The sequence below is a fragment of the Microbacterium sp. NPDC056052 genome (assembly GCF_042266785.1).
Classification (GTDB): domain Bacteria; phylum Actinomycetota; class Actinomycetes; order Actinomycetales; family Microbacteriaceae; genus Microbacterium.
Window position 1 is genome coordinate 1 of the sequence record NZ_JBHJWV010000008.1, and the last position, 57671, is coordinate 57671.

48 protein-coding genes, 1 tRNA gene and 1 other RNA gene (1 of these 50 running past the window's edge) are annotated in these 57671 nt (G+C 70.5%); 39 read left to right on the top strand and 11 right to left on the bottom strand.

Annotated elements, in window-relative coordinates; all coding sequences use genetic code 11:
- Window positions 1–102 precede the first annotated feature (102 nt).
- The 9 genes from rarD (at window position 103) to guaA (ending at window position 14856) form a co-directional block, all read left to right on the top strand.
- Window positions 103–1062: an EamA family transporter RarD gene (rarD, locus tag ACFC1J_RS15200; protein WP_375907780.1), complete on the top strand. Its 960-nt coding sequence runs from the start codon at window positions 103–105 to the stop codon at window positions 1060–1062.
- Window positions 1063–1172: 110 nt separating this feature from the next.
- Window positions 1173–2675, top strand: coding sequence for an IMP dehydrogenase (gene guaB / locus ACFC1J_RS15205; RefSeq protein WP_292723242.1), 1503 nt, complete (start codon window positions 1173–1175; stop codon window positions 2673–2675).
- Between the two features lie 291 nt (window positions 2676–2966).
- Complete coding sequence (locus tag ACFC1J_RS15210; RefSeq protein ID WP_375907784.1) at window positions 2967–3518, top strand: OsmC family protein; 552 nt, start codon at window positions 2967–2969, stop codon at window positions 3516–3518.
- A gap of 100 nt (window positions 3519–3618) precedes the next feature.
- Entirely contained in the window at window positions 3619–5307 is a 1689-nt protein-coding gene (locus ACFC1J_RS15215; RefSeq protein ID WP_375907787.1) for an ABC-F family ATP-binding cassette domain-containing protein, read from the top strand.
- Between the two features lie 31 nt (window positions 5308–5338).
- Entirely contained in the window at window positions 5339–6460 is a 1122-nt protein-coding gene (locus tag ACFC1J_RS15220; protein ID WP_375907790.1) for a GuaB3 family IMP dehydrogenase-related protein, read from the top strand.
- Window positions 6461–6548: 88 nt separating this feature from the next.
- Window positions 6549–7313 (top strand): SURF1 family protein, encoded by a 765-nt coding sequence (locus ACFC1J_RS15225; RefSeq protein ID WP_375908379.1) that lies wholly within the window; start codon window positions 6549–6551, stop codon window positions 7311–7313.
- Between the two features lie 276 nt (window positions 7314–7589).
- A complete protein-coding gene (locus ACFC1J_RS15230; RefSeq protein ID WP_375907793.1) occupies window positions 7590–12596 on the top strand; it encodes an ExeM/NucH family extracellular endonuclease in 5007 nt (1668 codons plus the stop codon).
- A gap of 191 nt (window positions 12597–12787) precedes the next feature.
- A complete protein-coding gene (locus ACFC1J_RS15235; RefSeq protein ID WP_375907795.1) occupies window positions 12788–13273 on the top strand; it encodes a DUF3817 domain-containing protein in 486 nt (161 codons plus the stop codon).
- Window positions 13270–14856: a glutamine-hydrolyzing GMP synthase gene (guaA, locus tag ACFC1J_RS15240; protein ID WP_375907798.1), complete on the top strand. Its 1587-nt coding sequence runs from the start codon at window positions 13270–13272 to the stop codon at window positions 14854–14856. Before ACFC1J_RS15235 ends, guaA begins: the two co-directional genes overlap by 4 nt.
- 22 nt (window positions 14857–14878) lie before the next feature.
- Here guaA and ACFC1J_RS15245 read toward each other — a convergent pair whose 3' ends face one another.
- The gene (locus tag ACFC1J_RS15245) at window positions 14879–15475 is read right to left on the bottom strand and encodes a flavin reductase family protein (RefSeq protein WP_375907801.1); all 597 of its coding nucleotides are present in this window, start codon (window positions 15473–15475) and stop codon (window positions 14879–14881) included.
- 66 nt (window positions 15476–15541) lie between these two features.
- On the opposite strand from ACFC1J_RS15245, the gene ACFC1J_RS15250 reads away from it, so the two are divergent.
- On the top strand, window positions 15542–16264 hold the full coding sequence (locus tag ACFC1J_RS15250) for a winged helix-turn-helix domain-containing protein (RefSeq protein WP_375907803.1): 723 nt from the start codon (window positions 15542–15544) through the stop codon (window positions 16262–16264).
- A 110-nt stretch (window positions 16265–16374) separates the two neighbouring features.
- Here the strand turns inward: ACFC1J_RS15250 and ACFC1J_RS15255 are convergent, their stop codons facing one another.
- Entirely contained in the window at window positions 16375–17049 is a 675-nt protein-coding gene (locus tag ACFC1J_RS15255; RefSeq protein WP_375907806.1) for a DNA alkylation repair protein, read from the bottom strand.
- 117 nt (window positions 17050–17166) lie between these two features.
- Between ACFC1J_RS15255 and ACFC1J_RS15260 the strand changes: the two genes are divergently transcribed.
- Window positions 17167–17592, top strand: a complete 426-nt coding sequence (locus ACFC1J_RS15260; RefSeq protein WP_292722343.1) for a YciI family protein — start codon at window positions 17167–17169, stop codon at window positions 17590–17592.
- 5 nt (window positions 17593–17597) lie between these two features.
- On the top strand, window positions 17598–18872 hold the full coding sequence (locus tag ACFC1J_RS15265; protein WP_375907810.1) for an RNA polymerase sigma factor: 1275 nt from the start codon (window positions 17598–17600) through the stop codon (window positions 18870–18872).
- Between the two features lie 73 nt (window positions 18873–18945).
- On the opposite strand, the gene ACFC1J_RS15270 is transcribed toward ACFC1J_RS15265, so the two are convergent.
- Window positions 18946–19902 (bottom strand): Bax inhibitor-1/YccA family protein, encoded by a 957-nt coding sequence (locus tag ACFC1J_RS15270; protein ID WP_375907813.1) that lies wholly within the window; start codon window positions 19900–19902, stop codon window positions 18946–18948.
- Between the two features lie 87 nt (window positions 19903–19989).
- Here ACFC1J_RS15270 and ACFC1J_RS15275 point away from each other — a divergent pair, with 87 nt between their 5' ends.
- The 10 genes from ACFC1J_RS15275 (at window position 19990) to ACFC1J_RS15320 (ending at window position 30077) form a co-directional block, all read left to right on the top strand.
- Window positions 19990–20988, top strand: coding sequence for a glycerophosphodiester phosphodiesterase family protein (locus ACFC1J_RS15275; RefSeq protein WP_375907816.1), 999 nt, complete (start codon window positions 19990–19992; stop codon window positions 20986–20988).
- A gap of 45 nt (window positions 20989–21033) precedes the next feature.
- A complete protein-coding gene (locus ACFC1J_RS15280) occupies window positions 21034–22002 on the top strand; it encodes an ABC transporter ATP-binding protein (protein ID WP_375907818.1) in 969 nt (322 codons plus the stop codon).
- Entirely contained in the window at window positions 21999–23024 is a 1026-nt protein-coding gene (locus ACFC1J_RS15285) for an ABC transporter permease (protein WP_375907821.1), read from the top strand. The genes ACFC1J_RS15280 and ACFC1J_RS15285 overlap by 4 nt, the downstream gene beginning before the upstream one ends.
- A 55-nt stretch (window positions 23025–23079) precedes the next feature.
- Window positions 23080–25602 carry an ATP-dependent helicase gene (locus tag ACFC1J_RS15290; protein ID WP_375907824.1) on the top strand — a complete coding sequence of 841 codons (2523 nt, stop codon included), beginning with the start codon at window positions 23080–23082 and terminating at the stop codon, window positions 25600–25602.
- Window positions 25603–25669: 67 nt separating this feature from the next.
- Entirely contained in the window at window positions 25670–26827 is a 1158-nt protein-coding gene (locus ACFC1J_RS15295) for an SseB family protein (protein ID WP_375907827.1), read from the top strand.
- A gap of 136 nt (window positions 26828–26963) precedes the next feature.
- Window positions 26964–27587, top strand: a complete 624-nt coding sequence (locus tag ACFC1J_RS15300) for a SipW-dependent-type signal peptide-containing protein (protein WP_375907830.1) — start codon at window positions 26964–26966, stop codon at window positions 27585–27587.
- 4 nt (window positions 27588–27591) lie between these two features.
- Complete coding sequence (locus ACFC1J_RS15305; RefSeq protein WP_375907833.1) at window positions 27592–28254, top strand: SipW-dependent-type signal peptide-containing protein; 663 nt, start codon at window positions 27592–27594, stop codon at window positions 28252–28254.
- 31 nt (window positions 28255–28285) lie between these two features.
- Window positions 28286–28897 (top strand): signal peptidase I, encoded by a 612-nt coding sequence (locus tag ACFC1J_RS15310; RefSeq protein ID WP_375907836.1) that lies wholly within the window; start codon window positions 28286–28288, stop codon window positions 28895–28897.
- Complete coding sequence (locus ACFC1J_RS15315; protein ID WP_375907839.1) at window positions 28894–29538, top strand: hypothetical protein; 645 nt, start codon at window positions 28894–28896, stop codon at window positions 29536–29538. Before ACFC1J_RS15310 ends, ACFC1J_RS15315 begins: the two co-directional genes overlap by 4 nt.
- Window positions 29535–30077: a hypothetical protein gene (locus ACFC1J_RS15320; RefSeq protein WP_375907841.1), complete on the top strand. Its 543-nt coding sequence runs from the start codon at window positions 29535–29537 to the stop codon at window positions 30075–30077. The genes ACFC1J_RS15315 and ACFC1J_RS15320 overlap by 4 nt, the downstream gene beginning before the upstream one ends.
- A 73-nt stretch (window positions 30078–30150) precedes the next feature.
- On the opposite strand, the gene ACFC1J_RS15325 is transcribed toward ACFC1J_RS15320, so the two are convergent.
- Window positions 30151–30828, bottom strand: a complete 678-nt coding sequence (locus ACFC1J_RS15325) for a YqaJ viral recombinase family protein (RefSeq protein ID WP_375907844.1) — start codon at window positions 30826–30828, stop codon at window positions 30151–30153.
- Window positions 30829–31098: 270 nt separating this feature from the next.
- On the opposite strand from ACFC1J_RS15325, the gene ACFC1J_RS15330 reads away from it, so the two are divergent.
- The 3 genes from ACFC1J_RS15330 to rplL all read left to right on the top strand — a co-directional run bounded on the left by ACFC1J_RS15330 (window position 31099) and on the right by rplL (window position 32746).
- Window positions 31099–31635 carry a hypothetical protein gene (locus ACFC1J_RS15330; protein WP_375907847.1) on the top strand — a complete coding sequence of 179 codons (537 nt, stop codon included), beginning with the start codon at window positions 31099–31101 and terminating at the stop codon, window positions 31633–31635.
- Between the two features lie 190 nt (window positions 31636–31825).
- Entirely contained in the window at window positions 31826–32314 is a 489-nt protein-coding gene (rplJ, locus tag ACFC1J_RS15335) for a 50S ribosomal protein L10 (RefSeq protein ID WP_105686198.1), read from the top strand.
- A gap of 48 nt (window positions 32315–32362) precedes the next feature.
- The gene (rplL, locus tag ACFC1J_RS15340) at window positions 32363–32746 is read left to right on the top strand and encodes a 50S ribosomal protein L7/L12 (RefSeq protein WP_045250549.1); all 384 of its coding nucleotides are present in this window, start codon (window positions 32363–32365) and stop codon (window positions 32744–32746) included.
- A 69-nt stretch (window positions 32747–32815) separates the two neighbouring features.
- Here rplL and ACFC1J_RS15345 read toward each other — a convergent pair whose 3' ends face one another.
- Window positions 32816–33835: a LacI family DNA-binding transcriptional regulator gene (locus tag ACFC1J_RS15345; RefSeq protein WP_375907852.1), complete on the bottom strand. Its 1020-nt coding sequence runs from the start codon at window positions 33833–33835 to the stop codon at window positions 32816–32818.
- A gap of 234 nt (window positions 33836–34069) precedes the next feature.
- On the opposite strand from ACFC1J_RS15345, the gene ACFC1J_RS15350 reads away from it, so the two are divergent.
- From ACFC1J_RS15350 to ACFC1J_RS15370, 5 genes are all read left to right on the top strand, one after another.
- Window positions 34070–35401, top strand: coding sequence for an ABC transporter substrate-binding protein (locus tag ACFC1J_RS15350; protein ID WP_375907854.1), 1332 nt, complete (start codon window positions 34070–34072; stop codon window positions 35399–35401).
- A gap of 111 nt (window positions 35402–35512) precedes the next feature.
- The gene (locus ACFC1J_RS15355; RefSeq protein ID WP_375907857.1) at window positions 35513–36856 is read left to right on the top strand and encodes a carbohydrate ABC transporter permease; all 1344 of its coding nucleotides are present in this window, start codon (window positions 35513–35515) and stop codon (window positions 36854–36856) included.
- Window positions 36856–37824 carry a carbohydrate ABC transporter permease gene (locus tag ACFC1J_RS15360; RefSeq protein WP_375907860.1) on the top strand — a complete coding sequence of 323 codons (969 nt, stop codon included), beginning with the start codon at window positions 36856–36858 and terminating at the stop codon, window positions 37822–37824. Before ACFC1J_RS15355 ends, ACFC1J_RS15360 begins: the two co-directional genes overlap by 1 nt.
- 118 nt (window positions 37825–37942) lie before the next feature.
- Complete coding sequence (locus ACFC1J_RS15365; RefSeq protein WP_375907863.1) at window positions 37943–38596, top strand: phosphatase PAP2 family protein; 654 nt, start codon at window positions 37943–37945, stop codon at window positions 38594–38596.
- Between the two features lie 66 nt (window positions 38597–38662).
- A complete protein-coding gene (locus tag ACFC1J_RS15370) occupies window positions 38663–39271 on the top strand; it encodes a GNAT family N-acetyltransferase (protein WP_375907865.1) in 609 nt (202 codons plus the stop codon).
- Window positions 39272–39482: 211 nt separating this feature from the next.
- On the opposite strand, the gene ACFC1J_RS15375 is transcribed toward ACFC1J_RS15370, so the two are convergent.
- A tRNA-Ser gene (locus tag ACFC1J_RS15375) sits at window positions 39483–39570 on the bottom strand.
- Window positions 39571–39730: 160 nt separating this feature from the next.
- Between ACFC1J_RS15375 and ACFC1J_RS15380 the strand changes: the two genes are divergently transcribed.
- From ACFC1J_RS15380 to ACFC1J_RS15390, 3 genes are all read left to right on the top strand, one after another.
- On the top strand, window positions 39731–41113 hold the full coding sequence (locus ACFC1J_RS15380) for an LssY C-terminal domain-containing protein (RefSeq protein ID WP_375907868.1): 1383 nt from the start codon (window positions 39731–39733) through the stop codon (window positions 41111–41113).
- Between the two features lie 9 nt (window positions 41114–41122).
- Window positions 41123–42019, top strand: a complete 897-nt coding sequence (locus ACFC1J_RS15385; protein ID WP_375907871.1) for a rhodanese-related sulfurtransferase — start codon at window positions 41123–41125, stop codon at window positions 42017–42019.
- Window positions 42020–42126: 107 nt separating this feature from the next.
- On the top strand, window positions 42127–42840 hold the full coding sequence (locus tag ACFC1J_RS15390) for a DedA family protein (protein WP_375907873.1): 714 nt from the start codon (window positions 42127–42129) through the stop codon (window positions 42838–42840).
- A gap of 25 nt (window positions 42841–42865) precedes the next feature.
- Here ACFC1J_RS15390 and ACFC1J_RS15395 read toward each other — a convergent pair whose 3' ends face one another.
- From ACFC1J_RS15395 to ACFC1J_RS15410, 4 genes are all read right to left on the bottom strand, one after another.
- Entirely contained in the window at window positions 42866–45835 is a 2970-nt protein-coding gene (locus ACFC1J_RS15395; RefSeq protein ID WP_375907876.1) for a DEAD/DEAH box helicase family protein, read from the bottom strand.
- A 144-nt stretch (window positions 45836–45979) separates the two neighbouring features.
- A complete protein-coding gene (locus ACFC1J_RS15400; protein WP_375907879.1) occupies window positions 45980–48304 on the bottom strand; it encodes a DUF3488 and DUF4129 domain-containing transglutaminase family protein in 2325 nt (774 codons plus the stop codon).
- Window positions 48294–49559 carry a DUF58 domain-containing protein gene (locus ACFC1J_RS15405; RefSeq protein ID WP_375907882.1) on the bottom strand — a complete coding sequence of 422 codons (1266 nt, stop codon included), beginning with the start codon at window positions 49557–49559 and terminating at the stop codon, window positions 48294–48296. The genes ACFC1J_RS15400 and ACFC1J_RS15405 overlap by 11 nt, the downstream gene beginning before the upstream one ends.
- A gap of 62 nt (window positions 49560–49621) precedes the next feature.
- Entirely contained in the window at window positions 49622–50650 is a 1029-nt protein-coding gene (locus tag ACFC1J_RS15410) for an AAA family ATPase (protein ID WP_375907885.1), read from the bottom strand.
- Between the two features lie 113 nt (window positions 50651–50763).
- Here ACFC1J_RS15410 and ffs point away from each other — a divergent pair.
- The 5 genes from ffs to ACFC1J_RS15435 all read left to right on the top strand — a co-directional run bounded on the left by ffs (window position 50764) and on the right by ACFC1J_RS15435 (window position 56867).
- An RNA gene (gene ffs / locus ACFC1J_RS15415) (signal recognition particle sRNA small type) lies at window positions 50764–50860 on the top strand.
- 301 nt (window positions 50861–51161) lie between these two features.
- Window positions 51162–52727, top strand: coding sequence for a DUF222 domain-containing protein (locus ACFC1J_RS15420; RefSeq protein WP_375907887.1), 1566 nt, complete (start codon window positions 51162–51164; stop codon window positions 52725–52727).
- Window positions 52728–52782: 55 nt separating this feature from the next.
- Window positions 52783–53484, top strand: coding sequence for a hypothetical protein (locus ACFC1J_RS15425; protein ID WP_375907890.1), 702 nt, complete (start codon window positions 52783–52785; stop codon window positions 53482–53484).
- A gap of 114 nt (window positions 53485–53598) precedes the next feature.
- Window positions 53599–54336, top strand: a complete 738-nt coding sequence (locus ACFC1J_RS15430; protein WP_375907893.1) for a beta-phosphoglucomutase family hydrolase — start codon at window positions 53599–53601, stop codon at window positions 54334–54336.
- 26 nt (window positions 54337–54362) lie between these two features.
- Window positions 54363–56867, top strand: coding sequence for a glycoside hydrolase family 65 protein (locus ACFC1J_RS15435; RefSeq protein WP_375907896.1), 2505 nt, complete (start codon window positions 54363–54365; stop codon window positions 56865–56867).
- 77 nt (window positions 56868–56944) lie between these two features.
- On the opposite strand, the gene ACFC1J_RS15440 is transcribed toward ACFC1J_RS15435, so the two are convergent.
- Entirely contained in the window at window positions 56945–57124 is a 180-nt protein-coding gene (locus ACFC1J_RS15440) for a DUF1918 domain-containing protein (RefSeq protein ID WP_375907899.1), read from the bottom strand.
- 212 nt (window positions 57125–57336) lie between these two features.
- Between ACFC1J_RS15440 and ACFC1J_RS15445 the strand changes: the two genes are divergently transcribed.
- A protein-coding gene (locus ACFC1J_RS15445; RefSeq protein ID WP_375908382.1) for a DNA polymerase III subunit gamma and tau crosses the window boundary here: on the top strand, window positions 57337–57671 show its 5' end (the start). It continues 2113 nt past the right edge of the window; the window shows 335 of its 2448 coding nt (coding positions 1–335); it begins with the start codon at window positions 57337–57339; its stop codon lies beyond the right edge, outside the window.

Here is a 57671-nt window from a genome sequence, read left to right on the forward strand (position 1 = left end):
GTCGTCCCCGTGAGCGGAGGCCAGGGGCTCCGCTCACGGGGACGACTCGGAGGTGGGGGGGCGACAGACCCGAGTGCCGCCGTGCGGCAATAGGGTTGACCGGTGACCACCACCCCGCGCAGTGCCCAGACCGTGGGCGTCGCCTCCGCGATCGGCGCGTATCTGCTGTGGGGCGTGCTGCCGCTGTACTTCCTGCTGCTCCGGCCCACCGAGGGGTGGGAGCTGGTGGCCTGGCGGGTCGCGCTCTCCTTCGTGTTCTGCCTCATCCTGCTGGCGATCACCCGGGGCTGGAAGCCGCTGATGGCGATCGTCGGGCAGCCGCGGCTGCTCGCCCTGACGGCGCTCGCCGGGGTGCTGATCTACATCAACTGGCAGGTGTTCGTCCTCGCGACCCTCAACGGCGAGATCGTCGAGACCAGCCTCGGCTACTTCATCAACCCGATCGGCACCATGCTGCTGGGCGTGTTCGTGCTGAAGGAGAAGCTGCGCCGGCTGCAGTGGGTCGCGATCGGGATCGCGACGATCGCCGTGCTGGTGATCGTCTTCGCCCACGGTACCTTCCCGTGGATCGCGCTGTCGCTGACGGCGTCCTTCGGCATCTACGGACTGGTGAAGAAGAAGATCGGCCCCTCGGTCGACGCCCTGAGCGGCCTCACCCTGGAGTCTTTCTGGCTGCTGCCGGTCGCCGTCGTGCAGTTGATCGCGGTTGGGCTGACGACCGGGATCACGATGGGTGCGAACGGCCCGGTGCATGCGGGCCTGCTCGCCTTCGCGGGCGTCGCCACCGCGGTGCCGCTGCTGCTGTTCGCCGCGGGCACCCGGCGGATCGGACTGACCGTGATCGGCATGATCCAGTTCATCACCCCGATCATGCAGTTCCTCGTGGGCGTGCTCGTGATGCACGAGCCGATGCCGCTCGAGCGCTGGATCGGGTTCGGGATCGTCTGGGTCGCGATCGTCGTGTTCCTGATCGACCTCGCGCTCGCCGCCCGCCGGATGCGCTCCGGCCGCGGGGCGATCGCGGAGCCCGACCCCGGCACCGACACGATCCCCGTGCCCTGACGGACGGCCTCCCTGGAGGTCCGCTCCACAGGGTCTGTTCCTGGGAATACCGCACCCCTGGCGGCGCTTAGAATCGATACACGCGCGCGAGAAGAGGAGCCCCGCAACCCATGGAGCAGCACGACCCGTTCGGCTTTGTCGGATTGACCTACGATGACGTTCTGCTTCTGCCGGGGCATACGGATGTGATCCCGAGCGAGGCGGACACCTCGTCGCGCGTGACGCGCCGCATCTCCGTCGCCACGCCCCTGCTCTCCAGTGCGATGGACACCGTGACCGAGGCGCGCATGGCGATCGCCATGGCGCGCGAGGGCGGCCTGGGCATCCTGCACCGCAACCTGTCGATCGCCGATCAGGCGGCGCAGGTCGACCGCGTCAAGCGCAGTGAGTCCGGCATGATCACGGATCCGATCACGACGACCCCCGACGCGACGATCGCCGAGGTCGACGCGATGTGCGCGAAGTACCGCATCTCCGGCCTGCCCGTGGTCGATCCGGACGGACGCCTGGTCGGCATCGTCACGAACCGCGACATGCGCTTCGTCTCCGGATCCGCCAAGCAGACCACGCTCGCCCGCGACGTGATGACGAGCGAGAACCTCGTGACCGCGCCCGTCGGCGTCGCCGCGGAGCAGGTCATCGCGCTCTTCGCGAAGCACCGCGTGGAGAAGCTCCCGCTCATCGACGACGATGGCAAGCTCGCCGGCCTCATCACGATCAAGGACTTCGACAAGAGCGAGAAGTACCCGCTCGCCACGAAGGACGACCAGGGCCGCCTGCGGGTGGGCGCCGCGATCGGCTTCTTCGGCGACGCCTGGGAGCGCGCAGAGGCGCTGCGCGACAAGGGTGTCGACGTGCTCGTCGTCGACACCGCCAACGGCCAGTCCCAGGGCGTGATCGACCTCGTCAAGCGGCTCAAGGCGGATCCGTCCTTCGCGCACATCGACATCATCGGCGGCAACGTCGCGACCCGCGAGGGCGCGCAGGCGCTCGTCGACGCGGGCGTGGACGCCGTCAAGGTCGGTGTCGGTCCCGGCTCGATCTGCACGACCCGCATCGTCGCCGGTGTCGGCGTCCCGCAGGTGACGGCCGTGTACGAGGCGTCGCTCGCCGCGCGTCCGGCCGGCATCCCGGTCATCGCGGACGGCGGCCTGCAGTACTCCGGCGACATCGCCAAGGCGCTCGTCGCCGGCGCCGACGCCGTGATGCTCGGCTCGCTCCTCGCCGGCACCGAGGAGTCCCCGGGCGAGATCGTGTTCCAGGGCGGCAAGCAGTTCAAGCTGTACCGCGGGATGGGCTCGCTCGGCGCGATGCAGACCCGCGGCAAGCAGACGTCCTACTCGAAGGACCGCTACTTCCAGGCGGACGTGCCCAGCGATGACAAGCTCATCCCCGAGGGCATCGAGGGCCAGGTTCCCTACCGCGGCCCGCTGTCCGCCGTCGCCTACCAGCTCGTCGGCGGCCTGCGCCAGTCGATGTTCTACGTGGGCGCGCGCACGATCGAGGAGCTCAAGACCCGGGGGAAGTTCGTCCGCATCACCGCGGCCGGGCTCAAGGAGTCGCACCCGCACGACGTGCAGATCGTCGTCGAGGCGCCGAACTACAAGCGCTGACCTCTTCTCACGAAGGCCCTGGACCTCTGGGTTCCGGGGCCTTCGGCGTCCCTCACCGACCGCGAGACTCCAACCGGGCGACGAGACTGCACGATTGTCGTGCTGTCTCGTCGCGGAGATGGAGTCTCGCGGAAGGTGCAGCCGTGCGCGGCACGAATCGCACGGTGTCATTCAGCTTCGCCGACCACGTCGGGAGCCTCCCGGAGCGGATCCGCGACGCTGCGTGACGGAAGATGTCCGTCGATGTCGGGCCAGGAGCGCGCGCACCCGGATCCGAATATCGTCGCGCCCATGACTCTCCTCCAGGACCCCATCGCCTCCATCGCCGACGTCACCCCCGAGCAGCGCGCAGAGCGGCTGCAGACCGCCGGCGCCGCGTGGAACGAGCGGATCGCCGCCGACCCCGCGAACGCGCAGCTCACCTACACCGTCACAGGGCGCGGGATCGGATCCGTCGGGACCGAGATTCGCGCCGGCAAGCACCGTTTCCTCGTCGACGAGCCCGCAGGACTCGCCGGTGACGATGCCGCCGCGAGCCCTGTCGAGTACGCACTGGGCGCGCTTGTCTCGTGCCAGGTCGTCGTCTTCCGGCTCTACGCGCAGGCGCTGGGGCTCACGATCGACGACATCGAGATCAGGGCCGAGGGCGACCTCGACGTCCGCAAGCTCTTCGGCATCGACGAGTCCGGCCGGGCCGGCTTCCACGACGTGCGCGTGCGCGTCAGTGTCACCGGCCCGAACACGGCCGAGGAATACGAGCGCCTCCGCACCGTCGTCGAGGAGCACTGCCCGGTGCTCGACCTGTTCGTCAACCCGGTGCCCACGTCCGGCGCGGTGGCCTGACGGACCACGGAACAGCGCCGAGAGCGGACTCCGGCGCTGTTCCTGATAGCCTGGTCGGCTCGCTATCGCGCACACGCGCGCGGGCGGAAGGACCACCACCGTGGGATACATCGATGTCGCCGGCGTCTCGCTCACCCTGCCCGACGGTCGCCCCCTGCTCGACGAGGCCTCGTTCCGCATCGGCGCCGGATCCACGAGCGCCCTGATCGGGCCGAACGGCGCCGGGAAGTCCACGATCCTGCGGATCATCCGCGGCGAGCAGGCACCGGACGCCGGTGTCGTGACGATCGACGGATCCCTCGGCGTGATGGACCAGTTCGTCGGGCACGGCCGCGAAGGGCAGACCGTGCACGAGCTGCTCATCGCGGTCTCGCCCGTGCGCATCAGGTCCACGGCCGAGGCGCTCGAGGCCGCGGAGAACGCGCTCATCGAGGACGACGCCGAGCCCACGCAGATGCGGTACGCGACCGCGATCGCCGAGTACGCGGATGCCGGCGGCTACGAGCACGAGACGGTCTGGGACCAGTGCACGGTCGCCGCCCTCGGCCTCCCGTTCGAGCGCGCGCGGTACCGCGATCTCGCGACGCTCTCGGGAGGCGAGCAGAAGCGGCTCGCGCTCGAGGCGCTGCTGCGGGGACCCGATGACGTGCTGCTGCTCGACGAGCCGGACAACTACCTCGACGTGCCGGGCAAGCGCTGGCTGGAGGAGCGGCTGCGCGAGACGCCGAAGACGGTGCTGCTCGTGTCGCACGACCGCGAGCTGCTCGCCAGAGCGGCCGACCGCATCGTCACGCTCGAGCCGGGAGGCGCGGGGGCGACCGCCTGGGTGCACGGCGGCGGGTTCGCCACCTACCATCAGGCGCGGATCGACCGGATGGACCGGCTCGATGAGCTGCGCCGCCGCTGGGACGAGCAGCACGAGAAGCTGAAGACACTGGTCGCGAACCTCAAGGTCAAGGCATCCGCGAACGACGGCTTCGCCTCGCGCTATCAGGCGGCGCAGACGAGGCTGCGGAAGTTCGAGCAGGCGGGGCCGCCCGAGGAGCGCCCGCCCGCGCAGGACTTCGACATGCGGCTGCGCGGCGCGCGCACGGGCAAGAGGGCGATCGTCTGCACCGACCTCGAGGTGACCGGCCTCATGCGGCCCTTCGACGCCGAGCTCTGGTTCGGCGACCGCGTGGCCGTGCTGGGGTCCAACGGATCCGGCAAGTCGCACTTCCTGCGGCTGCTGGCCCGCGGCGGCAGCGACCCTGACGCGAGTCTCGGACATCTCACGGGCGCGGGGGAGCGGCTCGACGAGGTCGCCCACACCGGCACGGCGGCGCTGGGCGCGCGCGTCGTGCCCGGGCTGTTCGCGCAGACCCACGCGCATCCGGAGTTCCTCGGACGCACGCTGCTCGAGATCCTGCACCGCGGCGACGACCGCAGGGCGGGGATGCCGCGGGATGCGGCCAGCTCGGCGCTGGACCGCTACGGGCTGGTGCGCCAGGCGCAGCAGGAGTTCTCGCAGCTCTCCGGAGGGCAGCAGGCCCGGTTCCAGGTGCTGCTGCTCGAGCTGTCCGGCGCGACCCTGCTGCTGCTCGACGAGCCGACCGACAACCTCGACCTCGAGTCGGCCGAGGCGCTCGAGGACGCGATCGCGCGGTTCGAGGGCACGGTCGTCGCGGTCACGCACGATCGCTGGTTCGCGCGCTCCTTCGACCGCTTCCTCGTGTTCGGCGAGGACGGCGGCGTCTACGAGTCGGGCGCTCCGGTGTGGGACGAGCGCCGCGTCGCCCGCGCCCGCTGAGCCACAGAGGCAACCCGGGTAGGCTGGGTCCGTGACCCAGGAGATCGAGCTCGGCCGAGGCAAGCGCGCGCGCCGCGCATACACGTTCGACGACATCGCGGTGGTGCCCTCGCGGCGCACCCGCAACCCGGAGGACGTGTCCACCGCGTGGACGATCGACGCGTTCCCGTTCGAGATCCCCGTGCTCGGCGCTCCGATGGACTCGGTCATCAGCCCCCGCACGGCCATCATGCTGGGTCAGCTCGGCGGCCTGGGCGTGCTCGACCTCGAGGGCCTGTGGACCCGGTACGAGGATCCGGAGCCGCTGCTCGCAGAGATCGCGGGTCTCGACGAGGCCTCCGCGACCTCGCGCATGCAGGAGCTGTACGCGGAGCCGATCAAGCCCGAGCTGATCAAGGCGCGCCTGGCCGAGATCCGCGACGCCGGAGTCACGGTCGCCGGATCCCTCACGCCGCAGCGCACCCAGGAGCTGTACCAGACCGTCGTCGAGGCGGGCGTCGACCTGTTCGTCATCCGCGGCACGACTGTCTCGGCCGAGCACGTGTCGAGCGTCGCCGAGCCGCTGAACCTCAAGAAGTTCATCTACGACCTCGACGTTCCCGTGATCGTCGGCGGCGCCGCCACGTACACGGCGGCCCTGCACCTCATGCGCACGGGCGCGGCGGGCGTGCTCGTCGGCTTCGGCGGGGGAGCGGCCTCCACCACGCGCGCCACGCTGGGCATCCACGCCCCGATGGCCACCGCCGTCTCCGACGTCGCCGCCGCGCGCCGCGACTACCTCGACGAGTCGGGCGGCCGCTATGTGCACGTGATCGCCGACGGCGGCGTCGGCACCTCGGGCGACATCGTCAAGGCGCTCGCGATGGGTGCCGACGCGGTCATGCTCGGCGTCGCCCTCGCGCGAGCGACCGACGCCCCGGGCCGGGGCTTCCACTGGGGCCCCGAGGCGCACCACCCGAAGCTGCCGCGCGGTCGGCGCGTGGCGGTCGCCGGCGTCGCGACGCTCGAGGAGATCCTGTACGGCCCGGCCCCGGTGGCAGACGGCACCGCCAACCTCATCGGGGCGCTGCGCAAGTCGATGGCGACCACGGGCTACTCCGATCTCAAGGAGTTCCAGCGCGTCGAGGTCGTGCTGTCTCCGTACGAGTCCTGAACGCCCGCCGTTCGTGAACCGTCCCGTGTCGTCTCCGCCGCGCCCCGCCGCCTCCGTCCCGGAGTTCCCGTCGACGCTGCGCGAGGTGATGCTGCGCGGACGCTGGATCGGCATGCTGCTGCTGTGCCTGGTGGTCGCCGGCGTGTTCGCGTGGCTCGGCCAGTGGCAGCTCGGGCGTGCGATCGACACGAACCCGCCTGCGCCCGGCGCCACCGAGAAGGTGCTGCCGATCGATCAGGTCGTGAAGCCGGGCGCCTACCTCGACGGGCCCCTGGTCGGGCAGCGCGCCGAGACCAGCGGATCCTGGGTCCCCGGTGACTTCCTCATCGTCTCGTCGCGCTTCAATGACGGGACGCAGGGCTACTGGGTCACCGGTCAGCTGCGGATCGCCGGCGCGGCCGAGCCCACGTCGCTGGCCGTCGCGATCGGATGGGCCCCCGACGAGAAAGTCGCCGAGGCGGCGGTGCAGCGACTGGAGAAGGCGGCGGACGGATCCGTCCTGACCATCACCGGGCGCCTCATCTCGGACGAGGGCCCCGTCGCGCCACCGCAGGACCAGCCCGCCCGCATGGACCGGATGTCCCCGGCGGCGCTGCTCGGCTTCTGGCACGACACGGCCGAGCTGAACGTCTACCGGCCGTACCTGGCCTCCGCCACCCCGCTCGGCGGCCTCGACACGATCTCCTCGCCGGCACCGGAGGAGCACTCCTCGGTCAACTGGCTGAACATCTTCTACGCCGTCGAGTGGGCGATCTTCGCCGGCTTCGCGTTCTACCTCTGGTACCGACTCGCGAGGGACGCCTGGGAGCGCGAGGTCGAGGAGTTCGAAGAGCGGAACAGCGCCGCGGCCTGAGGCGGACTGCGCCCCGCAGGTGCACTTCTGCGCCTCCGGGAGCTGCACTTCTGAGCACCGGGATCGTCACGCGCGCGCGTTCGCGCGGAGGCATCGTCGCGACCCCAGTGCTCCGTTGGTGACGAGCCGGTGAACACCTTTCAGCCAGTGCATATCTTCCTTGAAGAGCGTCCATAGCCTCGCCTATCGTCGGTGAGGTGTGCGGCTGCCCGAATGCGCCGCGCACCGACGATCCCGACCGGGAGCCGTCGCATCCGTTCCGTGGAGGCAGCGCTGATGAAGTCCGTCCCCGATGGAGAGAACCGCACGGTTCCCTCGTCGTTCCGCAGAAGAGGGGCGCGACTCGGCGCCCTCGCCGCGACCACCGTCGCCGCGCTGAGCTTCGGCTGCCTCGCGGCCGTCCCTGCGTTCGCCGACACGACCGGCACCGGCGTCGTGATCAACGAGGCCTACCTCTCCGGCGGCAGTGCCGGGGCGGCCTACACGAACAAGTTCGTGGAGCTCTACAACCCAACCGACGCCGCGATCGCGCTCGACAACACGTCGATCCAGTACCGCTCCGCGACGGGAACGGGCGCGTCGAGCGGTGTCGTGCCGCTCGCCGGATCCATCCCCGCGCACGGCTACTACCTCGTGCAGGGCGGCAGTAACGGATCCAACGGCGCCGCGCTGCCCACGCCGGATGCGACCGGTGGCTTGAACCCCAGCGGTTCCACGGGCACGATCGCCCTCGTCAAGGGCGCCTCGGCGATCACGCTGCCGACCGGATCCGTCACCGGCGACGCGAATGTGATCGACCTGCTCGGCTACGGCACCTCGAACACGTTCGAGGGCGCGGTCGCGACGGCGCCTGCGGGCAACACCGACGTGAAGTCGCTGAACCGCGCGGGCGGCGCCGACAGCGATGCCAACAACGCGGACTTCGCGCTCTCGGCGGCCATCACTCCCACCAACTCCACGGACAACGGCCCCGGCCCCGAGCCGACCCCGACCCCGACGCCCACCCCGACCGACACCCAGGCTCCCGGCGAGACCAAGACGATCGCCGAAGTCCAGGGCACCGCGGACGCGTCGCCGTTCGTGGATCAGACCGTCACGGTGCAGGGCATCGTGACCGGCGACTTCCGCACCGGCGGGTACAAGGGCATCACGATCCAGACTGCGGGCACCGGCGGCGACACCAAGACCGACGGCGCCTCGGACGGCGTCTTCGTCTACCTCAACGCGCTCGCCCCGGCCGTGGCGCGCGGCGACCTCGTCTCCGTGACCGGCAAGGTGTCGGAGTACTTCGGCCAGACCCAGATCAACCCGGCCGCGGTCGGGGACATCTCCGTCGTGACGGCCGGCGCAGGCGTGCCGCAGCCGGTCGCGCTGCCCGACGGCGTGCGCGGCGCCGACCGCGAGGCGTACGAGAACATGCTCGTCACGCCGACCGGCACCTACAAGCTCGCCTCCAGCCACCAGCTCTACAACTACGGTGCGCTGTGGCTCAACGCGGGCGACAAGCTCAACGTCAAGGCCACCGAGCTCGCCCGGCCCGGTGCCGACGCCGATGCGATCACGGCCGCGAACCGCGCGAACCGGATCCTGCTCGACGACGGCTGGTCCTCGCAGATCGGCAAGGGCGGGCACACCGGCGGCCAGCCGTACTTCACCAAGGACACGGTCGTCCGCAACGGCGACACCGTGAACTTCCCCGCCGAGGGCGAGATCCTGCAGTACGGCTTCGACGACTGGCGCCTGCAGCCCGTGGTGCCGATCTCGGGCACCAGCGACGCGTCGCACAAGCCCACGTTCGGCAGCGAGAACCCGCGCCCTGCCGCACCTCCGGCCGTCGGCGGAGACGTGAAGGTGGCGTCGTTCAACGTCTACAACTTCTTCACCACGCTCTCGAGCGAGGACCCGAACGCCCGCGGCGCCAAGACCGACGCGCAGTTCCAGATCCAGCGCTCGAAGATCGTCTCGGCGATCAACGGCCTGGGCGCCGATGTCGTCGGTCTCATGGAGGTCGAGAACGGACCGAAGTTCGGCCTCGCCCTCGACGCTCCGCTGCAGAACCTCGTGCAGGGACTCAACGACGCGGCCGGATCCGAGGTGTGGGACTACGTCCGCACGCCCGCGGCACTGAACGACCCGTCGATCACCGACGCGATCACGACCGCGATCATCTACAAGAAGGCGTCGGTCACCCTCAAGGGCGACGCGTCGACCGTCATCGACGAGACCGTCTTCGGCAACGCCCGCGAGCCGATCGCGCAGACGTTCCAGACCGCCCAGGGGCGTGTGCTGTCCGTCGTCACGACGCACCTGAAGTCGAAGTCCCCGCCGCAGAACGCGGGTCCGGAGCCGGCCGACGGCCAGGGCTTCTTCAACGCGGACCGTGTCGCGCAGGCCAAGGCCGAGCTCGCGTTCGCGCAGAAGGTGCAGAAGGACTCCGGCAGCGATGACGTCTTCCTCGTCGGAGACTTCAACGCCTACGGCAAGGAGGACCCGATCGAGGTCTTCACCCAGGCCGGGTGGACCGACGTCGAGCCGACGCACGCGGCGGGGCAGTACACGTACTCCTTCGACGGCGAGCTCGGATCCCTCGACCACGTGATCGCGTCGCCGTCCGCGGCGAAGGCCATCACCGGCGCCGGGGTGTGGAACATCAACTCCCCGGAGTGGAGCGACCGCGGCTACGCGTTCGCCGCCACGGAGGCCGGCACTCCGTACCGCTCCAGCGACCACGACCCGATCCTGGTCGGGCTCAAGGGCGCCGCGGATCCGATCGACATCAACGTCGCGACGATCAACGACTTCCACGGACGCATCGAGGCCGACGGCGCCGCCGCCGGTGCCGCGGTCGTCGCCGGGGCGGTCGAGCAGTTCCGGGCGCAGAACCCGAACACGATCTTCGCGGCCGCGGGCGACCTCATCGGCGCCTCCACTTTCACGTCCTTCATCCAGCAGGACAACCCGACGATCGACGCGCTCAACGCGGCCGGTCTCGAGGTGAGCGCGGCGGGCAACCACGAGTTCGACCAGGGCTACGCCGACCTCCGCGACCGGGTCATCCCGCGTGCGGACTGGGAGTACCTGAGCTCGAACGTGTTCCTCACGGCCGACGGCAAGCCGGCTCTCACCCCGTCGTGGGTGAAGGATGTGCAAGGCATCAAGGTGGGCTTCATCGGCGCGGTGACCGAGGATCTTCCGACCCTCGTCTCGCCGGACGGCATGAAGGGCCTCGAGGTGCGGGACATCGCGACCTCGGTGAACCAGGTCGCGCACGCGCTCAAGGACGGCGATCCGTCCAACGGCGAGGCCGATGTGATCATCCTGCTCGTGCACGAGGGCGCGACCACGACCGATGTGGCCAGCATCACCCCCGAGTCGCGTCTGGGCGAGATCGTGAACGGCGTCGACAAGAGCGTCAACGCGATCGTCTCCGCGCACACGCACCTCGCGTACAACCACGTGATCGACGGACGACCTGTGGTCTCCGCCGGTCAGTACGGCGAGAACATGGGCCTGATGGACATCAAGGTCGACCCGACCACGAAGAAGCTGCTCTCGATCACCAACGAGATCAAGCCCCTCACGGTGAACAAGGTTCCGCAGTACCCGGCGGATCCCGACGTGCAGGCGATCGTGGACGCCGCGAAGAAGAAGGCCGACGAGCTCGGCTCGGTCAAGCTCGGCGACATCACCGCCGACTTCAACCGCGCGCGGCAGAGCGACGGCAAGACGGAGAACCGCGGTGGCGAGTCCACCCTGGGCAACTTCGTCGCCGACGTGCAGAAGTGGTCCACGGGCGCGGACTTCGCGGTCATGAACCCGGGCGGCCTGCGCGCCAACCTCACCTACGCGGCGAACGGCGCGGGGGATGCGGACGGCAGCGTGAGCTACCGGGAGGCGGCGACAGTGCAGCCCTTCGCGAACACGCTCATGACGGTGAAGCTCACCGGAGCGCAGGTGAAGCAGGTGCTCGAGCAGCAGTGGCAGCCCGCGGGTTCGGCGCGTCCGTTCCTCAAGCTCGGCGTCTCGAAGGAGCTGACCTACACGTACGACCCGGCCGCCGCGGCGGGGTCGCACATCACGGGCGTCTTCGTGAACGGCGCGCCGATCGACGCGGCCGCGACCTACACGGTGGGGGCGAACGCCTTCCTCGCGGCGGGCGGCGACGCGTTCACCGCGTTCCAGCAGGGCACCGACAAGAAGGACACCGGCAAGGTGGACCTTCAGTCGATGGTCGACTGGTTCGCGACGAACAAGACGGCGTCTCCTGATCTCGCCCAGCGCGCGGTCGGCACGGTGCTCTCCGCTCCCGCCGACGCGTCCGGCTACAAGGCCGGGGAGAGCGTCACGCTGAACCTCAGCTCGCTCGCGTTCACCGCGGGGGAGAAGGCGCCCGGTGACGTCACCGTCTCGCTCGGCGGCACGGATCTGTCCACGGCTCCGGTGAACCCGGCCATGACCCTGGACGCCTTCGACGAAGCGGGCACGGCCACGCTGACGTTCACGATCCCCGAGGGCGTGACCGGCGCGCAGGCGCTGCACGTCGCCGTCGCCGGCACCGGGACCGTGGTGCAGCTGCCGATCACGATCGCCGGATCCGACACCGGGTCCTTCAACGGCACCGTCTCGGTCGGCGCGGCCAAGGTCCTCGCGGGCGAGAAGCTGACGCTGACCGGCCAGGCGTTCGAGCCCGGCGAGACGCTGACGCTGCAGCTGCGCGAGCAGGGCAAGAAGGGCACCGTCATCGACCTCGGCACCGTCGAGGTCGGCGATGACGGCTCGTTCTCCGTGTCGCCGGTGGTGCCGCGCTCGACCAAGGGCGGCGACTACCTGGTCGCCGCGACCCAGGCCGACGGGGACGAGGCGACCGCCGCCGTCACCGTGGTCCGCGGCAAAGGCCAGCTCACGCTCGGCGCCTCCTCGGTCGCTCCGGGCGGCACCCTCACGATCGCGGGCTCGGGCCTTGAGGGGGAGCAGTCCGTCGCGCTCGAGCTGCACTCGACCCCGGTCTCACTGGGCTCGGTGACGACCAACGGGGACGGCGCGTTCTCGACGACCGTCACGATCCCCGCGGGCACCGCCCCCGGTGAGCACCACGTGGTGGCGATCCTGCCGGACGGCTCCCAGCTCACCGCGGCGATCACCGTCGCCGCGGCGGGATCCGGCAACGGCAGCGGTCTCGCACTGACCGGTGCGGACTCGGGCTCGTTCCTGCTCCTCGCCGCGGTGCTGCTCGCACTCGGCCTGGGGCTGATCGTCGCCCGTCGTCGCCTGCGCGCGGAGTGATCCTCCCGCGCTGACCTGCGAAGGCCGTCGGATCCTCGGATCCGGCGGCCTTCGCCGTTCCCAGCCGCCGGGAGTCGTCCGCGGGGCCGGGAATCGCGCACAGGTCCGGCGCCGAGAATGGTGTGCATGCCCTCGGCCGTCGTTTCAGGGGCTCGGGAATCGCGCACAGGTCCGGTGCCTAGAATGGAAGCATGCCCGAACCGAAAGCCGCGAGCTTCCCGGCCATCCGCGGGGCGCTGAAGTTCTACCAGATCGCGTCTGTGATCACCGGCGTCATGCTCCTGCTCCTGGTCGCGGAGATGATCCTCAAGTACACCCCGATCCACCTCGAGCTCTTCGCGGGCGGATCCGGCGGCTTCCTCTGGTTCGCTCCGGTCGTCGAGGGCGTGCACGGCGGCCTCGAGTCCACCGGCAACGGCCTCAACCTCTCGATGGGGATTCTGGTCGCGCACGGTTGGTTCTACGTCGTGTACCTCTTCGCCTGCTTTCGGGTGTGGAGCCTGATGCGCTGGCCGTTCCTCCGCTTCATCATGCTCGCCCTCGGCGGTGTGGTCCCGTTCCTCTCCTTCATCATGGAGACCCGCGTCGCCCGTGAGGTGAAGGCGTATCTCGCCGCGCGGGAAGCCTCCTCCGACCAGACCTCCTCGACCACTCCCGCCACGGAAGGTGCCCGTTGACCGACAACACTCCCGACACCGAGCAGCGCCCCGCGCTCGTCGTCGACTTCGGTGCGCAGTACGCGCAGCTGATCGCCCGCCGCGTCCGCGAGGCCGGCGTCTACAGCGAGATCGTGCCGCACACCGCATCCGCCGCCGAGATCGCGGCGAAGAACCCGGTCGCCCTGATCCTCTCCGGCGGTCCGTCCTCGGTGTACGAGGAGGGCGCGCCTCAGCTCGACCCGGCCGTGTTCGAGCTTGGGGTGCCGACCCTGGGCATCTGCTACGGCTTCCAGTACATGGCGCGCACGCTCGGCGGCGAGGTCGCCAACACGGGCCTGCGCGAGTACGGCGCAACCGATGCGATGATCCCGGTCAACGACTCCACGCTGCTGGGCGGGCAGCCCGCCGAGCAGAACGTGTGGATGAGCCACGGCGACCAGGTCGCCCGCGCGCCCGAGGGCTTCGAGGTGCTCGCCTCGACCGGATCCACCAAGGTCGCCGCCTTCGCGGACGAGGAGCGCAAGCTCTACGGCGTGCAGTGGCACCCCGAAGTGAAGCACTCCGACCACGGCCAGGAGATCATCGAGAACTTCCTGCACAAGGGCGCGGGACTCCCGGCCGACTGGAACAGCGGCAACGTCATCGCCGAGCAGGTCGAGCGCATCCGCGCCCAGGTCGGCGACGCCCGCGTGATCTCTGCGATGTCCGGCGGCGTCGACTCCGCCGTCTCCACCGCGCTCGTGCACAAGGCGATCGGCGACCAGCTCACCGCGGTCTTCGTCGACCACGGTCTGCTCCGCAAGGGCGAGCGCGAGCAGGTCGAGCGCGACTTCGTCGCGGCGACCGGCGTGCGCCTGATCACGGTCGACGCGGAGGACACGTTCCTCGGCCACCTCGCCGGGGTGACGGATCCGGAGACCAAGCGCAAGATCATCGGCCGCGAGTTCATCCGCGCCTTCGAGCAGGTGCAGCGCGACCTCGTCGAGGAGGCCAAGGCCTCGGGGGAGAAGGTCAAGTTCCTCGTGCAGGGCACGCTGTACCCCGACGTGGTCGAGTCCGGTGGCGGTGCGGGCACCGCGAACATCAAGTCGCACCACAACGTGGGCGGCCTGCCCGACGATCTCGACTTCGACCTGATCGAGCCGCTGCGCACCCTGTTCAAGGACGAGGTCCGTGCGATCGGCCGCGAGCTCGGGATCCCCGAGGCGATCGTCGGACGCCAGCCGTTCCCCGGGCCCGGCCTCGGGATCCGCATCATCGGCGAGGTCAACCGCGAGCGTCTCGAGATCCTGCGCGAAGCTGACGCGATCGCCCGCGAGGAGCTGACTCTCGCAGGTCTCGATCAGACCATCTGGCAGTGCCCGGTCGTGCTGCTCGCCGACGTGCGCTCCGTGGGCGTGCAGGGCGACGGCCGCACCTACGGCCACCCGGTTGTGCTGCGCCCGGTGTCGTCCGAGGACGCGATGACGGCCGACTGGACCCGTCTGCCCTACGACGTGCTGGCGAAGATCTCGAACCGCATCACGAACGAGGTGCGCGAGGTCAACCGCGTCGTGCTCGACGTGACCTCGAAGCCGCCGGCAACCATCGAGTGGGAGTGACGCGGTAGCGTCCCTCGCGGCGTTACCGGATGTCAGCGCGGAGGGCGATCCCCCGACGCGCGCCTAGACCGAAGTAGTGGCGGAAGCTGTAGATCAGCGGGTGCCAGTGCGCCGGGTCTATGTGCGACGTTCCGGGCACGGTGATCTCGTCGGAGGCGTGGACGGCGGTGCACCGGGCGTGGACGACGCTGAGCCCGTCCGCCTCGTCGTGGATGGCCGTGACGGTCGCCTCGAGGTGAACCGGCAGCTCTGCGACCCGTGCGGGAGCGACGGTCGTCGACGTCATGCCGGTCCACCCGATCGCGGCGAACTTGTCCGGCTCGAATCGCGTCGTCTCCGGTTTGTCCTCGGGCACAGGGAAGGCGCCGGTGAGTCGTCCGAGACGTTCCACCTCCTGCCAATCCGCGTCGACGGGGAGATTGAGCACGAGCTCCGGACGCGTCCGCAGATTCGCCAGGGTGTGGCTGGAGGTTCCGAGTCCGATCACGAGAAGGTCATCCAGCGCCCAGTACGACGAGATCGGCGCGAGGTTCGTGCTGCGGTCGTCATTGAGCGTGGAGACGACGGCGACCGGGGTGCCGAAGTAGAGCACCTTCGGAGTGATCGTTCGGTGTTGCATACGGCCAAGCCTGCCCGCCTGTCGTTTCGGTCACGGCCGAAGCGTCCAGCGACGATACTGGGTCACATGGACGATCGGGCAAGTGGTGCGGCGCTCGCCGGGGCGGCTCAGGCCCTGGCGCAGGCGAGCCGGGCGACGATGCTGGTGTCCCTGCTGGACGGCCGCGCCTGGACGGTCACCGAGCTGGCGTCGGCCGCCGGGATCGGGAGGCCGACGGCTACGGAGCACGTGCACGTCCTCGTTGATGCGGGTCTCGCCGTGGAGCGGCGGCAGGGCAGGCATCGGTACCTCCGGCTCGCCGACGCGCGTGCGGCATCGATCGTCGAGGAGCTTCTCTCGATGACGTCTCCTCCTCCACCACGGCAGTCGTGGCGTGCTCACACGTCGCGGCAGGCCCTCGACCGAGCACGCGTCTGCTATGACCACCTGGCAGGCAGCCTCGGTGTCGGCATCTTCGATGCGTGCGTGCAGCAGGAGTTTCTGGATTCGGACAAGCGCGCGCTCACCCCGGCCGGAGAAGCCTGGTGCGCATCCCTCGGCATCGACGCCGCTGCGCTCCGCCGGGCCCGTCGCCCTGCGGTCCTGCGGTGCCTGGACTGGACGGAGCGCCGCGACCATCTGGCGGGCGGACTGGGGGCGGCCCTGATGGCCCGCTTCGAGGCCCTGGAGTGGATCACCCGCCGGGCGGGAACCCGCGCCATCGAGGTGACGACCGTCGGACGGGAGGGGATCGAGAGGACGATGCCGCTCGCCTACGACGTGCTCGTTGACGCCTGGCACACCGCCTGAGCCGTCCGCCCTCCCCGCTGCGCTGATCCGCGAGACTGCAACTCCGCGACGAGACTGCGGCCCGTGCCCGCTGTCTCGTCGCCCAGTTGCAGTCTCGCGGACTCTGCGGGTCAGCCGAGGTGCTTGAGCGCCTCGCGACGGCTCAGCGGCGAGAGGCCGGGGTGGGCGTCGACGAACGCCCGCACCCACTCCGGGTCGGTGCGCGCGAAGTCGCGCAGCGCCCAGCCGATCGCCTTGCGGATGAAGAAATCCGGATCCGCGATGTTCGGCTCGATCGCGTCGGCGAGCAGCGCGCGGTCGGTCGCGTCCTTGCGCTGCAGCTGCGCGATGATCGCGACCCGGCGGATCCAGAGGTTCTCGTCATCGGCCCAGACCCGCAGTTCCACGGCCAGCTCGGCGGGATGCGCGTCGAGGAGGTCGGCGAGCCGGTGCGCGACCTCGTCGACGTGGTCCCACCACGCGCCCGTGCGGACCATCTCCTCGTGCACGTCCAGCATGTCGAGCCGCCCGCGCAGCGGCCGCAGCGCCATCAGCGCCTGCGCCGCATAGCGCTCCTCGCGGTGGTCGGCGGCGCGCCACAGCTCGAGCGCCGAGCCGCGCAGCTCGTCCGGATCCGTGACGCCGCGCGCGGCCTCGCGGGTGAGCCGCCGGACGTCGGGCACCCGCACGCCGAGGAACGGCATGGCCGACTTCATGTACGCCTGCTGGCCGGGGGCGAGCGTTGGATCCGCGGCGTCGCGGAGGACCTCTCGGACGGCGGCGGTGAGGGGCGAGGAGGAGGTCACATCAGCAGTGTAGAAATCTTTCGGAGAATCTTCGACGGACTGTCGATCCGGCGTCTTCTCGTTCGACGTCTTCAGTGAGAGGGTCGAGACACGACCTGAGACGAGGAGACAGAGACCATGAAGTTCATGCTGATCATGCGCGCGGACGACCAGGGTGTGCGGGCGTACGAGGACATGCCGTTCGAAGAGGTCATCGCGGCCATGGGCCGATACAACGAGTCGATGATCAAGGCGGGCGTGCTGATCGCCGGAGAGGGTCTCACCGACGCGGCCGAGGGCTTCGTCGTGGACTTCTCCGCCGAGGCCCCGCTGGTCACCGACGGCCCCTACGGCGAGACCAAGGAGCTGTTCAACGGCTTCTGGATCATCGAGGTGTCCACGCGCGAAGAGGCCGCGGAGTGGGCCAAGCGCGCCCCGCTCGGCCCCGGCGCCTACCTCGAGGTGCGTCGTGTCACGGAGCTCGAGGACTTCCCGGCCGACAACGAGTGGATCCAGAAGGAGGCCGGCTGGCGCGAGGAGGCGGCCGCCCGCGCGGCCGAGTGAGGACCATGCCGGGATCCGATTCCACGGCGACGGCGGGCTCCCCGGTGGAGCGCGCCGTCGCCGCGGTGTGGCGCATCGAGGCGGCGCGCATCGTCGCGACTCTGACCCGCTTCACCGGCGACTTCGGCCTCGCGGAGGACCTCGCCCAGGATGCGCTCCTGGAGGCGCTCGCGCAGTGGCCGCAGGACGGCGTTCCGGCGAACCCGGCCGCCTGGCTGACGACGGTCGCCAAGCGCCGCGCGATCGATGGCTGGCGCCGCAGGGAGCGCTACGACGACCGGCTCGCCGTGATCGCCCACGATCTCGCTCGGGAGCAGGACGACGCCCTCGACGCGCCGCCGTGGGATCCCGACGCGATCGACGACGACGTGCTGAGGCTCGTCTTCATCGCCTGCCACCCCGTGCTGTCGCGTGAAGCACGCGTGGCGCTCACGCTGCGCGTGGTCGGCGGACTCACCACGGAGCAGATCGCGCGCGCCTTCCTGGTGCCGACCGCGACCGTGCAGCAGCGGATCGTGCGTGCCAAGAAGACCCTCGCTGCAGCGAAGGCCCCGTTCGAGGTGCCGTCGCGGGAGGAGCTCCCGGTGCGCCTCGGCGCCGTGCTCGGCGTGCTGTACCTGGTGTTCAACGAGGCGCACGCGGCGACCGCGGGGGAGGACCTGCTGCGTCCGGACCTGGGGCGCGAGGCGATCCGGCTCGCCCGGGTGCTCGCCGCACTCCTGCCGGGCGAACCCGATGTGCACGCGCTGCTGGCGCTCATGGAGCTCACGGCCGCCCGCTTCCCGGCACGGGTCGATGCGCACGGGGATCCTGTGCTCCTCGCGGATCAGGACCGCCGGCTGTGGGACCGCGGCAGGATCGCACGCGGACGTGCCGCCCTGGCCCGTGCGGACGCGTTCGGCCGGGGGCGCGGCGCGTACGCGCTGCAGGCAGCGATCGCGGAGTGCCATGCCGTGGCGCCCTCCGTTGAGGAGACCGACTGGGCCACGATCGTGCTGCTGTACGAGGCGCTCGGCCGGATCGCGCCCTCTCCCGTCGTGGAGCTCAATCGCGCCGCCGCCGTGGCGATGGCCACAGGCCCAGCCTCGGCGCTGCGCATCATCGATGCCCTCGCCGAGGGCGGCGCGCTGCGCGGGTACCACCTGCTGCCCGCGACTCGCGGTGAGCTGCTGCTGCGGCTCGGGCGGGAGGAGGAAGCGCGGTCGGAGTTCGCGGTGGCGGCCGGCCTCGCGGGCAACGACCGGGAGCGCGCGCTGCTCGAGCAGAAGGCGCGGGGCTGAGCGGAATCGTCCCGGAGGAACGACGAAGGCCGCCCTCCGAGGAGAGCGGCCTTCGTGCGGATCCGAGGCGTTGCTAGTTGGATCTGGCGATCGCGATCATGCGCAGGATCTCGACGTACAGCCAGACGACGGTGACCATGATGCCGAAGCCGCCGAGCCAGCCGTAGACGCGCGGGGCGCCGTTGCGGACGCCCTGCTGGACCTGGTCGAAGTCCATCACGAGCGAGTACGCGGCGAGGAAGACCACGAGCACGCCGATGATGAGGCCGATCGGGAACGGGCCGATCTTGGCGCTGTAGAGGCCGAACATCATGTTCGAGGGCAGCACGTTGAAGAGCATGAGGCCGACGTTCAGCAGCGAGAAGACCAGGTAGCCGAGCATCGCGATCATCACGATCTTGGTCATCTTCGCCGAGGCGCGCACCTTGCCGCTGGCGAACAGCGCCAGCGTCACCGCGACGACGGCGACGGTCGCGAGGCTGGCCTGTAGCACGATGCCGGGCCACATCACCTCGAAGTACGCCGAGATGCCGCCGACGAAGAGGCCCTCGAACGCCGCATAGGCGAAGATCAGCGCGGGGCGCACCTTCTTCCGCGACGTGAAGCTCACGATCATCGCGAGGACGAAGCCGCCGAGCGCGCCGACGAGCCACGGCCACAGTGCGATCTTGCTGACCGCCGCCGCGCGCACGTACGGATCGGTGGTGTCGGGCACCGCCGCGCCGCCGAGCGTGAAGAACCAGCCGACCACGGCGAAGACGAGCAGGATGCCGAACAGGCCCGCGGTCTTCCACACGGTGTCCTCGACCGTCATCCGGTCGGTCTCGATGGCGCCCGCGGGCGGAGCCGCGTACATCCCCTCGAGGTTGGCGTTCACCGCGGCCTGCTGCGCCGCGGCGAACTGGCCGGCGGGCGGCGGCGGCGCGTACTGCCCGTTCTGGGCGCCCGCCTGCGGGCCTCCGGGATAGGTCGCGACGGCGCGCGGATCCTTCTCCTTGAACGCCGGGTTGTTGAACGCGAAGTTGCTCATTGTCGGCCTCACTCCTCAGAAGTGGTGGTCATCTTCCCTCTACGATAGCGGCGGATCGTCTGAGTGGCACTGCCGTACGCTGAGAGCGTGACCCGACGGATCCCGCTCGACGTCCCCCTGATCATCGGCCATCGAGGTGCTCCCGGCTATCGTCCGGAGCACACCGCCTCCTCCTACCGCCTCGCGTTCGCGATGGGCGCGGACGCGGTCGAACCCGATATCGTGGCGACGAGCGACGGCGTGCTGGTGATCCGGCACGAGAACGAGATCTCCGGGACGACCGATGTCGCCGACCACCCCGAGTTCGCCGACCGGCGCACCACGAAGCGCATCGACGGGGTGGCGCTCACCGGCTGGTTCACCGAGGACTTCGCCTGGGCCGAGCTGGCCACGCTGCGCTGCCGGGAGCGCGTGCCCGCTCTGCGCCCCGGATCCGCGGGGTTCGACGACACCGAGCCGATCCTGCGCCTCTCCGATCTGCTGGTGCTCGTCGCGGAGGCCTCGGCCGAGCACGGCCGGGAGCTCGGCGTCGTGCTGGAGATCAAGCACGCCACGTTCTTCGCCGGGGCGGGGCACGATCTCGCAGCGCTGGTCGAGCGCGACTTGCAGGCCGCAGGATGGGCGTCGGGGGAGCATCCGCTGTGGATCGAGTCCTTCGAGCAGACGGTGCTCGGCGACCTGCGGGCGCGCGGCGTGAAGGCCGACTACGTCTACCTGCTCGAGGCGGAGGGGGCTCCCGCGGATCTCGTCGCGCGTGACGGCGCCGCCGCGCCGGACTACGCGGAAGCCCTCAGTCCGGCAGGACTCGACGCCCTGAGCGGCGACGTCGACGGCATCAGCGTGGACAAGCAGATCCTGCTGCGTCGCGCGGGACGCGAACTGGTCGGGGAAGCGCACGCGCGCGGCCTCGCCGTCTTCACCTGGACCTGCCGCCCGGAGAACGCCTTCCTCGACCGACGGTTCCGCCGCGGCGCCCCGGCCGTCTTCGGGGACTACCGGGCGGAATGGGCGGCGATCGCCGGCACCGGCGTCGACGGCGTCTTCGTGGATCATCCCGATCTCGGGCTCGCTGTCTTCCAGGACTGAGCGATCTCGCGGGCATCACTCCCGGGCGTCTCCTATGCTGACCGCATGGACGGAATCGTCGCGGAGGGGATCGGCCGGTCGTTCGGGGGCGTGCACGCGGTGCGCAATGCGACGTTCCGAGCCGAGGCGGGACGGATCACCGGGCTGGTGGGGCCCAACGGTGCGGGGAAGACGACCCTGCTGCTCATGCTCGCGTCGCTGCTCGCTCCCGATCGCGGCAGCATCCGCGTCGGCGGCATCGACCCGATCGCGGATCCCTCGGGGGCTCGCCGGGTGCTGGGGTGGATGCCCGATGCGCTGGGGGCCTGGCCGTCGCTGACCGTGCACGAGAGCATCCTGACCATGGCCCGACTGCACGGCCTCGCGCGCGAGGACGCCCGGCGACGGGTGACCGAGCTGCTGGGGCTGGTCGGCCTTGAGCCGCTCGCGTCGTCGCCGGCGAAGGTGCTCTCCCGAGGGCAGAAGCAGAAGCTCGGTCTCGCCCGAGCGCTCGTGCACGACCCGCAGGTGCTGCTGCTGGATGAGCCGGCCTCGGGGCTCGACCCTGAAGCCCGCGTCCAACTGCGCGTGCTGCTGCGCCGCCTCGCCGCGGAGGGGCGCACCGTTCTCATCTCCAGCCATGTGCTGTCCGAGCTCGAAGAGGTCGTCGACGACACGGTCTTCCTCGTGGCCGGCGCGGTCGTCGACGCACCGGCGGTGCAGGCGCGCGCGTGGCGGATCCGGATCCTCTCCGACCTGCACTCCGATGGCTCAGGGGTGGAGCATCCTGCGGCGGTCGGAGCCGATCCCCGTACGGGCGTTGCAGCCGCGCTCGGCGTGGCGACGGATTCGCTCGGCATCGACCGGGGCGACGTGCTCGCGGTCTTCGGCGATGATCGCGACGCGGCGGCGGGACTCGCCCGGCTGATCGGCCGCGGAGTCGCTGTGAGCGCGTTCGCGCCCGCGCAGAGCGAACTGGAGCAGGCCTTCCTCTCCCTCGGGGACGCGCCGCAGAGTGGAGGGAGTGTCCGATGAGCGCCGCGCGGATCTGGACCATCGCCCGTCTCGAGCTCACGCAGCGGCTGCGCAGCGCCGGATGGTACGTGCTGCTGGGCGTGTTCGCCCTCGTCCTGCTCATCGTGACCGTGCTGTCGTTCCTCTCCTTCTCCTTCCAGTCGCAGTCGGGGGCGGGGATCTACTCCGTCGTCGTGATGTTGGTGCTGCTGCTCGTCGTGCTGATCTCGCCGACGCTCAGCGGCTCGTCGATCAACGGCGACCGCGAGGCCGCGACGTTGGCGAGCGTGCAGGTGACGCTCGCGTCCACCGGCGACATCATGCTCGGAAAGCTCCTCGCCGCGGTGCTCACCGGAGCCGCCTTCCTCGCGGTGGCGGTACCGTTCCTGCTGGTCGGGATGCTCGCGGGGCTGGTCACCATAGGCGCGCTGATCGTGTCGCTGCTCGTGCTGGCGGCGGAGATCGTGATCGTGGCCGCGATCGGCGTCGGCTGGAGCGGGTTGCTGTCGCGTCCCCTGTTCTCGGTCGCGAGCACCTATCTCGTGGTCGCGGGGCTGACCGTCGGCACGCTCATCGCCTTCTGGCTGGGCGGAGCGGCGATCCAGACCGAGACCGTCTCGAAGCATCGTCCGTACGATCAGACCACGGGTCAGCCGATCTGCGACAGCTGGGTCGAGGACACGGTGCGGCAGCCGGGATTCGACCACGTGTGGGGCTTCCTCGCCGCGAACCCGTTCGTGGTGCTCGCCGACGCCACTCCGACCACGTATGACGACTACGGCAACCCCCTGGACATGTTCGGGCAGTTCAAGGCCGGCATCAGAGGGGCGCAGCACCCGCCCGTGGTCCAGATCTGGGACGACTGCGCGTACGGGCGCAGCGACCCGCGCCCGACGCCCAGGGAGACCATCGAATCCAGCGCGCCGAGCTGGTTCGTGGGGCTGTCGATCCAGATCCTGCTCGCGGGAGGCCTCTTCGCCGGGGCCTGGGCGCGCACGCGCACCCCGGCGCGGCGTCTGCCGCCGGGTACCAGGATCGCCTGAGCGGCCACCGGCGGCCGGGTTCGATGTCGGCGGGCGGACCTAGACTTGGGAGGTCATGAGCGAAGCCCCTTCCCCCGTCATCCTCCCGCCCGGATCCTCGCACCGAGGCCCCGCGGGGCCGGCCTCCGGCGCCTCTGCCGACGACCTGCTCACGGGGCTCAACCCCCAGCAGCTCGACGCGGTCACGTACCGCGGGCAGGCGCTGCTGATCGTCGCGGGCGCGGGCTCGGGCAAGACCAGCGTGCTCACCCGCCGCATCGCCCTGCTGCTGCGCCAGCGGGAGGCCTGGCCCAGCCAGATCCTGGCGATCACGTTCACCAACAAGGCCGCGGGGGAGATGCGCGAGCGCGTCGAGCAGCTCGTGGGGGATTCCGCGCGCGGCATGTGGATCTCGACGTTCCACTCGGCGTGCGTGCGGATCCTGCGCCGCGAGGCCGAGCAGTTCGGCTTCACGAAGTCGTTCACGATCTACGACTCGGGCGACTCGCGCGCACTCATCAAGCGCCTCGTGAAGGATCACGAGGCCGACGCGTTCGGCTTCACCCCTGCGGCGATGCAGTCGCGCATCTCGAAGCTCAAGAACGAGCTGCAGGACGCGGAGTCCTACGCCCGGCAGGCGAACATGTCCGACCCGGCCGAGCGCGTCTTCGTCGAAGTCTTCGCCGACTACCAGCGCCAGCTGCAGAAGGCCAACGCCTTCGACTTCGACGACCTCATCGGGCAGACCGTGTACCTGTTCCGCGCGTTCCCGCAGGTCGCCGACGTCTACCGCCGCCGCTTCCGGCACATCCTCGTGGACGAGTACCAGGACACCAACGCCGCCCAGTACGCCCTGATCCACGAGCTCACCCGTCCGGTGCAGAGCCCTTCGACGGGCTCAGGGGGCGGGGCGGAGCCGTATGCCGCCAACGGCATGATGATCTTCGAACCCGACCCCTCGGCGGGCTCGGGAGCGGACGAGACGGGCGCTTCACTCACGGTCGTCGGTGACTCCGACCAGTCGATCTACGCCTTCCGCGGCGCCGACATCCGCAACATCAGCGAGTTCGAACGCGACTTCCCCGGCGCGAAGGTCGTGCTGCTGGAGCAGAACTACCGCTCCACGCAGAACATCCTGTCGGCGGCGAACGCGGTGATCAGCAACAACTTCGACCGCAAGGACAAGAAGCTCTGGAGCGACAAGGGGTCCGGTCACGCGATCGTCGGATTCACCGGCTACTCGCAGCACGACGAGGCGCAGTTCGTCGCGGACGAGGTCGAGTCGCTGCGCCGCGCGGGCATGCCCTACGGCGAGATGGCGGTCTTCTACCGCACCAACTCGCAGTCCCGTGCGCTCGAGGAGATCTTCATCCGCTCCGCCGTGCCCTACAAGATCATGGGCGGCACCAAGTTCTACGAGCGCGCCGAGATCAAGGACGCGCTCGCCTATCTCGTCGCGGTCGCGAACCCCGCCGACGAGATGGCGGTGCGCCGGATCCTGAACAAGCCGCGCCGCGGCATCGGCGACGTCACGGAGACCTCGATCGCGCGCTTCGCGGAGGAGCACGGACTGAGCTTCCGCGACGCTCTCGCGCACCCGACCCAGCTCGGGGTGGGGCCGAAGATCCAGGCCGCGATCGCGCTGCTGGACGCGGTGCTGCGCGAGGCGACGGAGATCATGCTGCCCGCCTCCGGCGAGGTGGCGCCGCCCACCGCGGTCGCCGAGGGGCTCACGCTGCTGCTGCAGAAGAGCGGCTACATGGACGCGCTCCGTGCAAGCCGAGACCCGCAGGACGAGGCGCGCCTGGAGAACCTCGACGAGCTCATCGCGGTGACCCGCGACTTCGCGCGGAACAATCCGGAGGGCACGATCGCCGACTTCCTCACCGAGGTCGCGCTCGTCTCCGACGCCGATGATCTCGACGACGAGTCGGGAGCGGTCTCGCTCATGACGATGCACACCGCGAAGGGCCTCGAGTTCGACGCCGTGTTCGTGACCGGCGTGGAGGAGGACCTCATCCCGCACCGGATCTCGGCGAATGAGCCCGGCGGTCCGCAGGAGGAGCGGCGCCTCTTCTACGTGGGGATCACGCGCGCCCGCCAGCGCCTGCACATCTCGCTCGCGATGACCCGCGCGCAGTTCGGCGAGGTCTCGGTCGCGATGCCGAGCCGGTTCCTGCAGGAGATCCCGGCAGAGCTCATCGACTGGCGGCAGTCCCCGGGGGATGTGAACTCGCGCGGCGGCATGCAGTCCCGTGCTTTGAACGCCCGTCGGCCCAGCGGATCAGGAGGATACGGGTCCGGTGGTTCGGGCGGCGGATCCGGCGACAGGTTCGCTCCGCGGGCGCTGCCGAAGCGGGACGGGCTCAAGCCGCTGTCGACCGCGATGGACAGGTTCCCGAACCGGGTCACGGCGAAGGTCCGCGACAACGGCGACCTCGAGCTCGCCGCGGGCGACCGCATCCGCCACGATGACTTCGGGGAGGGCAAGGTCGAGGCGATCACCGGCGAAGGCGCGAAGCGGATCGCACATGTGCGCTTCGACGCCGCGGGTCAGAAGAAGCTGCTCGTCAAGATCGCGCCGATCGAGAAGCTCTGACCGCCGCCGGGCGATCGGGGAGCGCGCACGGGGCGTGACCGAGGCGGTCCCGGTTTAGGCTGGGGCAATGGGCCTTTTCTCGCGCCGTAAGAAGCAGGACGACGACGTCACACCGGAGCCCGCTCCCGCCGCCGGAGAGGCCGCTCCGGACTCCGAAGCGGCCGTGAACGGATCCGATGTCGCGCCGGCGCCCGCGGGAGAGGCCGTCGCTCCGGTGGTCAACGTCTCGGTGCAGGCCTTCCGCGGCCTGGGGTCGCCCTCCGGTCCCGCGGTCGCCCCTCCTGCCGAGACCCCCGAGGCGGGCCACGATCTGATCGACCCCGTGGGGGACGAGACGCCGATCGTGCCCGCGCAGCAGCAGCCGGAGCCGCAGGTGCCGTCGGGTCGTCCGCCGCTTCCGCTCGCCCCGGCGGACCCGCCCGCGCAGACCGAGTCGATCCCCGGCATGCCCGACAACGTGCTGCTGCGCGAGGCCCTCGCGCAGCTCGGCGACGACGCGAGCCAGGCCGAACTGCTGGGCGTGCTGCGGCAGTCGCTGCAGGGCAATCTTTTCCTGCGCGTGAGTGGCGATGCCGGCGAGCAGATCAAGGAGGGCAAGCCCCTGGCCATCGCGGTCGTCAACGACGGCGAGAACTCCTTCATGCTGGCCTTCAGCTCCGCCGCCGCCGTGCGCGACTCGGTGCAGCAGGGCGATGAGGATCCGGCGGAGACCTCGGCCGTGGTGCAGCCCGTGCAGGCGGTGTACCAGAACGTCATCGACGGACCGTTCGCAGGCCTCATCATCGACAACGCCTCGGAGCCGCACCGTGTGGTGTTCCCCTCGGAGATCCTGCAGAAGGCGCTGGAGGAGGCGGATCCGACGTTCGCCGTCAAGGCCCTGCTCGCGGCGCCCCGCGAGGCGGACTCCGAGGCGCGCGTCGCCGAGGCGCTCACCACCGCCCGGCTCTGGGTCGCGGTCAGCGACGTGGACGGCGACGGCCAGTACGGAGTGGCGGAGGCGCACGCCGCCGACGGCTCGCGCTACCTGCAGCTGTTCAGCCACCCGCTCGAGGTCATCGCGCTCGGCCGCGGTGACCAGCCCCTGCCGTTCACGGCCGAGCAGATCGGCGGCGTGCTGGCGCAGCAGACCGGGTTGAGCGGCGTGCTGGTCGATGCCGCGGGCCCCGCGATCGCCGTGAGTCGCCAGGCCCTCGCGCCCGTGATCGCGCTCGCGCCGACCGAGTAAGACGGCGTTCCGCGCACGCGATCCACCGCTCCTCAAGGTTCCCTGAAGGAAACCTGAAGAACGCGGAGGAGTCTTGCATACCGGTATTCCGGCTTCCAGGATGGGGTTCATCAGCCCCTGACTGCAAGGAAAAGACATGAACGCCGAGGCATCCTCCACACGCAACCGTCGCAAGATCCTCGCCGTGCTCGCCGGAGGTCTCGTCCTCGGCGTGGGCGCGGCCATCACGCTCGCCGCGTGGAACGACTCCGAGTTCGCAACCGGCACCTTCACCGCCGGCTCCTTCAATCTCGAGGGCTCCACGACATCGGCGACCGCCGGGTTCAGTAACCACAACGTGACGAACGGGGATACGGCCGCCGCCCTGAGCTTCAGCGCGCCGTTCAGCAACCTCACGCCGGGTGACGTCGTCTACGCCCCGTTCTGGGTGCGCCTGGACAGCACGACGACCAACAACGCGACGCTCGTGGCGTCGACCGGCACCGGCACCGGCGCCAACGCGGCCAACGTCTCCTACTCGGTGTACTCGATCGCGCCCGCCGCGGCCTGCGATGCGACTGCCACCACCGGAACGCTCGTCGCCTCCGGCGCCGACCTCACGTCCTTCACCGCCGGATCCAGCGTCGCGCTCACCAAGGGCGCGTCGGCCGGAACGGCGGGCACCGCCACGCAGCTGTGCTTCGTCGTCACCGCGAAGGCATCCCTCGCGCAGGGAAGCGCCGCGACCGGGACCTGGTCGTTCACCGCCACCTCGAGCTGATCCCATGCCTTCCGGGGAGACCACGGCCGTCGTCACGACGCGTCGCCGCCTCCGCACGCGCCGGCGCGGGCTCGCCCTGAGACGGATCAGGGCGGTGCTCGCCGGCGGACTCGTGCTCGGCGTCGGCGCCACCGTGACGCTCGCGAGCTGGAACGACGGAGAGTACGCCACGGGCACGTTCACCGCAGGGAGGTTCGATGTCGTCGGCAGCATCGACGGCGCGACCTTCGCAAGCCATGCGACCGCGGGCACGGCGATCGCCATGACCTTCGCCGCCGCGGCGGATGCGGCGGCGCTCGCGCCGGGCAAGACGGTCTACGCGCTGTTCAGCGTGAAGACCGCCAACCCGTCCGTCGCCGGCGCAGTCAAGCTCACCGCGAGCACGTATGCGGCGGGCACGCTCGCCGACTACCTCACCTACGGGGTGAAGACCGTGACGGCCGCGCAGTGTGCGTCGGCCGCCGATTACGCGGCGGCGGGATCCGCGGTCGTGATCGTGGACGGATCGGCGCTGAACACCTCGGCGGCCGGATCCCAGACCGTGTCCGCGAACGGCGGGAACCAGGTGAACTACTGCTTCGCGATCACCATGCCCTCGACCGTCGGCAATGGTGCGCAGGGACTGGCCCTGACCCAGACATGGCAGTTCGTCGCGACGTCGAGCTGACGTCGTGCACAGGACGAGAAGGAGAAGGATCGTGACCCAGGCGACGACCCCGGCAGCGCTGACCCGCCGTGCGCAGCGCGAGTCGGGCACGGGCGCGCCGCGACGCCGGACGACGGCGCGCGGCGCGCTGGGCGAGGTGCTGCTGTGGGTCGCCGCACTCGCCGGTCTGATCTGCATCGTGCTGGTGGTGCTCGCCTTCACGGCGCACATCACCCTCATCATGTTCCGCACCGGATCCATGTCCCCGACGATCCCCGCGGGCTCGGTGGCGATCGTGCAGCAGATCCCGGCTGGCCAGGTGCACGTCGGCGACGTTGTGACGGTGGAGCGTCCCGGCCAGCTGCCGGTCACGCACCGGGTGCGCGTGGTCGAGGCCGGCGCCTCATCGAACGAGCGGCTCCTCACGCTGCGCGGGGATGCCAACGCACAGGACGATCCCGCGCCGTATCCGGTCAGCTCCGTGCGCCTCGTGCGCTTCGCGATCCCCGGTCTTGCGCCCGTCATCGTCGCGTTCGGGAACCCGTTCGTGCTCGGCGGACTGACCCTCGGCGCGACCGCCCTGGTGATCTGGGCGTTCTGGCCCCGGACGGGCGGCCGGAACAAGAGGAATCACGAGACGACCGAGGGCGACCCGGGGTCATGACGAGACGGATCCGGTGCGCGGCGGCCGTCCTGCTGACAGGGCTGCTCGCGGCGCTGACCGCGGCCCCGGCGCAGGCCGCCGTCGTGACCGACACCGTGCAGGGGCGGTATGTGCGCATCGTGTCGAGCGCGGACTGGACCGCCGCGGCGGCGATGACCGTCGGCACGGCCGTGCGCTGGGATCTGACGGTCAGCGCACACGCCCCGGATCCCGGGTCCGTCCGGGTGAGCGTCAGCGCGAGTGGGGCCGCTCCGCTCGCGATCGACGTCCGCACCTGTGCGGAGCCGTGGCGTGGTTCTGGCTGCTCCTCGGGGGAGCGCACGCTGCGATCGGACTGGGTCGTGCCGCGCGGCGGGCAGCCGGTCGAGATCGAGGCGATATCTGCGGACGCCGTCGCGCATCTGCGCCTGGACGTGCGAGTGGGCGACGCGGCGCAACACGGCGCATCCACGCAGATCCGGGTGCATGCGGACGGTTTCGGGGACGCCGTGCAGGTCGGGCCCGGGGCCGGGGATACCCTTCCCGCAACGGGGGACGCCGTGCCGGTGCCCGTCATCGTCGTCGGGGGCGTGCTCGTCTCCGTCGCTGCCGCGATGCTCGTCGTCGCGGCACGACGCCGACATGACGGCGGTGAGCGATGAATCGCCGCATCGGAGCGCGGAGGGCGGTGCACGGGATCCTCGCGGTCCTCGGTGTCCTGCTCCTCGGGGCGGTCCTGTTCGCCCCGCCGCCGCAGAGGACCGACGCGTCCTTCACGGATCCCGAGTTCGCGGGAGGGAGCGGGGTCGCCGCCGTCCGGCTGGTTCCGCCGCAGATCACGGCTGTGACCACCTGCCGGAGTGCGCTGCTCGGTGGAAACATCATGGTCGTCACCTGGAAATGGGCGGCGCAGACTGCCCCGTACACCGGCTTCACCGCGGCCGCTGACGCGGAGTGGCAGATCGCGGGCACGGCCTGGCAGGCTGTGCCCACCACAGGCCCGGACGCGAACGGTGTCTACACGACGACGTTCACGAGCAGTCTCCTGTCGGGACTGCTCGGCGGGCTCTTCGGCGAGACCTTCAGTTCCAACGTGCGCACCAAGGCGTGGACGGGCTGGGTTTCGCCGACCGTGTCGACGCTGACCTATACCAAGCCGATCCTGAGCAGCCCCACCTGCACGTTCGCGAACGGGAGCTGACGGCGTTCGCGCCCCCGGTGCTCGACGTCGCAGGCCGCGGAGATCCGCTCGGGATCGTCGTCCGTGTCGCCGTTCACTCCGCGAGGGCGAGGGCGCGGAACATGTCGCGCTCGCGCAGCGCGTCGCGGCTGCTGGGCGCGGCCGGTGCGGGCCGCGGAGGCGTCTGACCCGTGGTGCGGTGATACAGCTCGTCGATCAGACGGGTGGCGAGACCGACCAGCTGGCCGATCTCGCGATCGTCGCGGTCGATCCACACCGATTTGGGCTCGTCGTGGATGGGCTGGAAGTCGTCGTGCTCCTCCCACACGAACAGCGTGCGCTCAGCGCCGAGCACATGCTGCTGCCACCACACCTGCCGCAGGTAGGTGCGGGGGATCGAGCGCCACGACTTGTTGGTGGTCTTGATCTCGGCGAGCAGGACGCGCCCGTCGGCCTCCTGCACGATGCCGTCGGGGGTGGCCAGATGGCGCTTCTCGACCTCGGCGCAGAACAGCGCGGAGGAGGGCATGATGCCGTGTGTGGCAGCAACCCAGGCCGCGATCTCCGGCTCGCGCCGCCGACCGTGGTCCGTGTAGGCGTTGCCGCCGAAGCGGGGTCCCGCGCCGAGTTTGGCGTCCGCCGCGCGAGCGATCGACCCGGCACTGGTGAGCCCGGCCACGTCTGTTGCGGTGATGCCGCGCGCCCTGGCACGCAGCCACGCCACCCGATCGCGGGAATCCGCGATGATGCGCGCTTCGAGCTCCGGGGTCACCCATCGAGGCTACCTCCGCCCGCCGACGCCCACGTCCTGGCGCGCCGCGCGCCGCGGGTCGCGGGTTGCCGAGTGCACGGGATGTTGCCGGGCGCACGGGTTGTTGGCGTCATGTTCCCGTGCGTCCGGCAGGATCCGGTGTTCTCGGCGGGATCGTTCGTCGGGGCGGACTACGACGGGCTCGTCCTGCACGGAAGGCAGCGCTGGACCGGTTCGCACCGGTTTCGTGATCGCTGCTCGGTCGTGCTCCGTGGGCGTTCAGGATGAGGCATGGCACTGATCTCCGATGCAGCCGTCCCGCGCCGCGAACCGATCCTCGCGCAACTCGTGCGCTCGCGGGAGGATCTGATCTTGAACGGCTGGACGGATAGGCGGATCGCCGCCGCCGTGCGCGCGGGCGCGCTGTTCCACATCCGCCGCGGCTGGTACATGGATGCGGACGAACGCTCCGGGCTGTGGCCGGAGGAGCAGCACAGGGCGCATGTGATCGCCGTGGCACGGGATGGCCGGGGTGGTGCTGTGGCATCGCACACGTCGGCCGCTGTGCTGTGGCGGCTTCCGCTGTATCGCATCCGGTGCGCGCGGGTGCACCTGACGACGGGTTCAGCGCGGCGGATCTCGAGCGCACCGGACGTGATGAGACACTCGACCCCTATTGACGCCGAAGACGTGGTCGACATCGAAGGGATCCGGTGCACATCGCTCGCTCGGACCCGGCCGGCCTCCCCTGATTTGGGGGAGCGGTCGGGATGCCGTAGTCTTGTCGTAACCGAAGACCGCTGGTCATCGTCGTGTGCGCGAGCATGAGGCGATCGAAGCACTGCCGGATCATGGATCCGCACGGCAGAGGCCCGCGCAGGTGTCACGAACGATCTCCAGGATTCTGGATCACGCTCCGTGCGCTTGCGCCGGAGCGTTTTTGTTTGCCTGCAGAGCGCGGCGGTCCAGGTCGGTGCTCCACTGCCGTGGAGCATCCCGTACCCATCAAGGAGTGACCATGGCGCAGAAGGATGCATCGGTCGCCGAGCTCACGAAGAATTTCGAGGACTCGAACGCCGTCCTGCTGACCGAGTACCGCGGTCTGACGGTTGCCCAGCTCAAGCAGCTGCGCAACAGCATCCGTCAGGACGCGAGCTACGCCGTGGTGAAGAACACGCTGACCAAGATCGCCGCGAACAACGCGGGGATCACGGCGCTGGACGACGACCTCAAGGGTCCGTCGGCCGTCGCTTTCGTGCACGGTGACTTCGTCGCCACCGCCAAGGCTCTGCGTGACTTCGCCAAGGCGAACCCGCTTCTCGTGATCAAGGGCGGCATCTTCGAGGGCAACGCCCTGAGTGCCGACGAGGTCAACAAGTACGCCTCGCTGGAGAGCCGTGAGGTTCTGCTGGCCAAGGCCGCGGGCATGATGAAGGCGACGATGGGCAAGGCTGCGGCCACCATCGATGCTCTTCGCGAGAAGCTGGAGACCGCTGAGGCTGCCTGAGCCTCCCCGGTCTTTTCCCCACAAACCCCATCTATTAGGAGAAACATCATGGCGAAGCTCACCACTGAGGAGCTGCTCGACCAGTTCGCTGGTCTGACCCTTGTCGAGCTCAGCGAGTTCGTGAAGGCGTTCGAGGAGAAGTTCGACGTCACCGCTGCTGCTCCCGTCGCCGTCGCCGGCGCTGCGGGTGGCGCTGGTGCCGCTGAGGCCGAGGAAGAGAAGGACTCGTTCGACGTCATCCTCGAGGCTGCCGGCGACAAGAAGATCCAGGTCATCAAGGTCGTCCGCGAGCTCACCTCGCTCGGCCTCGGCGAGGCCAAGGCTGTCGTCGACGGTGCTCCGAAGGCCGTCCTCGAGGGCGCCAACAAGGAGGCCGCTGAGAAGGCCAAGGCTTCCCTGGAGGAGGCCGGCGCGACGGTCACCCTCAAGTAATCTCGCGTTTCGACGCTGCGAAGGCCCCGGGTTCTCCCGGGGCCTTCGTGCGTCTCCGGGCGGATCCCGTCAGCGCGCGGCGTCGATGCGGGGCACGGCCGTCGACTGGCGGGCCACGAGCGTCGCCGCGGCGATCACGTGCTCGAGCGGCGCCTCGGCGTCCTGCATCCGCGCCTGCAACAGGCGGACCGCCGTGATGCCCTGCTCGCGGGGGTTCTGCCGGATCGTGGTGAGGCTGAACATCTCGGCGTAGCGGTGATCGTCGATCCCGATCACGCTCAGCTCGCTCGGCACGCCGATGCCGAGGCGCTGCGCGGCGATGATCGCCCCCACGGCCGCCTCGTCGCAGACCGCCGCGATGGCGGTGGGGCGCTTGCGCCGATCCGCGAGCAGCGCTGCCGCGGTCGCGAACGCCTCGGGGATCGTGGACTGCGTGGGGACCGCACGGATGCGATCCTCCAGGCCGGCGGCGGTCATCGCCTGGCGGTAGCCGTCCAGGCGCTTGCGCTCGCCGAAGCTGAAGCGGTCGGCGTCCGCGGCGTCCCCGAGGAACGCGATATCCTCGTGGCCGAGGTCGATCAGATGCTCGGTGGCCACGCGTGCCGCCGCGACGTCGTCGATCGTGACGGTGTCGGCGTGCTCCGCGAATGGGCCCACAGAGACGAGCGGCAGACCGGTCCCCGCCAGTCGCTCGAGCTCGTGCGCCCCGGGCTGCAGGCAGACGGCGATGATCCCGTCGAAGCGCCGCCCGGCCAGGGCGTGGTCCAGCATGCGGGCGCGCTCCTCGCTGCCCTCCGCGGCGCCGTACAGGGCGAGGTCGAGGCCGTCGTCGATGAGGGCCTGCTGGAGCCCCGCGAGCAGTTCGGCGAAGTACCAGCGGTCGGCCATCGGCATGATGACGCCGATCGTGGAGGTGCGGCCCGTCGCGAGGCTGGACGCGCTCGAGTGCGCCGAGTACGCGAGCTCCTGCGCGGCGCGCTCGACACGCTCCCTGGTCTCCGCCGAGACGTAGCCGTTGCCGCTGAGTGCGCGACTGGCCGTCGACTTCGCTACGCCGGCACGCAGCGCCACATCGATGATCCCGGTCACGGCGCTTCCTCCTCGAAAACGGATCCCCTCACCATAGCGATATCTCGGAGAGGATGGAACCGGTTCCTTGAAAGCGCTCCCACGCGTCTCGCCATATTTCGGGCAGGTTACCCAGTTGTGATCCAAAGCCGTTGCGCAATGGGGGGAAGGGTCACTAGTGTCGCCTGGAAGCGGTTCCTGAAGGAGCCCCCAGCGCTGGGGAAATCGCCCCCGCGAATTCGAAGGAGAAAACGTATGGGAATGTCTCAGCGACGTCGCCTGATCGCGCCTCTCGCGCTGCTCGCGGTGTCCGGCCTCGCTCTCGCGGGCTGCGCCGAGGGCGGCAGCTCGAGCGGCGGCGACTCGTCCGGCAAGGGGGAGACCGTCAAGATCTCCGGCGGCATCACGGGGTCCGAGGCGGATCTGCTGAACAAGTCCTTCGACCAGTTCACCAAGGACACCGGCATCAAGGTCGTCTACACCGGTGACAAGGGCTTCGAGGGCAACATCGTCACCAAGGTGTCCGGTGGCAGCGCCCCCGACATCGCGATCGTCCCGCAGCCGGGTCTGCTGAAGAGCCTCGTCGGCACCGGCCAGGTCAAGGAGGCTCCGTCCGAGGTCTCCGCGAACGTCGACAAGAACTGGTCCAAGGACTGGAAGACCTACGGCACCATCGACGGCAAGTTCTACGCCGCCCCGATGCTCGCCAACGTCAAGGGCTATGTCTGGTACTCGCCGGCGAAGTTCAAGGAGTGGGGCGTCGAGGTCCCGAAGACCTGGGACGACCTGCTCGCCCTGACCAAGACCGTCCAGGAGAAGACCGGCAGCGCCCCGTGGTGCGCGGGCTTCGCCTCGGGGGATGCCTCCGGCTGGCCGGGCACCGACTGGATCGAGGACCTCGTGCTGCGCCAGAGCGGCACGGACGTCTATGACAAGTGGGTTGCCGGCGACGTGAAGTTCACCGACCCGCAGATCAAGCAGGCCTTCGACGCGGTGGGCACGATCCTGCTCGACCCGAAGTACGTCAACGCAGGCTTCGGCGACGTGAAGAGCATCAACTCCACGGCCTTCGCGGACGTCGCGGCCAAGGTCGCCGACGGGACCTGCGCGATGACGCACCAGGCATCCTTCCTCTCGTCGAACTTCCTCGACGTGAAGACCAAGGACGGCAAGGCGCCGACCGTGGCGCCCGACGGCGATGTCTACGCCTTCGTGCTCCCGGGGATCAAGGCGGGGGAGAACACCATCGAGGGCGGCGGTGAGTTCGTCGCCGGATTCACCGACGGCACCGCGACCAAGAAGGTCCTGGAGTTCATGTCCTCGCCGGAGTTCGCGGATGCCCGCGTGAAGCTCGGCGGGGTCATCTCCGCCAACAAGAACGCGGACCCCTCGCTCGCGTCCAGCCCGTTCCTTCAGGACGCGATGAAGACGCTGCAGGATCCGAAGACCACGCTTCGTTTCGACGCGAGCGACCTGATGCCGGCCACGGTCGGGTCGGGGTCGTTCTGGAAGGGCATGGTCAGCTGGATCGATGGAAAGCCGACGGATCAGGTCCTGAGTGACATCCAGGCGGGATACAAGAACTAGTCTGAGTACCACCTGGGGGCTGCGGGGTTCGTCCGCTGACGCGGGCGGCCCCGCAGTCGTCTCCAGGCAGGTCCTGAAAGTGTTCATCGTCGAACCGTCAAAGGGGTCCACATGTCGCAATCCACCGCGACCGAGACCACGCGATCCGATCGCAAGACCGAGTCCGTGAGTTCCGGCCGCACGACCGCTTCCCGATCCGTCACCGTCGGCGCCTACATCGTTGGCGCGATCGTGATCCTCGGGGTCTTCATCGCTCTCATCGCCGGTGGTCCGGCGGAGAGCCCGAAGCCGACGTCGCTCGGCTTCTCCCTGAACAGCTTCTTCACCTGGCTCGGCGGGCTGAACCCGCTGCTGCAGATCCCTCTCGTGCTGCTTGTCTTCGGCATCATCGCGGGGATCCTACTGATGCTCATCGAGTACGCGCCGCGGCACGGGAAGGGCTACTTCTGGCTCCGTCTGGTGGCGTGCTTCGCGATCCCGGTGCTGGCGTTCATGATGCTGCGTCCGTATCAGAACGCCGTGGTGTACGTCATGATCATCGCGCTGGTCGCCGGCGGGCTGCTGTTCTTCGCCGACTATCGCGCGCGCGAGGGATCCGGCTACCTGTTCCAGCTCACGCTGTTCATGGCGCCGGCCACCCTGTTGCTCATCGTCGGCCTCATCTATCCGGCCGTGAGCACGATCATCCAGTCGTTCTTCGACAAGACCGGCAAGGACTTCGTCGCGCTGGAGAACTACCAGTGGGTGTTCACGAACCCTGAGGGCTTCTGGTCGGTGATCAACACCCTGATCTGGGCGCTGATCGCCCCGATCGTGTCGACGATCTTCGGTCTCGCCTACGCGGTCTTCATCGACCGCGCCCGGGGGGAGAAGATCCTGAAGGTCTTCGTGTTCATGCCGGTCGCGATCTCGTTCGTCGGCGCCGGCATCATCTGGAAGTTCATCTACGACTTCCGGCAGGGCGATCAGATCGGCTTGCTCAACGCGATCGTGACGCTGTTCGGAGGCAAGCCGATCTCCTGGCTGGACACCACTCCGCTGGTCAACACGATCTGCCTGCTCATCGTGTTCATCTGGACGCAGACCGGTTTCGCCATGGTGATCCTGTCGGCGGCCATCAAGGCGGTTCCGACCGAGCAGATCGAAGCGGCATCTCTGGACGGCGCGAACGCCTGGGAGAGGTTCCGCAACGTGACGGTCCCGGGGATCCGCTCCTCGCTGATCGTCGTGCTGACCACCATCACGATCGCCTCGCTGAAGGTCTACGACATCGTCGCCGTGATGACCGGCGGCCGTGCCAACAGCACCGTGCTGGGCTTCGAGATGGTCAACCAGCAGCAGCGCTTCCAGAGCTACGGGCACTCCTCGGCACTGGCCGTGGTGCTGTTCCTGTTCGTGCTGCCGCTGATCATCTACAACGCGCGTCAGATGGCCAAGCAGAGGGAGATCCGCTGATGAGTGCGACACAGGCGGTCGTCACCGACAACCGCAGCAAGCGCCAGGTCGAGCGCGACACCCGCCGTAACGAGGCGACCGCGCAGAAGCGGCTCACCTCGAAGGGGGCCACGTTCGCCGCGGTGATCATCGCGATCTTCTGGACGATCCCCACCCTCGGCCTGTTCGTCACCTCGTTCCGGCCCGGAGCCGACTCGAACAGCACCGGCTGGTGGACGGCGTTCGTGAACCCGTCGTTCACGCTCAGCAACTACGCCGATGCGCTGAATTCGGGAGGCACGGCGCTGACGCTCGGGGCGTCGTTCGTGAACTCGCTCGCGATCACGATCCCGGCGACGGTGATCCCGATCTTCATCGCCTCGCTCGCGGCCTACGGTTTCGCGTGGATGAACTTCAAGGGCAAGAACCTCGTGTTCGTGTTCGTGTTCGCGCTGCAGATCGTGCCGATCCAGATGGCCCTGGTGCCGCTGCTGTCGCTGTTCTCGCGGGGACTCACGCTGTTCGGGACGCAGATCTTCCCGGGCTTCACCCTGCGCGACGTCGACCACAGCTTCGCCACGGTGTGGATCGCCCACGCGATCTTCGCGATGCCGCTGGCGATCTTCATGCTCCACAACTTCATCGCGGAGATCCCCAGCGAGGTCGTCGAGGCCGCCCGCGTGGACGGGGCAGGGCACGGGCAGATCTTCTTCCGGATCATCCTGCCGCTCGCAATGCCGGCCATCGCGTCCTTCGCGATCTTCCAGTTCCTGTGGGTGTGGAACGACCTGCTGGTGGCGACGATCTTCGCGCCCGAGTCCTCGCTGCCGCTCACCCAGACGCTGAACTCGCTGTCCGGCACCTGGGGCAACCAGTGGTACCTGCAGTCGGCGGGGACGTTCATCTCGATCATCGTTCCGCTGATCGTGTTCTTCGCACTGCAGCGGTTCTTCGTGCGCGGTCTGCTGGCCGGCGCGACGAAGGGCTGAGCCCGCGGAACGCGACGAAGGCCGGTCCCCGCACGTCGCGGGGGCCGGCCTTCGTCGCTCCGTCGTGCCACCGGCTCGGCTGCGGGGCGGTGCGGGGTGCGCAGGGGAGAATGGCCGGATGACACGTCGGCTCGCTCTCGTCCTCGGGATCGTCGGGGTGACGATCGCCCTCGCCATGGCCGTGGTGCTGGCGACTTCTCCTGCGGTGATCGTGTCGCTCGACGACGCGTGGAACCTGGAGATGGTCGAATGGCGCGGGCCGGTGCTCGTCGGCTGGGCGCTGGTCATGAACGTGCTCGGCGGGGGATGGGTCGCGACGATCCTCACTCCGCTCCTGATCACGGCCCTCGCGTGGCTTGTGAGGGGCTGGCGCGGCGCCCTGTTCGCGCTGATCGCCTTCGCGATGAGCGCGGGCGTCGTGCAGCTCGTGAAGAAGGCACTGGGTCGCGCGCGCCCGCAGGATCTGCTGATCGCCTCGGATTTCGGATCCTTCCCGTCCGGGCACACGGCGAACGCCGCGACCCTCGCGGTGGTGCTGTGGTTCCTGTTCCCGATGCTCTGGGTGGCGTTAGGGGGAGCGGTGTGGACGGTGGCGATGGGGTTCTCGCGCACCGTGCTCAGCGTGCACTGGTTCAGCGACACGGTCGGCGGCGCGCTGATCGGCGCCGGCGCCGTGTTCCTCGTGGCCGCGGTGCTGTGGCGCTGGGTGCGGCTGCCGCAGGTGCTCGAGGGCGCCGAGGCACGGAATCCCGGTGCGGATCCGTCTCGCTAGGCTGAGGGCATCCGCAGGTCCCTGAGCGAGCGTAGCGAGACGAAGGGCGCGATCGAAGGGCACCCCGTGGCACGCATCCGACCGTTCCGCTCCGAAGACGTCGACGCGCTCACCGATGTGTGCGTGAAGACCGCCGACGTCGGCAAGGACGCCACCGGGATGCTCGAGGACGACGCGCTGTGGGGCGACCTGTTCGCCGTGCCCTATGCGCTGCGCGACCCTGGGCTGTGCTGGGTCGTCGAGGCGGACGACGCGCGGGTGATCGGCTACATCGTCGCCACGGATGACACGAACGCGTTCGCGACCTGGTTCCGCGACGAGTGGTGGCCGTCGCGCCGCGACCGCTACCGCGCGTCCGGCGCGGCCGTGCCGACCCCGCAGGACCGCTTCATCGCCTACGGCGATCGTCAGGCACCGGGCGACGACCCGATCGTGCGGGAGTATCCGGCGCATCTGCACATCGACCTGCTGCCCGAGACCCAGGGGCAGGGCCTCGGGCGCCGCCTCATCGAGACGCTGCTCGCCGAGCTCGGCCGGCGGGGCGTGTCGGCGCTGCACCTCGGGATGAACGCCGACAACCTCTCCGCCGGCGCGTTCTACGAGCGGCTCGGCTTCACGAAGCTCGCATCGGGCGACGGCAGCACCACCTACGGGATCCGGATCCCCGCTGTCTGACGGACCCTGGTTCGGCCGGGGCCCCGCTCTGTCAGGGGAACTCTGAAGGACGTCTGCACCTCCGCAGGAGGTTCCGGGCGGATCCGTCCTGCAGAGTTGCAGACGTCCTCGAAACGGCGGGGGTCCGCGCGCGGTCGACGCCGGGGGAGACCCCACGGGGCGTGAGACGAGCGAAGCGCCACCCCGTGGATCTCGGGGCGGCGCTTCATTCTGGCGGTGACGGCGGGATTCGAACCCGCGGTTGCTTGCACAACACACGCTTTCCAAGCGTGCTCCTTCGGCCGCTCGGACACGTCACCAGGAATACAACCTGACCATCCTATCCGATGCGACGGGATGGTCCTGACCGGGCGGCGGATCCCCCGCGTCCGGCCGGGAAGGCGACGACGCGGACGCCCTCCCGGCGGTCGCGCGGCCTCCGTGCCAGGATGAGAGACGACCGCGAGGGAGAGGGCAGCCGTGAGCGACGCACAGCATCCGTCGAGGCGCCGCTGGGCGCTGCAGATGCAGCAGCCGCTGCCCTCCTCGACGGTGTTCGACCGGATCGCGTTCCTCATCGGCACGGCCGCGGCCGTATGGCTCGCGGTCATCATCTCGATCGAGGGCGTCCGCTCGCCGTGGGCGCTGCTGCTGTTCATCCCGGTGTGGGCGATCATGGCGTACCTCGTGCTGCCGCGCCTGCACCGGCTGCTGAGCGACCTCTACGTGCCCGACTACTTCTTCGGGCGCACGCGCACGGGGGACGGGCTGCTGGGGGATCCGGTCAACCTCGGGGTCGACGGCACGGCGGCGCAGCTCGACCAGGTCATGACCGAGGCCGGCTGGCATCGCGCCGATGAGATCACCGCCGCCTCGACCTGGGGGATCATCGTCTCGACGCTCACCCGGCGCAGCTATCCGACGGCTCCGGTGTCGCCGCTCATGCTGTTCGGCCGCCGCCACGACGTGGCCTACCAGCAGGAGGTCGCGGGCAACCCCAAACAGCGCCACCACGTGCGCTTCTGGCACTGCCCTCCCGGCTGGCTGCTGCCCGGCGGCGCCAGGACCGACTGGCTCGGCGCCGGCACGTACGACACCGATGTGGGGCTCAGCCTGTTCACGCTGCAGGTCACCCACCGGATCGACGAGAACACCGACGTCGAGCGCGACTTCGTGGTCGAGGGCGCGCGCGAGGCCGATCCTGCGGTGCGCGTCCGTGACCTCCGCGACTTCACCACCGGCTACCACTCCCGCAACGGCGGCGGCGACCGGTTCCTCACTGACGGGCACCTGCCGATCATCGACGTCACCCTGGTTCGCACCGCCCCGCACGAGGAGGTGGACGGATCCGACGACGAGTTCGGTCCTGATTCCGCCGCGGACCTTCCGGGCGAGGGACGAGGCGAATCCCTGCGTACGACCGCCGAGCGGTCAATGCGGCGGGCTCCGCTGTCGACGTTCTTCGCTGTGGGCGTCGTCGTCCTCGGCGCGATCATCGACGTGCTCGGACTGACCCTCGGCGCCGCCGCGGATTCCGGCGTGAAGTCACTCGTCGCCGCAGGGCCGCCGGAGGCTGTGGCGCTGCTGCTCTTCGTCCTCGGTTTCGGGGTGCTCATCTCGCTCGCGCAGCTGCTCATGGCCTGGTTCGTGCTTCGCCGGGGGCGCCGATCACGCGCGATCCTCATGGTGCTCCTCGCGATCGGCGTGCTCTCCACAGCGATCGACTACCTCGACGGCACGGCGACGCTCGGACTCAACGGCACGCTTCTCTCCGCCTCGCTGCAGTGCCTGGCGCTGCTGGCCCTGTCGAGCGAGTCGGCGGGCGCGTGGGCGCGGCGGAGGTCGGGCGCGGCTCGCGACTAGGATCGCTGGGTGCCCACCCCGAAGATCGTGCTGTTCTACGCCTTCGCGCCTCTGCCGGATCCCGAGGCCATCCGTCTCTGGCAGCGGGATCTCGGCGAGGCACTGCACCTGCGGGGGCGGATCCTGATCTCCCCGCACGGCATCAACGGAACCCTCGGCGGCGACCTGCCCGCCGTGAAGAAGTGGCTGCGCTCCTTCCGGGCCTATGGGCCGTTCCACGGCGCGGACGTGAAATGGAGCGAGGGGACCGCGGTCGACGCCGACGGGTACAGCGCCGACTTCCCCAAGCTCAGCGTGAAGGTCCGCGACGAGATCGTCTCGTTCGGCGCTCCTGGGGAACTGCAGGTCGATGAGCACGGCGTGGTCGGCGGCGGCACCCGGCTGAGTCCTGACGCGCTGCACGAGCTCGTCGCCGAGCGCGGGGACGACGTCGTGTTCTTCGACGGACGCAACGCCCTGGAGGCCGGGATCGGCCGATTCCGCGGAGCGATCGTGCCGGAGGCCGAGACCACGCGCGACTTCGTCGGGCTGCTCGACTCCGGCGCGTACGACGACCTCAAGGGCCGGCCCGTCGTCACGTACTGCACCGGCGGGATCCGCTGCGAGGTGCTGTCGAGTCTCATGGCGGCGCGCGGCTTCGGCGAGGTGTACCAGCTCGAAGGAGGGATCGTCCGCTACGGCGAGCGGTTCGGCGACGACGGCCTGTGGGATGGATCCCTGTACGTGTTCGACGGGCGCGGGTCCGTCGACTTCTCCGATCACGCGGCCGTGATCGGCGTATGCGCGGGCTGCGGCGCGGCCACGAACCGCACTGCGAACTGCCCCGATCCCTCGTGCCGGCATCAGGCGGTGGTCTGCGCGACGTGCGTGGCGGTGCCCTGCGCGGAGCACGCGACCGCGGTCTGAGGACCACTCAAGAAGCGGCGCCCGGGGCATCGGGGCGCGGTGAACAGTTCGGAACATCACTCTCCGGTATGACGACGGCTGTTCCCCCGCGCCGTAGCGTGGATGGCATGGACCTGCTGAACGCCTGGCTGCTGCACGCTGCGGGGCAGCTCTGGCTGTTCCCCGTGCTGCTGGTGTTCTTCTTCATCGACGGCTTCGCGACGATCCTGCCCAGCGAGACGGCGCTCGTCGCGCTGGCCGCGCTGTCGCTGCACAACGGCGAGCCGAACCTCGTGGTGCTCGGGATGGTCGCGCTGGTCGGCGCGGTCGCGGGGGACAACATGGCGTACCTGCTCGGTCGCACGATCGGCACCGACCGCTGGGCGTGGATGCGCCGGCCGCGGGTGCACAAGATGTTCGAATGGGCCCGCTACGAGCTCGACAAGCGCGGCGCGGCGCTGATCTTCACCGCGCGGTACATCCCGTGGGGCCGGGTCGCCGTGAACTACATGGCAGGCCAGACCGGCTTCCCGCACCGCAAGTTCTTCCTCTACGACCTCTTCGCGTGCATCACCTGGGTCGCATACGCCCTGGGGATCGGACTCCTGGCCGGTCAGTGGGTGCACGAGAATCCGCTGCTGGGGGTCGGCATCGCCGTGGTGTTCGCCGTGATCCTCGGTTTCGGCATCGACCATCTGCTGCGCTGGTGGCACGGGCGCCGCGGCGACGCAGAGCCCGCGCGTCCCGGTTCCTCCGCCGCCGTCGCGGCGACGGCCGGGATGGGGCAGGAACCGGCGTCCGCGGCCGGACGGCAGGCGAGCGGTTCGTCCGAAGGATCCTGAACCCGCCGGAACCGCAGGGGACGGTTCAGCCCCAGAGCGTCGTGCGCGGTTCCGCGGCGTCGAGCACCCGCGGAGTGCGACGGGCGAGGGCGAGCAGTGCGAGACCCTCTTCGCCCTTGAGCTCGATGAGTTCTGCCGCGCCGACGTTCTCGCGCCAGTGCCGGAGGAACGCCTCGGCGTCGGTGCGGCGTCGGGCGAGCGTGCGCGGGATCGCGAGGAACGTCGCCCCGCGCAGGCCTTCGTGCCGCGTCGCGGCGATCATGCCGATGAGCGAGGCCCGGCCGCCGATGTCGTCGCGGTCGGTGCGCAGCAGGAAGCGCGGAGCCGACGGCGGCGCGAAGATCTCCTCCATCGCATCTGCGACGACGCGCCGATCGGGGCCGGAGAGCTCGATCCTCATCAGGTCGCCCTCGTTGCGGACGATGATCGCGGCCTCGTCCCACGGGCGGATCCGTCCGCTCTCGGCCAAGGCACGGGTGAGCGCCACCGCCGCACCCCGGAAGGATGCCGCGGGGTCGCGTCGCCGGCGGTGCTCGCGCACCAGCGGCCCGACCGCACCGCCCAGCGCCAGAGCCGCCCCCGCCGTGACCGCGATGCCGACGCCCGCGGCCGGCGTGATCGGGACGGCGCTCGCGGCGAGGGCGGTGATGCCGGTGCTCCCCGCCAGGCCGAGCAGCACGGCCCACGGCATCGCCGAGCGGACCGCGCGCGTGGTGGGGACGAGTGCGGAGACAGAGGCACTCCGCACCGCGAGCGCCTCGCGCTCCTCCGCGACGTAGGGCTCCCCGACCCGCCACGCGGTGCGGGTCTCGGAGCGCGGCATCACCTCGGTGCGCACGAGATCGCCGAGCTGGCCCACGGACGACCCGGGGTCCTTGCCGAGCACGCGGTCCAGCGCCTCGCGCGTGGCGTGCGACAGGGCGTTGCCGAGTCCGCGGACGATCCGGTCGTCGTCCGCGCTGAGCCCGAGCAGGTGGCCGTGCCGTCGGATGAGCCGGCGCCGCTCGGTGGCGTCGTCCAAGGCCACGTCGGCCGGGATCAGGCAGCTCACCGACCAGTTGTGCGCGACCTTCTCCGGCCAGGCCGGATCCAGCCGCAGAGTGCGGCCGCGCAGCTGCGGGGCGCCCGTCGAGGTGGTCACGGTCGTGAGGTCGATCAGGGTGTTCACGGCGGGGCAGTCCCAGCCCTCGCCGAGCAGGCCGCGGGTGCCGACGAGGAGGCGCACGGATCCCGCCGACATCAGGGCCGAGACGGCCGCGACGATCCGCCCCGAGCCGACGCCGGGGGCGTCCAGCTCGCGCCACGGGCCGACGCCGCCGGGACGCACCTGGACGGCCGACCCCACGTGTGCCGCGAGCGCGCCGGCGAGCTCCTCGGCGCGGGCCGCCGGTACGCGGATGCGGTCCGCGGTCAGCAGCACCGGGTTCAGGGCGGCGCTCAGCGGATCGTTCACGACGAAGTCGTAGGCGCGGAGCGCCCCGGCGGCGGTCTCGCCGACGAGTCCGCGGCTGTTGCCGTGCTCCACGAAGTCGGTCACGATCACGGCCTTGACCCTCGCGCCGTCTGCTCCGCTCAGTTCGAGCCGGAGGATGTCCACCGCGGCGCGGTCCTTGGCCTCCGAGAAGGCGAGGGTGGTCTCCACCGGATCCCGGCCGCGACGGAGCCCCCGATCGGTGAGCAGCAGCCCGAAGTCGGCGAGGGCCTTCTTGACGTAGCGCCACTGCCGCTTCGCCCCCGGATCCGGTAGCAGCCGGGTGAGCGCGAACCGCGCCAGCACGGTCAGCAGATCGTCGGTCGTGCAGCGCTCGAACAGCACCGGAGGCAGGATCGCGCAGAGCGGGTGCTGCGGGGCGAGCGCGCGCAGCACCACGCCGCAGGAGCGCGTGAACGGGAGATCGTCGGCCAGGGCACGCTCGAGCGCCGCAGGGGACGGCGGCGGCATGGCGGCGGTCCCTTCGAGGGTTTGAGCGGCCGGGGCGGACTCGGCGGACGGATCCTCCGGCGGATCCGGATCCGCGGGCTGCAGACGCTCCTCGAGGTAGCGGATGCCATCAGGGGTGGACAGCACCTGGGCGAGCAGGGCATCGAGATGCTCGCCGTGCCGCCGGATGAAGGCGGCCTCGGCCGGCACGGGCTCGGTGAACCAGACGTGGTCGCGGTAGGGCGCGAGGTGGCCCTCCTTCACGACCGCCGGGGTGGGCACCTCGAAGTCGACGTCGCCGAGCAGCTGCGTGTAGTTGTCGAACTCGGTGCCATCCGCGACGTCCGGCAGGGTGGCCGTGAGCCCGATCACCAGTCCGCGCCCGCCGCGCTCGCGGATCGCGCCGACGAGGTACGCGACGACCAGCGCCCAGTGATCGAGCAGGTGATGGCACTCGTCCAGCACGATGGTGTCGACGCCGGCGTCCACGATCCGCTCCAGGAGCGCCACCGCGTTCGGATGCAGCACGCGCGCGATCGCCTGTGGTCGCTCCCGCGTGAACCGGCGCCGGATCCGCTTCACCCGCCCGCGCAGGCCCGTGCGGTACTGCGCCGGGTTGTCGACGGCGAGCTCTGCGAGCCAGGTCTCCGCCGCCGCCTGCGTGCGGCCGCTGTCGACGAGTTCGTCCGCCCACCGGGCGCGGGCGAGCGCCTCGAACGGGGACCCGTCGCCCGTGACGCTGAGCGCCTGATAGGTCAGCGCGGTGAGGTCGCCGATGCGCAGCGGATCCGTCGACACCGCCGCGGCATCGGGAGCGAGAGCGGCCGCGGTGCGCGCCCACTGCTCGCGGATCGTCGTGCTCGGGGCGAGCACGAGCGTGCGCCCGCCCTCGCGAGCGGCGAGCAGCAGCCCGAGCAGCGTCTTGCCGGATCCCGGCGGCGCGACGATGTGCAGCGCGGACGCGGATCCGGGGGCCAATCGCTCCAGCACCTGCGCCTGGTACGTGCGCAGGGTGCCCGTGAAATGCCAGCCCGCAAGGGGCGCGTCCCCGAGGGACGCGGTCGACTCCGCCATGCATCCCCCTCCGTGCCGGCGTCGTGCATGCCGGGGCGCCGCCTGGATCGGCACCGGATTCCGAGCGTAGCCGTCGTCGGAGCGGCACCAGGCGTCGGATGCCGCCGGCGTCGGACAGGACACACCCGGCGCCGTGTCAGAGGATCAGGACGTCGAAGTCGCGAGCAGCCGGGAGCCGAGCAGCGAACGCGGGGTCAGCGCCGCGGCGATCCTGTCGCGGCGGGAGACGTGCGCGCGCAGCCGCGCTCGGATCGCGTCGAGCGGCGGGCGCAGATCGACGTCGTCCGGCGGGGAGTCGGCTGCCTGGCGCGCATAGCTGGCGCGCTCGATCGCGCGCACGAGCGCATCCATGTCGGCGGGATCCACTCCGCGCTCCCGGACCAGGCGCTCGCCGCGTGCGCGCGGCGACTCCGCGGGCGAGGCCGGCAGGCCCAGATCCTGCAGCGTCGCGCGCAGCTCGGTCCAGGCGGCCACGGCGTCTCCGCGGCCTGCGGCGGCACGGCGCCGCGCGGTCTGCAGGCGCCGGATCAGGGCCGGGATCAGCAGCACCGCGAGCACGCCCAGGATCGTCCAGACCACCGGCATCGCCTGCAGCGCGGCCGGCGTCGACGCCCCGGTGGCACCGGCGTTCGGGACATCGAGGTTCTTCGGATCCTTGGCGGCGCCGGTCGACGTGGGTGCGGGCGTCGCGCCGGCGGAGGGCGCCGCGCCGGCCCCGGCGCCGGTGCTGTCCTCGGTGAATGCGGTCGGGATGCCGCGCGTCGCGGTCGGCTCGAACGGCACCCAGCCGATGTCGGTGAAGTACACCTCGGGCCAGGAGTGCAGCTGGTCCGAGGAGACCTCGTACACGACTTTGCCGTCGTCGGAACGGCGGTCGGTGGCCGTGCCGGGCAGGTAGCCGACGACGATCCGCGTCGGCATGCCCAGCGAGCGGGCCATGAGGGCGAAGGCCCCGGCGAAGTGCACGCAGTAGCCCTCGCGCACGGCCAGGAACCTCGCCACCGCGTCGACGTTGGTGCCGTCGAAGCCGTCGTCGACCGGCGTCTGCAGGGAATAGCGGAACCCGGCGCGGAACCACGTCTGCAGGGCGATCAGACGGTCGTAGTCGGTGGTGGCGTCGCCGACGACCTGGCGTGCGCTGTCGGCGATGACCGCGGGCATCTCCGCGGGCAGGGCGCGCAACTCGGCGGGGGCGTCGGCCCCGGACGAGGTGGATGCGCGGATCTGATCGAGCGTGGGCTGGAGCACGGCCGTGTCGATCGAGTAGTTCTGGTCGGCCGCGTCGGCGTTCGCCGCGATCACGGTGCGATTGTCGGCGGCCGCGTTCCAGCTGCCGTTCTCGCCGCGCACGGCCATGGCCTGGTACGGCACGGGCAGCCAGGATCCGGAGATCCCGGCGGTGCGGATCGTGGTCTTGGTCTTGTGCACCGCGACCCCCTCCGGCGCGGCGACGTCGCCGAACCCCTGCGACAGCGGCACGGTGGTGGGCCGGTCCGGCTGCCAGGCTGATCCGTCGAACCGGGTGAGGGTCGCGATGCGCAGGTACGGCGGCGTGCCGTCCTGGGTGATCAGGGTGAGCGCGGTCACGGGGGAGGGGCGGCGGAGATCCTGGCCGAGGTCGAGGGTCGCGCTGAGGGTGGTACTGCCCCCGCCAATGTTGAGTCCCGAAGCGGACAAGGGCAGCAGCGGTGACACGATCAACGCCGCGAGTACGGCCAGGAAGCCCAGGACGACGGCGGGCAGCCGCCGCGTGCGCAGGGGCGCGTCGGGATGCTCTCGGCGGGCCGCGGCCTCGTCGTCCCGCGTCGCCGTCGCCGGCGCGGGACGCTCCGACCCGGGAGGCGCGAACCGCACATGCAGGAAGAACAGGATCGCGAGGGCCAGCCCGATGAACCACACCGGGTTCGCGCCCTGGTGGACGACGATCCCCGGCGCCGCGCCGAGCGCGGTGACCAGCACGGCGGCGATGAGCGGCGTGCGCAGCGTCACCAGCACGAGGTCCAGCACCACCGCGATGAGCCCTGCCGCAGCGGCGACGCTCACGGCGATCGCGGGGGAGGGCACGAGCGGAGCGACGCCCCCGCGGATCTCGCCGAGCGCGGCGGTGAAGAACGCGTCGATGGCGTGCCACACCTCGGGCGTCGGCAGCACCCATCCGCGACCGGCCTGCCGCGCCGTGAACACCGTGAGCGCGATCGCGCCCGCGCCGAGCTGCACGACGGGCACGGCCGGGATCGCGAGCCAGACCGGGGCGCGGCGGGCGAGGAAGCGGACGAGAGCGCCCGCGACCACCACCGTTCCCGCGGTCGCCATGGCCCCCGCCCCCCACGCGCCCGGCTGGATGACCGCACTGAGCGGCCACACCGCCACGACCAGCCCCAGCGCGGTCAGCAGCGCGGCGGCCACGGGTCCGCCATCCGTCCGGCGCTGCGGCAGGGGACCCCCGTACGCGCCGAGGTCAGCGGACATGAGCCGTCTCCTGCGCACCACGGGCGGAGGGAGTCCTGGCCTCGCCGCCGCGCACGGATCCGGCGTCCGCCGAGGCGGATCCGGGCTCGCCCGCGCCCGCGTCGGCCCAGGCGTCGGCCGGATCGTCGCCGAGCGTCGCGGCGCGCCAGCCCTGGGCCTCGGCGGCGGACAGCGCGTCCGGCCCGGGCGCGGTGGCGATCAGGATCGGGGTTCCGGCCCCACCGTGCGGGAGCGCGCCGGCGTCGGCCGCATCGATCGCGCCTGTGATCACGACGAGCGGACCGACGGTGTGCCCCTCGCTCGCCGCCGGCAGCCCGTGGTCGCGCTCGCCGGAGCGCGGCGCCGTGCCGGCGAGGCTCACGAGCAGGCCGTCGCGCTCGTCCTCCGCGCCGCGCAGCCGGCCGATCAGCACGCCGGTCGCGTCGACCACGTCGACCGCGAAGCCGTTGTCCACGAGATGCACCGCGATCGAGGCGCAGGCCGTGACCGCGCGGTCGAAGGCGTCGAAATCCGTGTCCCCGCCCGCCGTGACCCAGCGCACGCCGGCGCGGTCGAGCACCACCAGGGCATCGGGGCTCGACTCCTGCTCCTCCTGGCGCACCATCAGATCGCCGCGGTGCGCCGTCGCGCGCCAGTGGATGCGCCGCATCGAGTCTCCGGGGACGTACCGGCGGGGGGAGAGATTGTCCGCGCCCTGGCCGAGCCGGTGCGACGAGGTCTGCGCCGTGCCACCGGCCCGGCCGGTGCGGTCGGTCAGCCGCGGGAGCGGCACGACCTGCGGCACGATCGTGATCGGAGTCACATCGCCCAGCTCGTCCGTGCGGACGAACAGTCCGAACGGATCCGCGGTGCTGAGCCGCAACGGGCCGAGCGAGGCGAGCCCTCGGCGCACGCCCGAGATCGGGTACGTCATCGTCATGGTCGCTCCACCGGGGATCCGCTCGACGTCGTCGGGTGGGAACGCGCCGGTCGCGGAGCCGTGCACGGCCGCAGGCAGTCCGTCACACCAGCGTCCGGTCGGCTCCCGCATGACCGTGCGGAGATCCACCCGCACCCGCACCCAGGTGTCATCGCCGACGGTGAGCAGGTCTGCGGCGACCGTCCGGCCGACCCGCGCGCGGCGGCGCGGGACGAACACGAACAGTGCCGCGAGGATCAGCAGTGCGAACAGCAGTGCGGCCACGTACAGCAGCACCGGCGTTGCCAGCACGTTCGCGCCGACCACGAGGAGTATCCCGGTCAGGAGCGCGCTCACACCGCGCCCGGTCATCCTCCGGCCGGGCGGATCCGCCGCGCGGTGCGCGCTCTCCCGCCGGTTCACCGCGGAAGGCCCACCGGCACCGGGATCCGCCGGACGATGCCCTCGAGCGCGGCCTCGATCGGGCGCGCTCCGGCCCGGTGCAGCCCGCGGGCGGGGATCAGCCGGTGCGCGAACACGGCAGGCAGCAGCGAGGTGAGATCGTCCGGGACGACGTAGTCGCGCCCGTCCAGGGCGGCCTGCACCTTCGCCGCGCGCACGAGCTGCAGCGTCGCCCTGGGGCTCGCCCCGAGGTGCAGGTTCGGGTCGCTCCGGGTGGCCTGCGACAGCGCCACCGCGTACTCCTCGAGCGCGGGGGCGACGTGCACCGCCCGCGCCCATGCGATGAGCGCCCGCACATCTGTCGCGGTGAGCACGGGGCGGATGGCGTCGAGCGGGTTGGCCGTGTCCCGCTGGCGCAGCATGAGCGTCTCGGCCGCTGCATCCGGGTAGCCCATCGAGATCCGCATCATGAACCGGTCGCGCTGGGCCTCCGGCAGGGCGTACGTGCCCTCCATCTCGAGGGGGTTCTGGGTGGCGACCACGAGGAACGGATCCGGGAGCGGCCGGGAGTTCCCGTCGACCGTGACCTGGTGCTCCTCCATCGCCTCCAGCAGCGCGGACTGGGTCTTGGGCGAGGAGCGGTTGATCTCGTCCGCGATCACGATGTGCGCGAACACCGCGCCGGGCTTGAACTCGAACTCCTGCGCGACCGGGTTGTAGACGCTCACGCCCGTCACGTCGCCGGGCAGCAGATCCGGGGTGAACTGGATGCGCCGCACGGTCGCGTCGATGCTCGCCGCGAGAGCGCGCGCGAGCATGGTCTTCCCGACACCGGGCACATCCTCCACGAGCAGGTGCCCCTCCGCGAGCAGGCAGATCAGCGCGCTGCGGACGGCGGCGTCCTTGCCGTCGATCACCTCGGTGATGGAGGACAGGATCGCGGCGGTCTGCCCGGCGAAGGCGGTCGCATCGATCGCGGCGGCGTCGCGGGAGGTCGCGTCCAGGGCGGTGGTCGTGGTGACGTCGGCGGTGTTCGTGGCGTGCATGCGTCCCTCTCACCGGGCGCCGCGGTGCGCCCGCGTCTTGATCGTAACCCGGGGCGGGGACGGTCGGGCGGGGGATCCGGTCTCGGTAGCCTGTGACCTCGGGTAGACTGGACGACGGCTCTCCGCGTGGCGGCACCCAGGCCAAATCCCCCAGGGCGGAAACGCAGCAAGGGTAACCAGGCTCTGCCGGGTGCGCGGAGGGTCTTTTCTTTTGCCCGGCGCTGAGCGACTCATCGTGCGTATCGCCTGTGCCGCTGGCGTGTGCGAAAGCGGATCGGGCCTTCTCGCACCAGCTCATCCTTCTGGTCGCGGGTCGTGATGTGCGACTGTTCCGGTTCGCTCGGTGGTCGCGAGCCGCCCTTTCGGGTCTTCTCTTGAGCGCGACTTGCGACAAGGGCAACCGGGGTCGTTCCGTCCTGCACAGCAGGCGGATCCGGGACGTTCTGCACAGATCGGAAACATCTCCTGATCTGGGCGTTCGAATGTCCGTGGCCCTGGGTTGAATAGGGGTATGACATCGACGACGCGCGAGGCTCTGGAACAGGTCGAGCACCTGCTCCAGCAGGTGTGCGCGTCGGTTGAGATGACGACGCAGTTCGAGGGCGTCGCGGATTCCGAGACGATCCGCATCCTGCAGTCGCTCGGGCGCGTGCAGCGGCTGCTCGACGCGGGTATCACGACCGCGGCCGCACATGCGAAGGAGCGGGAGGCCGGGGTCGCGTCGTCGACGATCAGCGCTGCCGCCGGGTGCGCCGACCTGACCGAGCTGCTGCGCCGTGCACTGCGGGCGGATGTGGGCACGGCCCGCAGGTACGTGCGCGCTGCGGAGGTGGTCGGGTGCGACTTCCTGCTGTCTGCGGGAGAGCACGCGCCGTCCCGGTTCGAGGCGCTCGGGCAGGCCCTGCGAGACGGGGAGATCTCCGTGACCGGGTTGCTCGCCGCGATCGGTCCCGTCGAGCGGGCCCGCGGGCGGATCACCGACGATGAGCGTGAGGCTCTCGACGCTCTGCTCGCGAACACGGCCCGAGGACTGGACCTGCCCGACGAGCACGGCAACGCCGGCCCCGCGCCGTCCACCGACGAACTCGCCGATTTCGCCCGCGCCCTGATGCTCCGGATCGACCCGGATGGCGCCGAGCCCGACGACCGGCGTGCGGCGCACAACCGGGGATTCACGATCGGCCGCCTTCGCGACGGCGTGCGTCCGGTGCAGGGCGGACTGCTGCCGGAGGTCGCCGGCGTGCTGGAGCGCCTGCTCGACGCGCTCAACAATCCCGCCGCCGCAGGCTCGCCCGACCTGAGCAGGCGCGCCGGAAGCGATTCGGATGCTGCTTCCGGAGGATCCGGCACGTCGGTCGGATCCGATTCTGGTGACGGACGCGGGGACGTGCGCTTCTGCGGACCCGACGACGACCCGCTCGAGCCGGCGTTCGAAGGCGGTCCGGCCGCCCCTGTCGACACCCGCACCCGGGCGCAGCGCAACCACGACAACTTCGCCGCGATCCTGAGCGTCGCCGCCGCCCATGCGGACATGCCCACGCTCGGCGGCGCGGCCCCGACATTGGTCGTCTCCGTGTCCGCGGCGGACTACGTCCGCGGCACCGGACGAGCGTTCATCGAGGGCAGGAACGACGACGTTCCCCTATCGGTCGCGCACCACACCGCCTGCGCCGGCGGGATCCAGCGCGTGCTGTACGACGAACACGGCCAGATCGTCTCCCTCGGCACCTCGGCGCGGATCTTCAACGCCCTGCAACGCCGCGCGATCCTGCATCGCGACCGGGAGTGCGTGATCCCCGGCTGCCATGTGCCCGCGACCTGGTGCGAGATCCACCACGTCCGAGAGCATGCCGACGGCGGCCCGACCCACACCAGCAACGGCGTCGCCCTCTGCTGGCATCACCACCGCCCCCTCGACACCTCGGGATGGCGGATCCGCATGAGCTGCGGCGCCCCCGAGATCCGCGGACCGCACTGGTGGGACCCGCACGGCGCCTGGCACCGCCCGCGCAACCGCGGCGGCTACCCCAGCACCATCCGCCGGATCCTCGCCGATGCCCTCGGCCCACCCGGGTGACCCATCCCGGAACCAGGTTCGAAGGATCGGACCGTAGACGCGCTAGTGTCCGAGCATGGGACACGACGAGCGCAGGCCCACCGTGTACTCCGCGGTGCCGAAGAAGCTCACGGCCCCGTACGTGATCCCGCCGCTCGAGCACGATCGGCACGGCCGTCCGCGGCCCGCCGGCGCTCCCGAACCCGAGACGCCGCCGCAGCGACGGTCGTGGGCGCCCCTCATCGTGATCGTCATCGCGGCGCTCATTCTGATCCCCGCCGCGCTAGGGCTCGTCGCCGGGCTGTCGGAGCAGTCCTCCTCCGAGGGCTCGGCGGTCGGCGGCGCCCCGCCGGTCGTCGTGACGAGCCCGCCCGCCTCGCCCGCCCCGCCCGTTCCGGCTGTCGACCCGGCGTATCCCGCGCTGGATCTCGCGCAGCTGGAGGCCCTTCTCCACGACCCGGCCGGCCACGAGGGGGAGCAGCACACGGCCTACGTCGAGATCCAGGTCGGCACCGAGACCATTCCGCAGAGCCTTCGCGACACGACGGGGCTCATCGGCTTCATCGGCGTGACGCCGCCGGGGAGTGCGCTGGAGGACGCCGCGAACCCGGTCGCTCTGACGGCGGATCCAGGGGTCCTCGACACCGCTGTGAGCGGCGACGTGCTGCGGATCGGATTCGTAGTGCCCTCGGTGGCGAATCGGACCACGGTGTACAACGGCGCCGGGATCCCCGAGCTGCGGGTCGTCACCGCCGAGAAGGTCGCGACCTTGCCCTGAGTTTCGACGTCCGCACGCCTTCCCGCAGCACCCCGCGCCCACTACCCTTGACAGGGTGGCACCCAGACGTGCCGATCCGACAGATCCCGTTCTCAGCCACCCGGAGGCTCCGCCGTGCCCGACACCCCTGCAGCGCTTCCCGATCTGCATCGCGCGGCCGCCGTGCTGTTCGATCTCGACGGCGTGCTGACGCCGACCGCCGAGGTGCACATGCGTGCCTGGCAGGCGGTGTTCGACGAGGTGTTCCTGCTCTGGGGCATCGCTCCCGCGTACGCCGACGAGGACTACTTCGCCTATGTCGACGGCAAGAAGCGCTACGACGGCGTCGCGAGCCTGCTCCGCAGCCGCAACGTGGAGATCCCGTGGGGGTCCGTCGACGACGATCCGGAGGCCGACACCGTCTGCGGGATCGGCAACCGCAAGAACGTGGCGTTCTCGGAGGCGCTGCGCCGCGACGGCATCGCGCCGTATCCCGGATCCCTCGCCCTGCTGCGGGAGCTGAGCGCCGCCGGAGTGCCGATGGCGGTCGTGTCCAGCTCCAAGAACGCGGAGGAGGTGCTGGCCACGGCCGGCATCCGCGACTTCTTCTCGGTGGTCGTGGACGGCGTCGTCGCCGAGCGGGAGCACCTCGCCTCCAAGCCCGCGCCGGACGTGTTCCGCGTCGGCGCCGAGCGCATCGGCGTCGATCCGGCATCCGCGGTCGCCGTCGAGGACGCGACCAGCGGCGTCGCCTCGGCCGCCGCGGCCGGCTACGGCACGGTCGTCGGAGTCGACCGCGGAGCTGGATCCGACTCCCTCCTCGCCCACGGCGCGACCGTCGTCGTCGACGACCTCGACCGCTTCCTGTCCTGAACCGATCCCCTCACGGAGAGCACTGCATGATCGATCGCGACCTCTTCCCCGTCGACCCGTGGCGTCTGGTCGAGACGTCCTATCCGCATGCGAGCCCTGGCGTCTCGGAGACGCTCATGGGTCTCGGCAACGGCTATCTCGGCCTGCGCGGCAATCACATCGAGGGCCGCAACGCGCTCGAGCACGGCACCTTCATCAACGGGCTGCATGAGACCTGGAAGATCCGCCATGCCGAGCAGGCCTTCGGATTCGCCGAAGTCGGCCAGACGATCGTGAACGCCCCCGACGCCAAGGTCATGCGGGTGTACGTCGACGACGAGCCGCTGAGCTTCGACGAGGCGGACGTGCGCGAGTACCGCCGCGAGCTCGACTTCCGCACGGGCGTCCTCAGCCGCGAGGTGCTGTGGGAGACGCCCTCGGGCAAGCGGGTGCGCATCCGCGACGAGCGGATCGTGTCCTTCGTCGAGCGCCACCTCGCGGTGCTGCGCCTCGAGGTCACGGTCGAGAACGCCGACGCCCCCGTGACCATCTCGTGCCAGCTGCTGAACCGGCAGGACGGCGAGGACGTGTACGGGGGAGTGCCGTCGATGGCGGCGGGATCCCCGGGGGAGAAGGCCGGCTTCGATCCGCGCAAGGCGGAGCGGATCGGCGACCGCGTGCTGCAGCCCGCCGAGTACTGGCAGGACGGCGGGCGTTCCGCCCTCGCCTATCGCGTCGCGGACTCCGGCATGACCCTCGCGGTGGTCGCCGACCACCTGGTCGAGACCGACAACGAGTACACCGCACGGCAGCTCGTGGAGCCCGACATCGCGAAGAACGTGTTCCGGGTGCAGGCGAAGGCCGGCGTCCCCACGCGCGTGACGAAGCTCGTGAGCTACCACACGTCCCGCGGCGTTCCCGCGCGCGAGCTCATCGACCGCTGCCGGCGCACGCTCGACCGCGCCGCGGTGGAGGGCGTGGAAGCGGAGTTCGCCAAGCAGGCGGAGTGGCTGACCGCGTTCTGGGAGCGCAGCGACGTGCGCATCGCCGGACACGACGACCTGCAGCAGGCGACCCGCTGGTGCCTGTTCCAGATCGCACAGGCCTCCGCGCGCGCCGACGGCGCCGGCGTCTCGGCGAAGGGCGTGAGCGGATCCGGCTACGGCGGACACTACTTCTGGGACACCGAGGTGTACGTGCTGCCGTTCCTCACCTACACGTCGCCGCAGTTCGCGCGCAACGCGCTGCGCTGCCGCGTGCACATGCTGCCCGCCGCGCGCCGCCGCGCCGGCCAGCTGAACGAGAGCGGGGCGCTCTTCCCCTGGCGCACGATCAACGGCGAGGAGGCCAGCGCGTACTACGCCGCGGGCACCGCGCAGTACCACATCAACGCCGACGTCAGCTATGCGCTCGGGAAGTACGTGCGCGCGACCGGCGACGATGACTTCCTCTATCGCCAGGGCGTGGACATCGCCGTCGAGACCGCGCGGATGTGGGCGACACTCGGCTTCTGGCGCTCGGCCGCGGGCGTGGACACGTTCCACATCCACGGCGTCACCGGCCCCGACGAGTACACCACGGTCGTCAACGACAACCTCTTCACGAACGTCATGGCCCGGTACAACCTGCGCTTCGCGGCACGTGTGGTGCGGGAGATGGCCGCGGACGCGCCGGAGGCGTACGACGCCGCCGTGGAGCGGCTCGGCATCGAGCCCGCGGAGGTCGAGCGGTGGGAGCGCGCGGCCGACGCGATGCACATCCCGTTCAGCCCGGCCCTGGGAATCCACCCGCAGGATTCGCTGTTCCTCGAGCGCGAGGTGTGGGATCTGCCGGCCACCCCGGCCGAGCAGCGCCCTCTGCTGCTGCACTTCCACCCGCTCGTGATCTACCGGTTCCAGGTGCTGAAGCAGGCGGATGTGGTGCTCGCGCTGTTCCTGCAGGGCAACCACTTCAGCGAGGCGGAGAAACTCGCCGACTTCGAGTACTACGACCCGCTCACCACGGGCGACTCGACCCTGTCGGCGGTCGTCCAGTCGATCCTCGCCGCGGAGGTCGGGTACCAGGACCTGGCGTACGAGTACTTCGAGCATGCGATCTACGTCGACCTGGGCGACCTGCACCGCAACGCCTCGGACGGTGTGCACGTGGCGTCCGCGGGCGGCGTGTGGACTGCGCTCGTGTGCGGATTCGGCGGCATGCGCGACCATGACGGCGAACTCAGCTTCGATCCCCGCCTGCCGACCGACTGGCCCGAGCTGTCGTACCCGCTGCAGTGGCACGGCTCCCAGTTGCAGATCACGCTGACCGCGGACCGGCTGCTGGTCGAGGTCCGCTCGGGGGATCCGGTCTCGTTCTCGGTGCGCGGGGTCGCGCACACGGCCTCGACCGAGGCTCCTGCCACCGTGCATCTCGCGGACCAGGGGCCTGTCCTCCGCGGGCGTCCCGAGTTCGGCTCCCGGGCCCGCCGCGAGGACGGCACGATCCTGTCGCCGACCGTGCCGACGACCTCGGCGATCCCGATCGTCGGCCACGTCGGAGAATCGGGCGAGTAGTCCCGGCCGTGGCGCCGGTCCCCGAGGCTCTCGAGGGGATCGGCGCCCGCCGCGGGGCCGGTGCTTCCCGGCCTCGGCTACTCTCCGTGCCTGATCTCGCAGTCACTGCCCGGTGCGAGCACTGCCTCGTGCCCGTCGTCGTAGCGCACGACGAGGAGCTCGCCGCGCACTTCGAGGACCACGCCGGATCGCTCCGCGCCGCCCACCACCCGGCCGTGGATGCGGATCCGGTCGCCCGCTGCCACCTGCGTCATCATCCACCTCCTCCTTCAGAGTACGTCCGTTCGAGGGGGCGCGGCAGGGGTTCTCGGGAGCTTCTCCTGCGCCGTCCGGTGCGGCGTCGGAGCCGATGCCGCGGATGCCACCGCACCGACCTCGGATGGCCCGCGCCGATGTCCGACGCACACCGTAGTCTTGTCGGGTGAGCACAGCCCTGTACCGCCGTTACCGGCCCGAGAACTTCGGGGAGATGATCGGGCAGTCGCAGGTGACCGATCCGCTCATGACCGCGCTGCGTGGCGATCGGGTGGGCCACGCCTATCTGTTCTCCGGCCCGCGAGGCTGCGGGAAGACCACGTCCGCACGCATCCTGGCGCGCTGCCTGAACTGCGCCGAAGGCCCTACCGACACCCCGTGCGGCGTGTGCCCGAGCTGTGTCGAGCTGTCGCGCAACGGCGGTGGATCCCTCGACGTCGTCGAGATCGACGCGGCCAGCCACAACGGCGTCGATGACGCCAGAGACCTGCGCGAGCGCGCGACTTTCGCGCCCAGCCGCGACCGGTTCAAGATCTTCATCCTCGACGA

What these genes read in the sequence shown, in the direction of transcription:
- ACFC1J_RS15305 (WP_375907833.1), top strand. Translation starts at nt 27,592, where the DNA reads ATGCCTTCCGGGGAGACCACGGCCGTCGTCACGACGCGTCGCCGCCTC.
- ACFC1J_RS15350 (WP_375907854.1), top strand. Translation starts at nt 34,070, where the DNA reads ATGGGAATGTCTCAGCGACGTCGCCTGATCGCGCCTCTCGCGCTGCTC.
- ACFC1J_RS15225 (WP_375908379.1), top strand. Translation starts at nt 6,549, where the DNA reads ATGCTGCGCGGACGCTGGATCGGCATGCTGCTGCTGTGCCTGGTGGTC.
- ACFC1J_RS15395 (WP_375907876.1), bottom strand. Translation starts at nt 45,835, where the DNA reads ATGGCGGAGTCGACCGCGTCCCTCGGGGACGCGCCCCTTGCGGGCTGG.
- ACFC1J_RS15435 (WP_375907896.1), top strand. Translation starts at nt 54,363, where the DNA reads ATGATCGATCGCGACCTCTTCCCCGTCGACCCGTGGCGTCTGGTCGAG.
- ACFC1J_RS15300 (WP_375907830.1), top strand. Translation starts at nt 26,964, where the DNA reads ATGAACGCCGAGGCATCCTCCACACGCAACCGTCGCAAGATCCTCGCC.
- ACFC1J_RS15235 (WP_375907795.1), top strand. Translation starts at nt 12,788, where the DNA reads ATGCCCGAACCGAAAGCCGCGAGCTTCCCGGCCATCCGCGGGGCGCTG.
- ACFC1J_RS15270 (WP_375907813.1), bottom strand. Translation starts at nt 19,902, where the DNA reads ATGAGCAACTTCGCGTTCAACAACCCGGCGTTCAAGGAGAAGGATCCG.
- ACFC1J_RS15365 (WP_375907863.1), top strand. Translation starts at nt 37,943, where the DNA reads ATGACACGTCGGCTCGCTCTCGTCCTCGGGATCGTCGGGGTGACGATC.
- ACFC1J_RS15360 (WP_375907860.1), top strand. Translation starts at nt 36,856, where the DNA reads ATGAGTGCGACACAGGCGGTCGTCACCGACAACCGCAGCAAGCGCCAG.
- ACFC1J_RS15295 (WP_375907827.1), top strand. Translation starts at nt 25,670, where the DNA reads ATGGGCCTTTTCTCGCGCCGTAAGAAGCAGGACGACGACGTCACACCG.
- ACFC1J_RS15280 (WP_375907818.1), top strand. Translation starts at nt 21,034, where the DNA reads ATGGACGGAATCGTCGCGGAGGGGATCGGCCGGTCGTTCGGGGGCGTG.
- ACFC1J_RS15230 (WP_375907793.1), top strand. Translation starts at nt 7,590, where the DNA reads ATGAAGTCCGTCCCCGATGGAGAGAACCGCACGGTTCCCTCGTCGTTC.
- ACFC1J_RS15440 (WP_375907899.1), bottom strand. Translation starts at nt 57,124, where the DNA reads ATGATGACGCAGGTGGCAGCGGGCGACCGGATCCGCATCCACGGCCGG.
- ACFC1J_RS15410 (WP_375907885.1), bottom strand. Translation starts at nt 50,650, where the DNA reads ATGCACGCCACGAACACCGCCGACGTCACCACGACCACCGCCCTGGAC.
- ACFC1J_RS15210 (WP_375907784.1), top strand. Translation starts at nt 2,967, where the DNA reads ATGACTCTCCTCCAGGACCCCATCGCCTCCATCGCCGACGTCACCCCC.
- rplJ (WP_105686198.1), top strand. Translation starts at nt 31,826, where the DNA reads ATGGCGCAGAAGGATGCATCGGTCGCCGAGCTCACGAAGAATTTCGAG.
- ACFC1J_RS15285 (WP_375907821.1), top strand. Translation starts at nt 21,999, where the DNA reads ATGAGCGCCGCGCGGATCTGGACCATCGCCCGTCTCGAGCTCACGCAG.
- ACFC1J_RS15290 (WP_375907824.1), top strand. Translation starts at nt 23,080, where the DNA reads ATGAGCGAAGCCCCTTCCCCCGTCATCCTCCCGCCCGGATCCTCGCAC.
- ACFC1J_RS15315 (WP_375907839.1), top strand. Translation starts at nt 28,894, where the DNA reads ATGACGAGACGGATCCGGTGCGCGGCGGCCGTCCTGCTGACAGGGCTG.
- ACFC1J_RS15250 (WP_375907803.1), top strand. Translation starts at nt 15,542, where the DNA reads ATGGACGATCGGGCAAGTGGTGCGGCGCTCGCCGGGGCGGCTCAGGCC.
- ACFC1J_RS15390 (WP_375907873.1), top strand. Translation starts at nt 42,127, where the DNA reads ATGGACCTGCTGAACGCCTGGCTGCTGCACGCTGCGGGGCAGCTCTGG.
- ACFC1J_RS15355 (WP_375907857.1), top strand. Translation starts at nt 35,513, where the DNA reads ATGTCGCAATCCACCGCGACCGAGACCACGCGATCCGATCGCAAGACC.
- ACFC1J_RS15245 (WP_375907801.1), bottom strand. Translation starts at nt 15,475, where the DNA reads ATGCAACACCGAACGATCACTCCGAAGGTGCTCTACTTCGGCACCCCG.
- ACFC1J_RS15420 (WP_375907887.1), top strand. Translation starts at nt 51,162, where the DNA reads ATGACATCGACGACGCGCGAGGCTCTGGAACAGGTCGAGCACCTGCTC.
- guaB (WP_292723242.1), top strand. Translation starts at nt 1,173, where the DNA reads ATGGAGCAGCACGACCCGTTCGGCTTTGTCGGATTGACCTACGATGAC.
- ACFC1J_RS15330 (WP_375907847.1), top strand. Translation starts at nt 31,099, where the DNA reads ATGGCACTGATCTCCGATGCAGCCGTCCCGCGCCGCGAACCGATCCTC.
- rplL (WP_045250549.1), top strand. Translation starts at nt 32,363, where the DNA reads ATGGCGAAGCTCACCACTGAGGAGCTGCTCGACCAGTTCGCTGGTCTG.
- ACFC1J_RS15425 (WP_375907890.1), top strand. Translation starts at nt 52,783, where the DNA reads ATGGGACACGACGAGCGCAGGCCCACCGTGTACTCCGCGGTGCCGAAG.
- ACFC1J_RS15265 (WP_375907810.1), top strand. Translation starts at nt 17,598, where the DNA reads ATGCCGGGATCCGATTCCACGGCGACGGCGGGCTCCCCGGTGGAGCGC.
- ACFC1J_RS15260 (WP_292722343.1), top strand. Translation starts at nt 17,167, where the DNA reads ATGAAGTTCATGCTGATCATGCGCGCGGACGACCAGGGTGTGCGGGCG.
- ACFC1J_RS15400 (WP_375907879.1), bottom strand. Translation starts at nt 48,304, where the DNA reads ATGTCCGCTGACCTCGGCGCGTACGGGGGTCCCCTGCCGCAGCGCCGG.
- ACFC1J_RS15320 (WP_375907841.1), top strand. Translation starts at nt 29,535, where the DNA reads ATGAATCGCCGCATCGGAGCGCGGAGGGCGGTGCACGGGATCCTCGCG.